Consider the following 46,072-nt stretch of genomic DNA (forward strand, 5'->3'; position numbering starts at 1 on the left):
TAGCGCCGATGGTAGTGTGGCATTCGCCATGCGAGAGTAGGACACTGCCAGGCACCCAATTGAAGAAGCCCGCTCATTTGAGCGGGCTTTTTTATTGCCTACAATTTCTGATCCCCGCTATTTCTTGGTGCTATGCCTCTTCGGCCTGATCGGCACAGGGCAGCGCCATGTTGACAACCCCGTCCTCCAGCTGAATATCGATCTTGAAGCCGAGTCGCTTGGCAAGATTGATCATACCGCGATTGCTGGGCATGGTCATGCCGGAGAGCTGGCCAATGCCGCGCTCTTTCGCGTAGCGCACTATCTTCTCCATCATCAGCTTGCCAAGCCCCAACCCTTTCAGGTCGGACCGTACCAGAATGGCAAACTCGGCATCGCTCAGATCCGGTGTCGAAATGGCGCGAACCACCCCTAAAATCTGATCTTTTCGTTCCCCATCCTGTCCTACGGCGACAAAGGCCATCTCCCGGTCGTAATCGATCTGGGTCATGCGGGCCAGCTCCTCGTGCCCCAGCTCCCCCACATCGGCGAAGAAGCGCTTGTACCTGTCTTCATCCGATACCTTGAGGACAAATTGCTTGTGGGCCGGTTCATCCTCCGGCCGGATGGGGCGCAGCAGCACATGGCTCTGATCCTTGAGCCAGGCCCCCTCTTCCAGCTCGGTGGGATAGGGACGGATAGCCAGCCTGCAGCTGCCCTCTTCATGGGGTTGCAGGGTCAGGCTGGCGTCCAGCACCACCATCTCGGCGCCGCAGGCCTGCAGCGGGTGCAGATCCAGCTGCTGGATCTCGGGGAAGGCGAGCAGCAGCTCCGACAGTTGGCACAGCACCTGGCCGAGGGCATCGATATCGAGTCGTTCCGGACTGGCTTGCTCGCGGATCTTGCGACTCTTGAGCGCCCCTATGATCTGGTAGCGTGCCAGCGCCTGGTTGAGTGGCGGCAGGGCCGCCATCATCTCCTGCGGTTCAGCCCCTGATTCACCGAGCAGGATGACAGGGCCGAACACCGGGTCTTGTTGCAGCCGGATCCGCAGCTCCAGACCGCCGCTGCGCCGTGCCATCCGCTGTACCAGCAGGCCTTCAATGCGGGCACCGGGGTCGTGCTGCCTGACTCGATCCAGAATGGCGTCCGCAGCCTGGGCGACTTCGGTCGAGGTGCGCAGGTTGAGCATGACGCCGTGTACGGCCGACTTGTGGAGTATGTCTGGCGAGCGCAGCTTGACCGCGACCGGATAGCCGATCTGCTCCGCGGTCAGGGTGGCCTCGATGGCATCGGAGACGATCCAGGTCGGCAGGGTAGAGAGCCCAGCTGCCTGCAGAATAGGGTGTGCCAGATGGGTGTCGAGGGTGAGCTGCTTGCGTTCCAGCGCCTGCCGGATCAGCAGTTGGCACTGGTCGACGTCGAGCCTGTCACCCTGCAGCGATGCGGGGGTTTCCATCAGCTGCTTCTGGTTACGGCGGTACTCCACCATATGCATGAAGGCGGCGACCGCACTCTCCGGGGTGCGGTAGGTGGGGAATCCCGCCTCGCTGAACAGCCTGCGCCCCTCCTGGGCCGAATATTCCCCCGCCCAGTTGGTCAGGATATTGAAGCGTCTGGCCCTGGGATGCTGTTTGACGTAGTCGATGAGGCTGCGGGCCAAGGCCGCGCCGCGGGCGGTGAGTGAAGGGGCATGGATGAGCAGGATGGCGTCAGCCTCGTCCCCTTGCAGCAGGTCGTCGAGAGCCTGCTGATAGTCATTGATGTCGGCATCGCTACCGATGTCGCGGGGCGGCATCGCCAGCTTGCCGCCACGCTCCAGCAACTTGTCGATCGCCATGTTGGCCAAGCCACGGCCGTTGGAGATGATGGCGAGCCGCTCCCCCTTGAGGGTCAGGGAGTGACTCAGGGTCTCGACGGCGGCAAACAGTTCGTGGGTATCCCGTACCCGCAGCATGCCGGCGCGACGAATGGCGGCGTCATAGACGTTGTCGAGCCCGTTGTCCGGTTCATGGCGGCCACTCTTGAGCACCAGGATGGGCTTGTTGCGCGCGGCAGCACGGGCGGCCGAGAGAAAATGGCGGGCATCCTGCAGTTTGTCCATGTAGAGCAGGATGGCGCGGGTCACGCTGTCGCGGGAGAGCTGATCCAGCAGTTGGCCGAAGTTGATGTCGCAGTGATCGCCAAGGGAGATGAAGGCCGAGAAGCCGAGCTCATGCTGTTTGGCCCAATCCAGAATGGTGGTGCTGACGGCGGCCGACTGGGAGAGAAAGGCGACCTGACCGGGCTTGGCGGCAATCGGTGAGAAGCTGGCATTGATGCCCTGACCCGGCAACAACATCCCCATGCTGTTGGGGCCGAGCAGGCGGATATCGTATTGCCGGCTCAGTCGCTGCAGTTGTTCGCGCTCCGGCGGGGTGAAATCGGCCGCCAGTATGATGGCGGCACCCGCTCCACGCTTGCCGAGCGCCTCGATGAGGGTCAGTACCCGTTCCCGCCGGGTACAGATGATGGCGAGGTCCGGGGCAAGGGGGAGGCTGTCGATGTCGGGATAGGCCAGCACGCCGGCAATGGCCTTGCTGTGTGGGCTGACCGGCAGGATGGGGCCCTTGAACTGGCCGGCGAGCAGGTGCCTTATGACCACGTGACCGGCCTTCTGCGGGTCGGTCGAGGCGCCGATGACGGCGATTGACTGGGGTTTGAAGAGCCGATCCAGACCGCTTGGTTTCATGGGCACTCCCGTGGGTGGCGGATGGTGCCAGTGTAATACGCATTCAACGCCGGTTCTGTGACCGGCTGCGGATCACTGCTTGGTGAGGGCGTTGGCGCGGAGGTAAAACCTCAGTTCACCCTGGATCTGGCGTACCGCTGCCAGGTGGTGTTCCTGCAGATAGATGTCCTGTTCCTGATCCAGCAAGGTTGAGGGTACCCCCAGGCTTTGCAGGTACTCGTCGAACAGCAGCGAGCTGTTGATTTCGATCAGATTGGACATCATGGCGGGACTCCCTCTTCCACTCAGGTTGAACGTTCAGTCTAGTCTCTGATCTGCCCCTTGCCGTAGCTACTGTCATATTTGACATCGAGTCGCTCACATATCCGTGCTGCCACGCGCTCGGCGGTAGAGGAGGAGAGGTTATAGTGAGGAAGTGACAAGGGGAGGAGTGCAATGATCAGGAGCTGGCTGTGGTGCGTCATTCTGCTGGCTGGCAGCGTGCAGGCGGCCGAGACCCCCATCAGGGCCTGGAATCTGCTGCTTGATCACCCCAATCCCGCCGTGGCTGGTCTGCTGCGACTCTCCCTCGATCTGACCGTGCCCGAATATGGCCCCTATCGGCTGATTGCCAGTCCGCCGATGGAGCAGGGTCGGGCGGTCAAGGAGTTGCAGGGGGGCGAACTGGTGCAGGTCGGGGTGTTTGCGCCCGATGAGGAGCGCGAGCGCACCCTGCTGGCCATCCATGTTCCGTTGGCAAAAGGGTTGCTGGGCTGGCGGGTGTGCCTCGTTCGGCAGGGGGACGAGGGGCGGTTCGCCAACATACGATCGCTGGCCGACTGGCAGCAGGCCGGGCTTCGCATCGGCCAGCACAGATCCTGGCCTGATACCCGTCTGCTCAAGGAGAACGGCCTCGATGTGGTGGTGGGCGGCCTCTATGAGGCCCTGTTCAACATGCTGCGCAAACGGCGCTTCGACTGCTTCCTGCGCTCGGTCATCGAGATCGAGGATGAGCTCACACAGCATCCGGATCTGGCCATCGAACCCCACCTGGTGTTTCGCTATCCGCTGGCGCTGCTGTTTTTCGTCTCACCCAGGTATCCGGAGCTGGCCAAGCGCATCGAGCTGGGGCTGCTGCGGGCCCGCCAGTCCGGTGACTATGAGCGGATATTCGAGGCGGGTTTTGGCAGCACCATCCGGCGGCTGCAGCTCGATCGGCGGGTGATGCTGGAGCTGAGCAATCCGGATCTGCCGACCGGCAGCCGCGCCATGATGCAGGATCCCTCGCTCATCTATGCACCAGTGTTGCCCGCCTTGTCAGCGCAGTGATCCCTGTCCCCGCGCCGTATCCCAGAAGGCGCGGATCAGCGGCTCCTCCAGCCGCTTCTTGAGCACCGCGATGCCGACATCGAATGGTTTGAGCGCCGGCTTGGGCTCGACGATGCGTACCTTCTCACCCATGGGGCTGTGGTCGATCACCGCCGCCGGCACCAGTCCCACGCCGAAGCCGAGTGCCACCATGGCGACAATCCCCTCGTTGCCCGCCACCTCCGCATAGATGTTGGGGGCGATCCCCTTGTTGCGTAGCCACTGATCGCAGCGTTTGCGGGCCAGTCCCTGTTCCGAGAGGATCAGCGGCAGCCGCTCCCAGTCAGGTTCGCCCTGGGAGAACCACTGGTTCTGCTGCGGTGCGGTGCGAGGAGCGATGAACACCAGCGGTACCTGCTGCAGGCTGGCAAACTCCAGCTTGGACGAGAGGGCATCGGGGCGGGCGGCGATGGCGAGATCGGCCTCGTCGGCCAGGATCTTGTCTACCGCCAGCGCCGGGTCGCCGGTCTCCAGTTTGATCTCCAGCTGGGGATAGCGGCGGCGAAAGCGCTCCAGCACCTCGGGCAGCAGGAAGTAGCTGGCGGTGACCGAGCAGAACACCCGCAGTCGGCCCTGTAGCGGTTCGTCGCTGCGCTTGAGCTCCTGCTTGAGCTGGCGCCACTCCTGCAGCAGCTCTCCACCAAACTCGCGCAGCTTCTCGCCCGCCACAGTGAGCCGTACCGAGCGGTTGTCCCGCTCGAACAGCACGCAGCCGGTCTCCTGCTCCAGCCGCTGGATGGCGCGGCTGAGAGTAGAGGGGCTGACCGCCATGGCATCGGCACTCTTGCCGAAGTGGAGGGAGTCGGCGAGGTGGAGAAACAGCTCGAGATTGCGAAGATCCATCTTTCAGCTCCTGGCGCTGGATGTCTGTCCGATATCCAGCTGTGGGTAGTTAGCACCGCCATGTGATCATGAAGGGTTAACGTTTCAATTATTGCAACGTACTGTTTCGAATATATCAGTTCAGGCAATAAGTGTCCCGCGCTATAGTGGTTTCGACAACGCCGCCATCCGGCATGGAATCAATCGAACGGAGCAATCACCATGGCTAACTATTTCAACACCTTGAACCTGCGTCAGCAGTTGGCCCAGCTGGGCAAGTGTCGTTTCATGCAGCGCGAAGAGTTCGCGGACGGCTGCAACGTGCTGAAGGGCAAGAAGGTGGTGATTGTGGGCTGTGGTGCCCAGGGTCTGAACCAGGGCCTGAACATGCGTGACTCTGGGCTGGATATTTCCTACGCCCTGCGCAAGGCCGCCATTACCGAGAAGCGTGCCTCCTGGCAGAAGGCCACCGACAACGGCTTTGCGGTCGGCACCTATGAAGAGCTGATCCCGACCGCCGATCTGGTGCTGAACCTGACTCCGGACAAGCAGCACTCCGACGTGGTCAAAACCGTGATGCCGCTGATGAAGCAGGGCGCCGCACTGGGCTACTCCCACGGCTTCAACGTGGTGGAAGAGGGTCAGCAGATCCGCTCCGACATCACGGTCGTGATGGTCGCGCCCAAGTGCCCGGGTACCGAAGTGCGCGAAGAGTACAAGCGCGGTTTCGGCGTACCGACCCTGATCGCCGTTCACCCGGAGAACGATCCCAAGGGTGAAGGCATGGCCATCGCCAAGGCGTGGGCCTCTGCCACCGGCGGCGACCGTGCGGGCGTGCTGGAGTCCTCCTTCGTGGCGGAAGTGAAATCCGACCTGATGGGCGAGCAGACCATCCTCTGCGGTATGCTGCAGGCCGGTTCCCTGCTCTGCTACGACAAGCTGGTTGCCGAGGGCACAGACCCGGCCTATGCCGGCAAGCTGATCCAGTTCGGTTGGGAGACCATCACCGAAGCCCTCAAGCAGGGTGGCATCAGCCTGATGATGGACCGTTTGTCCAACCCGGCCAAGCTGCGCGCCTTCGAGCTCTCCGAGCAGCTCAAGACCCTGATGCGCCCGCTGTTCGAGAAGCATATGGACGACATCATCGCCGGTGAGTTCTCCCGCGGCATGATGGCCGACTGGGCCGAAGACGACGCCAAGCTGTTCGGCTGGCGCGAAGAAACCGGTAAATCCGCCTTCGAAAACGCGCCGGCGTTCGCGGGCAAGATTGCCGAGCAGGAGTATTTCGACAATGGCGTGGTGATGGTGGCCATGGTCAAGGCGGGTGTCGAGCTGGCATTCGAAACCATGGTGGCCTCCGGCATCTATGAAGAGTCTGCCTACTACGAATCCCTGCACGAGCTGCCGCTGATCGCCAACACCGTTGCTCGCAAGCGTCTGTACGAGATGAACGTGGTCATCTCCGACACCGCCGAGTACGGCAACTACCTGTTCGCCAACGCCGCCGTGCCCTTGCTGCGCGAGCACTTCATGCCGACCCTGAAAGCGGGCGACCTGGGTGCCAGCAAGGCGGAAGGGCAGAGCGTTGACAACCTGGCGCTGCTGGCAGTCAACGAGGCGACCCGCAACCACCCCATCGAAGCGATCGGTCAGGTATTGCGCGGTTACATGAAGGACATGAAACGCATCGCCGTTGGCGGTTAAGCCGGCATCGGGCAGGATGATGAAGGGGCGGGGGTGACGATCCCCGTCGCCGGTCGGGCTGGACACCCGACCGGCCAGCCAGCAAAACCAGCCCGACAGCCATAAAAAAGCCCCGCTCATCGAGCGGGGCTTTTGCATTCAGAAAGGCTGGCTAAATCAGGCTTTCCACGCTTTCCAGGTGTTGATAAGGCCGTTGGTGGAGCAGTCGTGGCTGGTGACAGCTTCGGCAGTGTTGAGCTCCGGCAGGATCTTGTTGGCCAGCTGTTTGCCCAGCTCCACGCCCCACTGGTCGAAGCTGAAGATGTTCCAGATTGCGCCCTGTACGAAGATCTTGTGCTCGTACATGGCGATCAGGGCACCCAGGGTTTTCGGGGTCAGGCTCTTGAACAGGATGGAGTTGGTTGGGCGGTTGCCTTCGAACACCTTGAACGGCACCAGATCCTTGACCTGCTCCAGCGTCTTGCCGGCGGCCAGGAACTCGGCTTCGACCTGCTCCTTGCTCTTGCCGAAGGCCAGCGCCTCGGTCTGGGCGAAGAAGTTGGCCAGCAGTTTCGGGTGGTGGTCACCGATCGGGTTGTGGCTGATGGCCGGTGCCAGGAAGTCACAGGGGATCAGCTTGGTGCCCTGGTGGATCAGCTGGTAGAAGGCGTGCTGGCCGTTGGTGCCCGGCTCACCCCAGATGATGGGGCCGGTCTGGTAGTCAACCGGATTGCCGTTGCGATCCACGTACTTGCCGTTGGACTCCATGTTGCCCTGCTGGAAGTAGGCCGGGAAGCGGTGCATGTACTGATCGTACGGCAGGATGGCTTCGGACTCGGCACCATGGAAGTTGTTGTACCACAGGCCGATCAGCGCCAGCAGCACCGGCACGTTCTGCTCATAGGAGGCAGTGGCGAAGTGCATGTCCATCTCGAAGGCGCCTTGCAGCAGGGCCTCGAAGTTCTCGAAACCGACGGACAGGGCGATAGGCATGCCGATGGCAGACCAGGAGGAGTAGCGGCCGCCAACCCAGTCCCAGAACTCGAACATGTTGTTGGTGTCGATGCCGAACTCGGCCACGGCCTTGCCGTTGGTGGAGAGCGCAGCGAAGTGCTTGGCAACGTGGGCCTTGTCACCGGCGATCTTGATGAACCAGTCGCGGGCGGTCAGGGCGTTGGTCATGGTCTCCTGAGTGGTGAAGGTCTTGGAGGCCACCAGGAACAGGGTGGTTTCCGGATCGATCTTCTTCAGGGTCTCGGCGATGTGGGTGCCATCGACGTTGGAGACGAAGTGCATCTGCAGGTGGTTTTTGTAGGGACGCAGTGCCTCGGTGATCATCACCGGGCCCAGATCGGAGCCACCGATGCCGATGTTGACCACGTGCTGGATCGCCTTGCCGGTGTAGCCTTTCCATTCGCCGCTGATGATCTTCTCGCAGAAGCCCTTCATCTTGGCCAGCACGGCGTTTACTTCCGGCATCACGTCCTTGCCGTCGCTCTCGATGGGGCGGTCGGAGCGGTTGCGCAGGGCCACGTGCAATACCGAGCGGCCTTCGGTCATGTTGATCTTGTCGCCATTGAACATGGCATCGATCGCGCTGCGAAGATCGGTCTCTTTGACCAGATCAATCAGCAACTTGAGGGTTTCTTCGGTGATCAGGTTCTTGGAGTAGTCGACCAGGATGTCGCCGCCGAAGGTGAGGGAAAATTTGTCGAAACGCTGGGGATCCTGGGCGAACAGATCCTTGAGCCGGGTCTCTTTGTTCGCTGCAAAGTGGGCTTCCAGTGCCTGCCAGGCCTGGGTCTGGGTTGGATTGATGTTTTTCATAGGATTATCAGTCTTCCAAGTTGTGTATGAACCTTGCAGGCAAGGCTCCCGCCAAACCTTATTATTCGAGCACTATACCGGGCCCATTATACCGAGCCCATGGTGCGGCCCGTGTAACAGAGCTTTACCAATTGTCTGCCATCGACCGAGTTTACAACCAAAACGCTGCGATTATGAGTCACTCATGGCAGCCGGATCTTGCGTTTGCGCATACTTGGTCTGGCTTGCCGCCGTTGAAAGGGCTTTCAGGGCGGGGGCATGCTGCGGGCGGGGTGGCAACCTGGCATGGCAGCCAAAAGAGTATTCGATAGACGCCTTTTCGCTCATTTCATGCGCAGGCGCAAGTTGTTGGTAGTGGAGGATGGCTAGCATATGAGCGAATGGACGAGATCTCCCAGGGATGGCCACTGTCTGGAATGAGGAGATCGCTATGAAAGCTGTGTTGTCCCTGTTTGCCCTTAGCCTGATCGCCACCGGCCTCATCGGCCTGTTGACCCTGGTGCTGACCAGTACGGCCCCTACCTTGCCGCTGCGGGTACTGGCGGTGATCGGTGCCGTGCTGGGGGGATATGTGCTGGTGCAACCGCTGCTCAACCGGGTGGCACGTCGGCTGGTGTAAGCCGACGCCCCGGAATGCTGAAAACAAAGTCCGGCCCATTGTGGCCGGCTTTTTTTATGGTCGTGTTCACCCCTACCGAGGCCAGAGACGACAATGCCAGCCCGAAGGCTGGCATTGTGGGTGGCAGCAAAACCGCGTTTACGCCTGCGGCTTTTGCATGTGCATGACCATCTGCGGGAAGGGGATCTCGATACCCTCGGCATCGAAGGTGAGCTTCACCTTCTCGTGGAAGTCGAACCAGACTCCCCAGTAGTCGCCGGTCTTGACCCAGGGGCGCACGACTATGTTGACCGAGGAGTCGGCCAGCGCGGCGACGGCGATGGTGGTGGCCGGTTCCTTGAGGATGCGCGGTTCTTCGTTCACCAGCCGCTCCAGGATCTGCTTGGCTTTGCGGAGATCCGAGCCGTAGCCGATGCCGAAGGTCATGTCGACGCGGCGGGTATCCATGCGCGAGTAGTTGACGATGGTGCCGTTGAGGATGGCGGAGTTGGGCACCACCACCATCTTGTTGTCACCAGAGGTGAGGGTGGTGGTGAACAGCTGAACGGATTGCACCACGCCATTGGTGCCTGCCACCTCGATGAACTCGCCTGCCTTGATGGGGCGGAAGATGATCAGCAGGAAGCCGGCGGCGAAGTTGGAGAGAGAGCCCTGCAGCGCCAGACCGATGGCCAGACCGGCGGCACCGATAATGGCGACGAAGGAGGCGGTCTGCACCCCGACCCGGCCCAGCGCGGCGATCACCACGAATACCAGGATGGCGTATTTGAGGATGCTGCCGACGAAGTGGGTGACAGTGGTGTCCAGCTTGCGGGACTGCATCACCTTGACCACGGCGCCGCTGATGAGGTTGGCGGCGATGTAGCCGACCAGCAGGGTGAGCAGGGCGGCCGCGATGTTGACGGCATACTCGATCAGCAGGCCCTGGTTGTTGACCAGCCAGGTCTGCGCTTCGGTAATGATTTCGGGTTCCATAGGGTGTCCTGTCAGGCGATAAAAGGTTTATGGCGCATGAATCTAACATTGGCATGCGACAGTCCGGGTCGCATCTGGTGCTCACCGCCTCTTTTGTGCCACAAAAAACAAGGGAGGCCAAGGCCTCCCTCTTTACTGCAACCCGTCTGGAGCGGCGTGGCCGCTACTGATCGCAAATTGAGCTTGTCAGCTCTGCAGCAGCTGGCTGCGGATAAACTGCCATTGATCTTCAAACCCGGCGGTGGGTTTGATTTTGAACTCGGAGCGGACGAACTGACTGATCCGCCCTTCGGTGTAGGCCAGCAGCAGGTTGGCCAGCATGGTCTCGTCGAGCTGGAAGCCCTGGCCTTCGCGCAGCCGTTTCTCCCGCAGCACCTGCTTGATCTGGGTTTCCAGCTTGTCGAACAGGATGCTGATGCGATCCCGCAGCCGGTCGTGCTCGCCCAGCAGGGCGTCGCCGTTGAGAATGCGGGTAATACCGGGATTGCGCTCGGCGAACACCAGCAGCAGCTGCAGTATGTGGTGGCAGCGGCTCATGGTGTCCTTCTCTTCGGCCATGATCAGGTTGACCCGTGACAGCAGGGAATCTTCGATAAAGTCGATCAGCCCCTCGAACATCCGCGCCTTGCTGGGAAAATGTCGATAGAGGGCAGCCTCGGAGACCCCAACCTCGGCCGCCAGACGGGCCGTGGTGATGCGCTGGCCTGGGCTGGTCTCCAGCATGTGGGCGAGCGCCTGCAGGATCTGATCGCGCCGACTCTGTTTCTGATTACTGCTTGCCATGGATTCCCCTAAAAAAACAATGGCCTGATTCTGTTATTAGGCACCGCCGCTCGGGCCGGTGTGGTCTGTTATTGGCGACCAGAAGAACCAAAACCGCCTTCACCCCGTTCGCTCTGATTGAACTCATCGACCAGTTGGAAGCTGGCCTGAACCACCGGCATGATCACCAGCTGGGCGATGCGCTCGCCAGGCTGCATGGTGAACGCCTCTTTGCCGCGGTTCCATACCGAGACCATCAGCTGGCCCTGGTAGTCGGAATCGATGAGGCCCACCAGGTTGCCCAGCACGATGCCGTGTTTATGGCCGAGGCCGGAGCGGGGCAGGATGGTGGCGCACAGACCCGGATCCTGGATGTGAATGGCCAGCCCGGTCGGTACCAGGGTGGTATCACCCGGGGCCAGCGTCAGCGGGGCATCCAGCAGGGCGCGCAGATCCATGCCGGCGGAGCCCGGTGTGGCGTAGGCAGGCAGCGGATAGTCGGTGCCGATGCGGGCATCCAGAATCTTCAGTTCAATTTGTGTTGTCATAAATCGTTTTTATTGGAGTGGAGGTGGTCGATTGACTGGCTCAGCGCCGGTAATGGCGTGCAATCAGGGCAATCAGGTGACGAGCCAGCGTCAGCTTATCGGCCAAGGGCAGAGGGGCTTGACCCCCTTGCCAGAACACGGTGAGGGCGTTGTCATCGGCATTGAAGCCTTGGCCCGCACGGGATACGTCGTTGGCGGCGATCATGTCCAGCCGCTTACGCTGCAGTTTGTCGAGGGCGTATTGTTCCACATCCACGGTTTCTGCGGCAAATCCGACGGTGAAGGGTTTGTCTGACAAGGCCCCCACGGCGGCGATGATGTCGGGGTTTTTGACCAGGGTCAGCTGCATCTGGTCGTTGTCGCCGGTCTTCTTGATCTTCTGCTCGGCCACCTGGGCGGGGCGGTAATCGGCGACGGCGGCGCAGCCGATGAAGAGGTCGCTCTCGCCGACCCGGCTCATGACCGCCTGGTGCATCTGCTCGGCGCTCTCGACGTCGACGCGGGTGACGCCGGCCGGGGTGGCCAGTGCCACCGGGCCGCTCACCAGTGTCACCTCGGCACCCGCTTCACGGGCGGCGCGGGCGATGGCATAGCCCATCTTGCCTGAGCTGTGGTTGCTGATGTAGCGCACCGGATCGAGTGCTTCACGGGTCGGCCCGGCTGTCAGCAGCAGTCTGACCCCGGCCAGCAGCGGCTCGGCGGCGAGCTGCTGGCAGCAGCGTTCAACCAGCTCGAGGGGATCCAGCATCCGGCCCGGGCCCACGTCACCGCATGCCTGGCTACCGGAATCCGGCCCCCACAGCAGGATGCCGCGACTGGCGAGGGTCTTGAGGTTGGCCTGAGTGGCGGCGTTGAGATACATCTGCTGATTCATGGCCGGCGCCAGCGCCACCGGTGCCGGGGTGGCCAGGCAGAGGGTGGTGAGCAGCTCGTCGGCCATGCCGGCGGCCATGCGGGCCATCAGATTGGCGCTGGCGGGGGCGATCAGCACCAGATCGGCCCACTTGGCCAGCTCGATGTGGCCCATGCCCGCCTCGGCAGCGGGATCCAGCAGACTGTCGGCCACCGGGTGGCCGGAGACGGCCTGCAGGGTCAGCGGGGTGATGAACTCCTTGGCGGAGCGGGTCATCACCACCCGTACCTCGGCGCCCTGATCTTTCAGGCGGCGTACCAGCTCGGCACTCTTGTAGGCGGCGATCCCGCCACTGACACCCAACAGGATGCGTTTATCGGCCAATCTCATCTGCTGTTTCTCTTCCGGCTCACTCTGACTGGTCGGCTAAGATACCACAGGCAGCAGTCGACGACAGAGGCTGACATGGGGGTCTTGTGGCCGGGCTCCCGTGATTTCTTTGCTATGTTTTCTCTCAATAGCGCAAAGGAGAGACAAATGAGCATCAAGGAGTGGCCAGAGGATGAACGACCCCGTGAGAAGCTGCTGCGTCACGGCCCGGGCGGCTTGTCCGATGCCGAGCTGCTGGCGATCTTCCTGCGCACCGGGGTCAGTGGCTTGAGTGCGGTCGATCTCTCCCGCAACCTGTTGAATCAGTTCGGATCGCTGCGCAATTTACTGGGGGCGGACCGACGTGCCTTCTGCGAGGCGCATGGCCTCGGCCCAGCCAAATATGCCCAGCTGCAGGCGGTGCTGGAGATGGGTAAACGCCATCTGGCGCAGCAGCTGCAACGGGGGGATGCGCTCACCTCGCCCCAGCTGACCCGGGACTATCTGCAGGCCCAGCTGCGGGATCGGCCGCGGGAGGTGTTTGCCCTGCTGCTGCTCGACAATCAGCACAGAGTGATTCAATTCGTTGAACTTTTTTACGGCACCCTCGACTCGGCGAGCGTCTGGCCCAGAGAAATCGTGCAGATCGCACTCAAACATAATGCAGCCGCCGTGATTCTGGCGCATAATCACCCGTCCGGCGTCGCCGAGCCCAGTAGGGCCGACCGCCAGATCACGGATCGGATCACGGCCGCCCTGGCCCTGATCGATATCAGAGTGCTGGATCACTTGGTGATCGGTGATGGCATCACGGTTTCTTTCGCCGAGCGCGGTTGGTTATGACTGTGCTCTGGCTCCGTATTAGTTGATCTTTGATCACGGATGCTGTATAAAATGCCGCCTTCTGTTTGCCCCGCAATCGAAGGCCAGCGGGGCAGATATTTGCTCGAGCAATGAAGTAAGATTTGGAGAGACTGACATGTCTAGAGTATGCCAAGTAACCGGCAAGCGCCCGGCAGTTGGTAACAACCGTTCGCACGCTAACAACGCTACCAAGCGTCGTTTCCTGCCGAACCTGCACACTCACCGTTTCTGGGTTGAGAGTGAAAAACGCTTCGTAAGCCTGCGCGTATCCGCAAAAGGCATGCGTATCATCGACAAGCGTGGCGTTGAAGTGGTTCTGGCTGAACTGCGCGCCAGCGGTGTTAAGGTATAAGGAATTAGATCATGGCTAAAGGTATTCGCGAGAAGATTCGCCTGAACTCCAGCGCCGGTACTGGTCACTTCTATACCACTACCAAAAACAAGCGCACCATGCCCGAAAAAATGGAAATCAAAAAGTTTGATCCCGTTGTTCGTCAGCATGTGATCTACAAGGAAGGCAAAATCAAGTAATTGCTTGATGCTGCATTCCCAAAAACCCGGCCCTGTGCCGGGTTTTTTTATGGCTGGAATTCAGTACACTGCCGGTTCGAAGGGAGGCTTGTCATGTTCAAATTGAGCCGCAGAGGCTGGAACAACGTGATCATTGTAGTGGTGCTGATCGTGATCACCCTGTTGCACCGGCTGGAGATTGCCCAGCAGGAAAACAGCGCCAAGCGGGCGCGTCCGCTGTTGCCGGAGAGCGCCGTTGTGCTCACCTGGCAGGGGCCGAGCTGGCAGATAGAGCGCATCGGGCAGGGCTGGCGCAGCGGGCCGGATCTGGGGCTCGACAGTACCCAGCTGGCGGCGCACATCGAGGCCTGGCAGGGCTGGCTGCTGCCACCCGGTGAAGCCGTGCGCGGCAATCCGGTTACCCTCAAGATCTGGGTCGCCGGCCAGAGCGACCCCATCGAGGTGGGCCTCTATCAGGATGACGGCAAGTTTGCCGCCCTGCTGCCCCCCTCGACCTGGCTCAGCCTGAGCCAGGAGCAGTACCGCAGCCTGCTGCGCCCCGCTCCCTAACCCATTTTTCAGCGTCAGCACGAGGATCCCATGCCTGAATTACCGGAAGTCGAAGTCAGCCGCCAGGGCATCTCGCCCTGGCTTACCGGCATCAAGGTCACCCGGGTGGTGGTGCGGGACGGCCGTCTGCGCTGGCCGGTGCCGGGAGAGATCCAGGAGCTGGTGGACCTCACCATCCACCGGGTCAGCCGCCGCGCCAAGTACCTGCTGCTGGAGACCGACTTCGGTACCGCCATCCTCCATCTGGGCATGTCGGGCAGCCTGCGGGTGTTGGACATCGGCACCCCGGCCGAGAAGCACGATCACGTGGATATCGAGCTCGAGAACGGCAAGCTGCTGCGGCTCAACGATCCGCGCCGCTTCGGTGCCCTGCTGTGGACCCGCGAGCCGGCTGAGGCGCATGCGCTGCTGGCCAAGCTGGGGCCTGAGCCGCTCACCGACGCGTTCAACGCCGATTACCTGCGTGAGCGCGCCAAGGGGCGCAGCACCGCCATCAAGACCTTCCTGATGGACAACCAGGTGGTGGTCGGGGTGGGCAACATCTACGCCAACGAGGCGCTCTATGCCGCCGGCATTCATCCCAAGCGGGCGGCGGGCAATATCAGCGCCGAGCGGCTGGGCACCCTGGTAGGGGAGATAAAGCGGGTGCTGGCCGAGGCGATTCGGCAGGGGGGCACCACCCTCAAGGATTTCACCAGTGCGGACGGCAAACCGGGTTATTTCGTGCAGCAGCTGCAGGTGTACGGGCGGGGTGGCCAGCCCTGTTTTCACTGCCACACCCTGCTCAGCGAAATCCGGCTGGGGCAGCGCACGACCGTGTTCTGCTCCCACTGTCAGCGCTGAATCGCGGTTTTTTCGGCCTGAAACGGCCAAGTTGTAAGAGAGTATTTCCAGTCTGTTGAATATTTGCTCGCCCGTCACTACTATCTCGGCCGTTCAGGCGGTTTGAGACAATAAAATGACAGCTAAATCAATAGACTGGGACCATTTGTCCCGGCAGGGGCACTATTGTGCCCAAAAAATGGCGCGCTTCCTCTATCCCGATGACAGCGCCCGCAAGACCTTCAATCGCGCCAAGTTTGTGCTGCGCAGCCTGCTCTATCGGCAACAGCTGAGCCGGGTGTTCGAGCTGTTCCAGGCCGAACCGCTCAAGGCCCTGCCTGCCCACTATCCCGAGCTGCTCGACAAGCCGATGCGACCCTATCGCTTCGCCGGCTCCACCGCGACCGAGCGGGCCGAGATGCTGGAAAACCACTATCGGCTGATGCTGGCTCGCTACCCGGATCTGATCGACCCGCTCTATCTGGGGGATGGCATCGAGCTTGGCCGTTATCCCGAGAGCGGCTGCCGCATCGTGCTGCGCCACGACGGCACCTTCCGCCGCGAGGCTGAGCTGGCCCTCTCCATCGTCGACCCGCAGGGCAAGCGGCTCTACAGCTGCGCCTTCTCGCTGGCCGGCACCCCCAACCAGCTGGCGGTGGTGATCGGTTCGGTACAGGGCCCGGAGCCCTGCATCGAGCAGGCACAGGACAAGGTGCGTGCGCTGACCAAGGAGGGCCACGGTGTGCGGCCCAAGTCGCTGGTGGTGATGCTGGTGATGCAGCTGGCCGAGGCGATGCAGGCCGAGCATATCTCGGCGGTGCGGATGAAGGCCCACATCTATCAGGCCCGGCGCTACAGCAAGAAGAAGAAGGCCTGTCTGCAGGCGGACTATGACGAGCTGTGGCAGGAGTTCGGCGCCACCGATCTGGACGCCAACTTCGTGCGGCTGCAGCCCGCCCAGCGCAAACCGCTGGAGGAGATCGCCTCCAAGAAGCGGGCCATGTACCGGCGCCGCTACGAGTGGCTCGATCAGCTGACCCTGGCAGGCCAGCAGCTGCTGGGCCCGCGTCTGGCGGGCTGAGGCAGCTGCCAACAGCAAACAGGCTACCCTCGGGTAGCCTGTTTCGTTGTTATCTGGTCTGTTTGGCCTTGATGGCGGCCGCCACTATGGGGTCGACGAATTGACGAATGTCGCCGCCGTGCAGGGCGACCTCCTTCACCAGGGTGGAGGAGATGAAGGAGTTCTCCTCGGCCGGGGTGAGGAACACGCTCTCCAGCTCCGGCATCAGGCGGCGATTCATGTTGGCCAGCTGAAACTCGTATTCGAAGTCGGAGACGGCGCGCAGACCGCGGATCAGCACGTTGGCCTGCTGCTCCCTGGCGAAATCCACCAGCAGGCCGGAGAAGCCGACCACCTTGACGTTGGGAAGGTGGGCGGTTACCTGGCGGGCCAGCTGCACCCGCTCGTCCAGATCGAACAGCGGCCGCTTGCTCGGGCTGTTGGCCACCCCGACCACCACCTGGTCAAACAGTCTGGCGGCCCGGCCGATGAGATCGGTGTGGCCGTTGGTGACGGGATCGAAGGTGCCGGGATAGATTACCTTGTTGGTCATGCTGCTGATTCCTGCAACCGGGAAATTTGGTCGCATTATAGGGTCTGTTGGGGGATTGGCGCGACCGCCTTGGGGCGAGTTTTGGCGCCCCGATGGCGGCTTTGCCGCGTCAAATCAGCACCGACGGGCGTCTTCGCTTGAGAATAGCGATACATCAGGCAAGAATACCGCATCGCGCATCAAGCCTCCTTGCGTTGGTGACAGGGAGCAAAGGGATTTTTTATGAAACGTATTCTGGTAGTCCGCAATGACAAGATTGGTGACTTCATGCTAGCCTGGCCGAGTTTTGCCATGCTCAAGCGCTCCATGGAGTGTCATGTGACTGCCCTGGTTCCCGCCTACACGGCGCCGCTGGCCCGCCTCTGCCCCTGGATTGACGAGATCATCCTGGATCCGGGCTCACGGGCCGACAAGGAACAACAACGTGCCTTGCAGGCACGCATCAAGGCGGCCGCCTTCGATGCCTCCATCTGCCTCTTCTCCAACTCCCGCAATGCCATGCTGGTGTGGAAGGCGCACATTCCCTACCGGCTGGCGCCGGCCACCAAGCTGGCCCAGGTGCTCTACAACCAGCGCCTGATCCAGCGCCGCTCCCGCTCCCAGAAGCCGGAGTACGAATACAACCTGGATCTGGTGCGCCGTTTCCTTGCCGACCAGCAGGTGAGCGCGGTGGAGCCGCAGGGCCCCTACCTCAGCTTCGATGCGAAGAGCCTGCAACAGGTACGCGAGCAGGTTGCCGCCCGCCTGCGGCTCGATGCCGGTCGCCCCTGGCTGATGGTGCATGCCGGCAGCGGCGGCTCGGCCAACAACCTCTCCATCGAGCAGTACGCCCGCCTCATCATCAAGCTCAACCAGGCCTGTCCCGAGCTGCAGTGCATTCTGACTGCGGGGCCGGGGGAGGAGAAGATCGCCGAACAGCTGGCGGCCGAGCTGCTGGCCCACGGTGGCAACGGCTGGATCTACCGCTCCGAGGAGGGGCTGCCCAAGTTCTGCCAGGTGATGGCCAACGCCGCCCTGTTCGTGGCAGGCAGCACAGGGCCGCTGCACATCGCCGCGGCGCTGGATGTGCCCACCATCGGCTTCTTCCCGGCGCACCGCTCGGCAACGCCGCTGCGCTGGCGTCCGCTCAACAGCGAGGGGCGCCACCTGGCGTTCAGCCCGCCGGAAGACAGCGATCACCCGGAAGACATGAGCCAGCTCGATCCCAAGACCATGGCGGCGGCGATCGCCCGCTGGGCGCCGCCGTTCTGGCGCAGCGAGCAGTGATAGCGGATAGCGTAAATGCAGACAGGGCCCTTCAAGGGCCCTGTCTCATATGGGGGGCTGCTCGCTGGCAGCGCCCGTCTACGGCGGTTTACTTGTCAGCCTGTTCCGGTGCCTGCGGCTGCTGGCGGATCCAGAGGTCGGCGTACTTCACGAAGGTGGAGTGGGCCGACAGTATGGCCAGCAGGAGCCCCTGCTTGCCGTCGAGGAAGCCGGCCTTGAGCAGGTACATCTTGAGGAAACAGCCCAGCGCGTGCACCAGCCCCTGGCCGAGGGAGCCCTTCTTGCCGCGGGCGGTGCGCTGATCGGCCCAGGCGCGGGCATAGCCGGCGGACTTGACCAGGTAGTGCTCCAGATCCCGATAGGTGAAGTGGAGCAGGTCGCCGTGCAGGTTGACGATCTTCATGTTGGCACGTACCTCCACCTTCTCGTGCACCAGCACCTCGTTGTAGCTGGTGAGCGCCTTGGGATAGAGGCGCAGCACCCGGTCCGGGTACCAGCCGCTGTGGCGGATGAAACGGCCGAACACCCAGGAGAGGCGCGGGATCGAGTAGATGGTGTCGCTGGCCGGGTTGGCCATGACGGCGGCGATGGCGGCTTTCAGCTCGGGGGTGAGTCGCTCGTCCGCATCCAGCCACAGCACCCAGTCGGATTGCACGTGGGACTGGGCGAGCCGGCGCTGGCGGCCGAAGCCCGGCCACACCGGGTTGACGAAGAAGCGGGCGCCGAATTCGGCGGCGATGGCCGGGGTCTCGTCTTGGCTGCCGGAGTCCATGATGACGATCTCGTCGACCAGTCCGTCGAGGGAGGCGAGGCAGGGGCGCAGGTTGTCGGCTTCATTCTTGACGATAAGGACAGCCGCCAGAGTCGGTTTGTTCACGTATTAAAGGCTCTTGTTGGCGCCCGCCTGGCGGGCCATGCTCAAATTGGCGCCCATTCTAGCCTAAAACGGCAGGCGGAGCATGGTTCCGGCGGCGGGATACGCGTCGGTTTCAAATGGGTTGTTTTTTGGCGCCAGGATGCATGGCAGCGGGATCTTCTGTTATTTCTCGGGCCATTCTTCGGGCATAATCTCGGCCAGCAACGATTAACCGCAGGGCGTGGCCCTGGAGAAGTGCGAGATGAAAATATTGGTGATCGGCCCCTCCTGGGTCGGCGACATGGTGATGTCCCAGAGCCTCTACAAGGCGATCAAGGCCAACCACCCCGACAGCGAGCTGCACGTGATGGCGCCCGCCTGGTGTGGTGCCCTGCTGGAGCGGATGCCGGAGGTGGACAAGGCCATCCCGATGCCGCTCGGCCACGGCGACTTCAAGCTGGGAGCCCGCCGTCGGCTCGGCAAGCAGCTGGCGGCCGAAAAGTACGATCAGGCCATCATCCAGCCCAACTCCATGAAGTCGGCGCTGATCCCCTGGTTTGCCCGCATCCCGGTGCGCACCGGCTGGAAGGGCGAGCACCGCTTCGGTCTGCTCAACGACATGCGCAGCAACAAGTCCGCTTTTCCGCTGATGGTGGAGGCCTACCTGGCACTGGCCTATCCCAAGGCGCAGATGAAGAGCCGGGCCGACATCCCGACCATTCCCCAGCCGGCCCTCAACGTCGATCTCGTCAATCAGGAGAAGGCGCTGGCGCGGCTCGGGCTGGATCGCGCCCGTCCGGTGCTGGTGCTCTGCCCGGGGGCCGAGTTCGGCCCGGCCAAGCGCTGGCCGGAGGGCCACTACGCCGTGGTGGCACAAAAGCACCTCGACGAGGGCTGGCAGGTGTGGATCTTCGGCTCCGGCAAGGATGCGGCGGTGGCCAACACCATTCGCGACCGGATCAACCCGCTGTCGCGTCCCAACTGCCACGTGCTGGCGGGCAAGACCAGCCTGTACGAGGCGATCGACCTGATGGCGCTGGCCGGGCGGGTGATCGCCAACGACTCCGGCCTGATGCACGTCGCCGCCGCCCTCAACCGGCCGCTGATCGGGGTCTATGGCTCCACCTCGCCGCTCTACACCCCGCCGCTGGCGGACCGGGTCGAGATCGTCCACACCGACATCGAGTGCCGCCCCTGCTTCAAGCGCACCTGTAAGTTCGGTCACCTCAAGTGCCTGATCGAGCTGATGCCGGAGCAGGTCATCGAGGCCGGCCGCCGGCTGGAGTGCAGCGAGACGCCGGCCCCGCCGCTGGCACCCGGTGAACCGCCCCGTTTTGTCGCCGAGCCGGGCAAGCGCGGGGAGCCGCACTAGCATGGGCTATCGGCTGCTCTACAACCTGCTGATCCACCTGGGGCTGCCGCTGGCATTGCTGGCGCTCTACAAGCCGAAGAGGGGCAAGCCCGGTTTTGGCAAGCGCTGGGCCGAGCACCTGGGGCTAACGCCCGCCACCGGGCAGGAGGCGCCGCTCTGGATCCATGCGGTGAGCGTGGGAGAGACGCTGGCCATCAGCCCCTTCATCCGCGCCCTCAAGGCAGAGCGGCCCTTCTTGCCGATCCTGCTCACCACCACCACCCGCACCGGCGCCGAGCAGGCCGCCAGGCTGGGGGATCTGGTGGAGCACCGCTACGCGCCGCTCGACTACCCCTGGGCGGTGGCGGCGTTTCTCAAGGCCGTCAAACCGCGCGCGCTCTGGGTTATGGAAACCGAACTGTGGCCGAACTGGCTGGCCGCCTGCGAGGCGCGCCACCTGCCGGTGACCATCATCAATGCCCGCCTCTCGGAGCGATCCTGCCGGCGTTACGCCCGTTTTCAGGGCGCCTTCGATGCCCTCAGCCGGCCGCTGACCCACCTGCTCTGCCAGCACCAGGACGACGCGGATCGCTTCCATCGGCTGGGGTTGGGGCGTGAGCGGCTGGCGGTGACCGGTTCCATCAAATTCGACATCCAGCTCGATGAGCAGGTACAGGCCAAGGGCCGCGCCCTGCGCCAGCTGCTGGGGGCGGAACGGCCGGTCTGGATCGCTGCCAGCACCCATCAGGGGGAAGACGAGCAGGTGTTGGCCGCCTTCGATCGGGTGCTCGCGGCGCAGCCGTCAGCCCTACTGATCCTGGTGCCGCGCCACCCCGAGCGGTTCGAGCGGGTGGCGGCGCTGTGCGCCCCCTACGGCTGCGTGCGGCGCACGGCGGGCAGTGTGGTGGGCGAGCGCGACAAGGTCTACCTGGGGGATACCATGGGCGAGCTGCCGCTGATGCTGGCGGCGGCCGACGTGGCCTTCGTCGGCGGCAGCCTGGTCAAGGTGGGCGGCCACAACCTGCTGGAGCCGGCGGCGCTCGGCAAACCCTGCCTGAGCGGCCCCGCCTACTTCAACTTCAGCGACATCACCCGCCAGCTGGTGGCCCAGGGGGGCGCCGCCGTGGTGGCCGATGCCGCCGAGCTGGGAGAACAGGTGAGCGCGCTGCTGGCCGACGAGAGCCGGCGCCGGGAGATGGGTGAGCAGGCTCGCGCCGTGGTGCTGCGTAACCAGGGGGCGCTGGCGCACACCCTTTCCCACTGCCTCGCCAGCCTGGAGAACGACTGAGTCGGGAGTGGTGGGCATACAAAAACGGAGCGCTTCGCGCTCCGTTTTGCATTTCAGAGACCGGCTCAGCGCATGATAAGGCCAAGCAGGATCCCCACCACGCCGAAGTCGGCATCGCTGAAGGTGGTGTTGGCAAAGCCGAGATCCCCCAGCACCGGCAGCAGGAACACCGGCAGGAAGGTGATCAGCAGGCCATTGGCGAAGGCCCCGAGCATGGCACCGCGACGGCCGCCGGTGGCATTGCCGAACACCCCGGCCGCCGCGCCGACGAAGAAGTGCGGCACGACGCCCGGAATGATGACGGTGAGCCCCAGCAGATAGAGCAGCACCATGCCCACCAGCCCGGCGGCAAAGCTCGACAGGAAGCCGATCAGTACCGCATTGGGGGCGTAGGGGAAGACGATGGGGCAGTCCAGCGCCGGCTTGGCGTTGGGCACCAGCTTGTCGGAGATCCCCTTGAAGGCCGGCACGATTTCGGCGATGACCATCCGTACCCCCTGCAGGATCACGTAGACCCCGGCGGCGAAGGTGATGGACTGCATCAGGGAGAACATGAACCAGTGCTTGCCCTTGGCGACTTCCGAGACGTAATCCGCACCGGCAAACAGAGAGGTGATAAGGAAGATGATGCCCATGGTGAAGGAGATGGCCACCGGGGTATCGCGCAGGAACAGCAGGCTCTTGGGCACCTGCACCTCTTCGCTGCTGTGGGCCTTGTTACCGAACTTGGCGCCGATCCAGCCGGCCAGCACATAGGAGCAGGTGGAGAAGTGGCCGAGCGCCACGTCATCGGAGCCGGTGATCTGCTTCATGTAGGGGTGGGCGAGGGCCGGGAACAGCACCATGGTCACGCCGACCACCAGGCTGCCCACCGCGATGAGCGGGATACCGCTCATGCCGCCGGCGGAGAGGATGGCTGCCACCATCATCGACATGAACAGGGTGTGGTGACCGGTCAGGAAGATGAATTTCCACGGGGTGAGCCGGGCGATCAGGATGTTCACCAGCATGGCGAAGAACATGATCATCGCCATCTCCTTGCCGAACGACTGCTGGGCGATGGAGACGATGGCCTCGTTGTTGGGTACCACCCCCTTGATGCCGAAAGCATGCTGGAAGATGGTGGCGAAGTCGCCCAGCGAGTTCACCACCAGGGTGGCGCCGGCCCCCAGGATGACGAAGCCCATGATGGTCTTGACCGTGCCCTTGATGCACTCGGTCACCGGTTTCTTCTGGGCGATCAGGCCGATGAGGGCGATCAGGCCAACCAGCACGGCCGGCTCCGACAGCACGTCAAACATCAGAAAATTGAAAAATTCCATGGTCAGCTCCAAGCAGATGGAAGCGGCGGCTCATGGGCCGCCCAGACAGTTGCAACGGGGTTAGAGTGCGCCCAGCTCGCGCAGGGCGATGGCGAGTTTTTCTTTCATGGCGGCCTTGTCGACCATGTTGTCCAGGGATACCAGCCGGCCGTCGACCCCCATGCTGATCAGCTGTTCGGCGATGTCGCGGGTGGCGACAAAGATCTCGGCGCTCTCGCTGCCGGCGGAGGCGAGATCCCGGTGATCCACCTCGGCCGTCACGGCCAGCTCCTTGAGAATGCTCTTGATGCTCATCTCCATCATCAGGCTGGTGCCCAGGCCGTGTCCGCATACAACCAGAATCTTCATGTTCTCTTCCTCTGTCGGGCGCAGGGCGCCACTCAATAACGCGCCAGGATGCGCAGGATGTCGTCTTTGCTGGTGGCCGCCATGATGGCCGCCACGTCTTCTTCATTCATGAACAGCTCGGCCAGCTGGGCGATGGTCTCCACGTGGGAGTCGCTGTCGCTGGCGGCCAGGGTGATCAGCAGCCGTACCGGGTCGTTGCCCTCGGAGCCGAAGTTGACCCCCTCCTTCAGCACGGTCAGCGCCAGTCCCAGCCGGTTGACGCCGTCTTCCGGGCGGGCGTGGGGCATGGCCAGGCCCGGGCCCAGCACGTAGTAGGGGCCGAGCTCTTCGTGGGAGCGATAGAGCGCCGCCACATAGGATGGCTCTATGGTGCCGTTGGCCAGCAGGGGGGCGGTGGCCAGCTCGATGGCGTGACGCCAGTCGCGGGCGCCCGCTTCGATGGAAATGACCTCCTCGGTCAGCAATTGGGTCAGCATGGCAGTGTCCGGGCTGGATAAGATGGCGCCAATCTAGCGATCTTGCCGGCTGATAACTGTGAGCCTGATCGCGAAAGTTAGCGCTACCAGATAGCGCTAACATCGATCTGTGATAGCGCTATCATTTCTCTCACAGAAGGGATTCATCCTGCCCCTTGTCGGCCTCAAAGGGGGTAAAATCCGGTTTGAGCAAATAGTCAGTGCCGCGCTTTTGCCTTAAAGTGAGCACCCGTATGCCGAGGAAGGGAAAGGATGTCAGAAGCGAAGAAACGCCGTAGCACGGGTCGGGTGACCCTCAACGATGTGGCCCAGCTGGCCGGCGTGGGGGCCATGACGGTGTCGCGTGCCCTGCGCACCCCCGAGCTGGTATCCGACAAGATGCGCGAGCGCATCGAGGCGGCGGTGGACGAACTCGGCTATATCCCCAACCGGGCGGCGGGGGCGCTGGCTTCCGCCACCTCCCAGACCATAGTGGTGATCGTGCCCAGCCTGACCGACTGCGGCTGCGGCGAGGTAATTGCCGGACTGCAGCAGAGCCTGCGCCGGGAGGGTTACCAGATCATGCTGGGGGATGCCCAGCACCTGAAACAGCAGGAGGAGAGCCTGCTGACCAGTTTCTTGCAGCACAATCCGGCGGCCGTGGTGCTGTTTGGCAGCGATCCCGGCGAGACCATCCGCCAGCGGCTGAAGGCGGCCCGCCTGCCGGTGGTGGAGGTGGGGGCCATGGCCCGCAGCCCCATCGACATGAACGTCGGGGTCTCCAACTTCGATGCCGGCTACCAGCTGACCCGCCACCTCATCGAGCGCGGCTACCGCAATATCGGTTTGCTCTGCGCCCGCCAGGAGCAGTGGATGCTGCAGCAGCGCATGCAGGGCTGGCAGAAGGCGCTGCTGGACAACTACCTCTCCCCCGACGCCATCATCAACACCTCGGAGCGACCCAGCTTCAGCACCGGGGCGGCCATGCTGGGGGAGTTTCTGCTGCGCTGGCCCGAGCTGGATGCGCTGGTCTGCGTCAACGACGAGCTGGCGGCCGGGGTACTGTTCGAATGCCAGCGTCGCCACCTGAACGTGCCGGGCAAGCTCGCCATCGCCGGTTTCGACGATCTGGACGTAGCGCGCGCCTGCTACCCGGCCCTCACCTCGGTTCGCATCCCCTATCAGCGGATGGGGCAGGAGGCGGCCGATCTCATCTTGCGTCAGCTGGCCGGTGAACCCGTCATGGGCTCGGCGCTGACCCTCGACTTCCAGCTGCAGAAGCGGCAAAGCAGCTGATCCTTTTCACACTCATCAAAGAGGCAACCATGTTCAAGGCTCTGTTACTGGAAAACCAAGAAGGCAAGACGGTACCGACCCTCACCCGGCTGGGTGAGAGCCAGCTGCCGGAAGGAGAAGTGCGGGTGGCGGTGAGTTACAGCTCCATCAACTACAAGGACGGGCTGGCCATCACCGGCAAGGGCAAGATAGTGCGCCAGTGGCCGCTGGTGCCCGGCATCGACTTCGCCGGTACCGTGCTCGAGTCTGCCGACGAGCGTTATCAGCCGGGCGACAAGGTAGTGTTGACCGGCTGGGGTGTGGGGGAAGGGCACTGGGGCGGCATGGCCGAACAGGCGCGGGTCAAGGCCGACTGGCTGGTGCCGCTGCCGGCCGGGCTGGATGAGCGCCAGGCCATGTGCATCGGCACCGCCGGCCTGACCGCCATGCTCTGCGTGCTGGCGCTGGAAGAGGCGGGAGTGACCCCGCACAGCGGCGAGATCCTGGTGACTGGCGCCGCTGGCGGGGTGGGCTCCACCGCGGTCGCACTGCTGGCCGCGCTGGGTTATCAGGTGGCGGCGCTGACCGGTCGTCCCGAGGAGCAGGGCGAGATGCTGACCGCGCTCGGTGCCAGCCGCATCGTGCCGCGCAGCGAGCTGCTGGAGCCTGCCAAGCCGCTCGAGAAGCAGCTGTGGGCCGGGGCGATCGACAGTGTCGGCAGTCAGGTGCTGGCCAAGCTGCTGGCCCAGATGAACTACGGCGGCGCTGTGGCGGCCTGCGGCCTGGCGGGCGGCTTCGATCTGCCCACCAGCGTGATGCCTTTCATCCTGCGCAACGTGCGGTTGCAAGGGGTCGACTCGGTGATGTGCCCGCTGGCACGTCGCCAGCTGGCCTGGCAGCGACTGGCCCGGGATCTGCCCGCCAGCTTCTTCGCGCAGGCGGTGACCGAGATTGGACTGGAGCAGGTGGTGGAGGCCGCCGAGGCCATCACCCAGGGCAAGATTGCTGGCCGCACTCTGGTCAAACTTTGAACTCCCGCTGACTGGCGAGCCCCATTTTTCTGGATAGACTTTGAGTGCGGGTGCACTATCCAAGGAGAATGAGCATGGGTGGACACAAGCCGGATTACGACCTCGACGACGAGTGGGAGCCGGAATCCTGGGAGGACGAGCTGGATGAATGGGAAGACGAGAGCTGGCAGGACGATGACCCTCTCGACGACCAGTAATCCGCGTATTGAATACACAGGCGGGCCTCGGGCCCGCCTGTTTTTTTGGGCGGCACACAGGAATGGGGAGAGGCACTTGGAGGCCGGCGGCGGGCTGGCTAGAATGAACTGCCCAAACGACACTCAAGGATGACTATGCGACTCTCGGTGATAGTGTTTGCCGCCCTGCTTGGGGGCTGTGCCTCCCATTCGGATGATCCGTGCGAGAAGGTGTGGAGCGAGGTGGGGGAGGCGGATGGCAAGCTGGGCCTGACCGCCGAGCGGGTCGAGTTCCATCAGGCCCAGTGCGGCGAGAAGGTGAATGCCGAGCTGTGGAAACAGGGACACCAGAAGGGGCTGGCCTGGTACTGCCGGCCGGAACATCTCTATCTGGCGGGCCGTTCCGGCGAGGAGTACCGCGGGGTTTGCCCCAACGACGTCCAGGCGCGTCGGCTGTTCGAGCAGGGGCGCCAGGGCTGGACCGATCAATAGCCGGTCAGGCTTCTTTCTCTTTCAACCGCAGCGGCTGACACAGATAGCTCTTGTCGTTGGCGCTGCGGGCACACTTGCCGCAGACGAACTTGGGTTTGCGCACGATTTTGCGCAGGGTCTTGAGATCGGCCGGGATCTCGCTGCGACGCCATTCACACAGGGTCTTGTTGCCCATTCCGACTACCTCGACAACTCAGTGGGCCCTAGTGTAATCAATTTTCATTTCTAAAACAGCGAGCGGGCCCGGATGATCGCATGGCCCGCTCGTGATGAGGGGACCTTACTGATAGAGGAATTTGGTGAAGATGAGCTCGCGTATCGCCTTCTTGCCGCTCTCTTTCACCAGCAGCTCGTTGGCCCGGGTCTCGCACTCCTTGCGCAGGTCTTCACGGCTGACCAGGGACTTGATCTGATCGGCGGTCTTGCTGCCCATCAGGCGGATGATGGCGTCGCGGATCAGGGGGTCATGCTGCTCCAGCAGCTTGAGGTCGGCCTCGTTCTCGGCCATCAGCTCCACCGTCACCCGGACGTAGCCGAGGGTTTTACCGTCGCTCAGGTAGTTGGTGATGATGTCGGGATCCAGCAGGTGGTAGAGGAATCCCGGCTTGGCCGCCGCCGCTTCTCCTTCTGCGGGTGCTTCCCCTCCTTCGGAGGCATAGGCCTGGAGTGCACCGCAGCTCAGCAACAACACCAGCAGAAATTTGAATAGCTTCATATGGATGGCTCATCAGCAAGAGATACCCCATTTTTGATGTTGCCATCGGGGCCGTCAAGCACGGATGTTCTTACAATTCTCGATTGATTTACGGATAATAAACCGGATTTTAACCTGATAACGGAAATCTCCGGATGGTGAAGCTGTGAAGTCCGAGTTGACTGTTCCCCTTGTCCGGCTGGAGCCCTGGCGGACTCCCGCGCAGTGCGAGCCGCCCGAGGCCTTGCTGCCCTGGTTGCTGGAGGCGGACTCCATGACCCGGCGCCTGCGCCGCCATAATCACCACTTTTCGGTGCAACTGCTCGGCAACCGCAGCGTCCCCCTCGATGCCGACGAGCAGCAGCTGGTGGCCGCCGATCATCCGGCTGGCCTGTGCCGCGAGGTGATCCTGCACGGTGATCGTGGGCCGGCCCTGCTGGGCTGGACCCTGTTCGCCGAGGCTGCCTTGCCGGACAGCGGCTTGCGCGAGCTGGGCGAGCAGCCTCTGGGTGAGCGTATCTTCGGTGACGAGCCTGCCCGGCGCGATCACCTGCAACTGGCCTGTTTCGAGATTGCGAGCAATCCCTGGTGTCCGGCCGGCATCGTGTGGGGACGCCGTTCCCGTCTGTTTCTGGGGCAATGGCCACTGCTGGTCCATGAACTCTTCTTGCCCTCTCTGTCATGCAACAAGGAGCTGGAGTGAATCTGTTAACCAAGGAGCGGGGACTGGCCTACGTGCAGTTGGCTCGCATCGACAAGCCCATCGGTACCCTGCTGCTGCTGTGGCCGACCCTGTGGGCGCTCTGGCTGGCGGCCGATGGCCTGCCGGATCTCTGGACCCTGCTGGTGTTCGTGGTGGGGGTGTTTCTGATGCGCTCCGCCGGTTGCGTCATCAATGACTATGCGGATCGCAACTTTGACGGTCACGTGAAGCGTACCGCCGGCCGACCGCTGCCCATGGGCAAGGTCAAGCCACGGGAGGTACTGGCGCTGTTCGCCGTGCTGGCGCTCATCTCGTTCGCCCTGGTGCTGACCATGAACCCGCTCACCATAGGCCTGTCGTTCGCGGCCCTGCTGCTGGCGGTCTGCTACCCCTTCATGAAGCGCTATATCCCGATCCCCCAGCTGGTGCTCGGCATGGCCTTCTCCTGGTCCATTCCCATGGCCTACGCGGCCCAGGCCAACGCCCTGCCGGCCGTGGCCTGGCTGGTGTTTTTCGCCAACCTGCTGTGGACCATCGCCTACGACACCGAGTACGCCATGGTGGACCGGGACGACGACCTCAAGCTCGGTCTCAAGTCGAGTGCCATCCTGTTCGGCCGCCACGACAAGCGGATCATAGGCGCGCTGCAGCTGCTGACCCTGCTGATCCTGCTGCTGGTGGGCCAGCTGAGCGAGCTGGGATCCAGCTACTACTGGTCGTTGCTGGCGGCGGCGGCGCTGTTCGTCTATCAGCAGCGACTGATCCGCGAGCGGGCGCGGGAAGCCTGCTTCCAGGCGTTCCTCAACAACAACTACGTGGGGGCGCTGATCTTCGCCGGGGTGGTGATCAACTACCTGTGAACTCGCTTCCCCAATGAAAAAGGCCGCGACATGCGGCCTTTTTCATTGATGTGTCCCGGCTCAGGTCCGGTTGCCCGCCTGAATGGTGCGGCGGATCTTGGTGCTGAGCAGTGGCACTATGTTGTCGGCCAGCGCCTGGAAGCGGCCCAGATCCGGCTTGCAGCCCGGATCCAGATAGCCTTCGCTGCGCAGGGTGTGGATCAGGGTGCTGAACAGCTTCTGGTCGAAGAACTCGGGGGCGTTGATGCCGTGCAGGGTGCCGAGGCGTTCCGCCATCATCAGGCCGTCCGCCTCCAGCTGCTCCGCCTCGATGCTGGGCTGGGCCAGCACCCGGGTCAGCACGATGGCGTAGCGTTGCAGAGTCTCCTGGATGCTCTCGGCCAGGAGCAGCAGGCGGGTCTGGTTGACCGGGTTGACCCAGAAGCCGCCGTCGCGCGCCTCGATCAGCTGCTGGCGCTGCAGTTCGGCCAGCAGGGCATCGACCAGCTCCGGCAGATCATCCTCTTCGTAGCGCAGGAACAGCTCGGTCTTGAGCAGCGGGTAGATGTCGATGCAGCGGGCGACGATCTCGCTGCGGGAGATCCCCTCGCAACGCTCGATCAGGGCCGCCACCAGCGAGGGCATGGCGAACAGGTGCAGTATGTTGTTGCGGTAGTAGGTCAGCAGGATCGCCTGATAGCGGTCCAGACTGATGATCTGCCCCAGCTTGTCCTCGCTCACCTCGAACTTGTTGAGCTCCACCGCCTGATCCAGCAGGGTCTTGGCATCCTCGGCCGGCATGGTGCTGTGCGGGCTGTAGGGCACCTGCTTGAGCAGGTCCAGATAGGTGTTGAGCTGGGCCTGCAGTTCGTCGCGGGTGAGGGCGTGGCGTTCGGCGGCCAGCAGCGCCAGCGCGCTCAGGGTCAGGCCGTTGACGGCGGCGGCGCCGTTGATGCGGGTCATCAGCAGCTCGGCCAGCTGGTTGACGGTGCCTGCCATCCACTCGGGGCGTTCCTCCTCGCCGATGTGCTCCTTCCAGGTCGGCACGTGTTCGTTGAGGTAGCTGTTGAGGGTCAGCGGCTCGCCGAAGTTGACGAATCCGCGGCCGTAGTTGCGCAGCTTGCGCAGGATGCCGAGCACCTGCAGGAAGCTCTCCTTCTCCTTGCGGCTGCCCTTGAGCTCGTTGTGGTAGGTGTTCACCTCCATCACGTGCTCATAACCCAGGTAGACGGGGACGAAGGTGAGCGGCCGATCCAGTCCGCGCATCATGGCCTGCAGGGTCATCGCCAGCATGCCGGTCTTGGGTGGCAGCAGGCGACCAGTACGGGAGCGACCGCCCTCGGTGAAGAACTCCACCGAATAACCCTTGGCAAACAGCAGGTTGAGGTATTCCCGGAATACCGTGCTGTAGAGCGGGTTGCCCTTGAAGGTGCGGCGGATGAAGAAGGCGCCGCCGTGGCGAAAGATTGGGCCCGCCGGCCAGAAGTTGAGGTTGATGCCCGCCGCGATGTGGGGCGGCACCATGCCCTGGTGATAGATGACGTAGGAGAGCAGCAGGTAGTCCATGTGGCTGCGATGGCAGGGCACGTAGACGATCTCGTGACCCTCCTGGGCCAGCTGGCGCACCTTTTCGGCGCCGTTGACCGACAGGCCGCGATAGAGCTTGTTCCACAGCCAGCCGAGGAAGCTTTCGCCGAGCCGGATCAACCGGTAGGAGAAGTTGGAGGCGATCTCGTCCATGTAGCCATGAGCCCGTTTCTGGGCTTTATCGAGGCTGATCCCCTCGCGCTGGGCCTCCTCCTCGATGGCCTGCTGGATCACGCCAGAGTCGAGCAGCTGCTTGAACAGCAGGTTGCGGTTGGGCAGCTTGGGCCCGGTGGCGGCCAGCTGCTGGCGGCTGAAGTGGGTGCGGGCCACCCGCGCCAGCTTGTGGGCGATGGCCTCGTCGGTGCCGTGCTTGTCCGCCATGTAGCGCAGGGAGAGCGGCGGAGAGAAGCGCACCAGGTTCTCGCGCCCTTTCAGGATCACGATCAGCGCCTTCTTGAGGCGGTTCGGCGCCAGGCTGCTGATGATGTTCCAGCCGGAGGCCTCCTCGCCTTCCCGACCCGGGGCACGGCCCCAGAACAGGGTGACGGGCACCACCTGGATGTCCAGTGCCGGATCCTGCTTGTGCAAATCCAGCAACTGGTGGAACTCCTGCAGGAAGGGGAGCGGCTTGCTGCGCTTGCCGAACAGGGGAGGCGGACGATCAAGACAGACATAGCGCGGCAGCAGCTGGCCGTTCAGCTCCAGCGGCGTGAAGGGGCCGGGCAGACCGAGATCCTCGCAGCACTGCTGCAGGGTCATCAGGTCGGTGATCGAGCTGGTCTTCAGGGCATAGACGATGGGTCTGGCCGGATCCAGCTTGAGTTCCGTGATGGGGTTTTCCGGCAGGCTCTTGTGATTGACCAAGCCGCTGACCGGCCATTGCAAGATGGCTCTGGAAATCTTCTGTCCAAGGGACATGTGCGTCTGCTCTCCAAAAAAATGCGGCGTGAGCATAGCAAATCACCGACTGCTTGTCGCCGAGAGGTACGATGAGTCGGCTGCGCGGGATCAAAACCATGGCAAATGAACGGAGGGCCGCGACAAATGTCAGCTGCGGCTTGCCTTGGCCACTGCACTGTATATACTGCCAGTGTGCTGTATAAAAAGACAGGTGCCCATGCTATGAAACCCCTTACTCCCCGCCAGGCCGAAGTGCTGGAGTTGATCAAGGCGAACATGAACGAGACCGGCATGCCGCCGACTCGCGCCGAGATTGCCCAGAAGCTTGGTTTCAAGTCGGCCAACGCGGCCGAGGAACATCTGAAGGCCCTGGCCAAAAAGGGGGTCATCGAGATCATGCCGGGCACGTCCCGCGGCATCCGCCTGCTGCTCGAAGAGGAAGAGCAGCTGGAAGAGAGCGGTCTGCCGCTGATCGGCAAGGTGGCTGCCGGCGAGCCCATTCTGGCCCAGGAACACATCGAGAGCCACTACCAGGTGGATCCCGCCCTGTTCCACCCGCGGGCAGACTTCCTGCTGCGGGTACAGGGCATGAGCATGAAGAACATCGGCATTCTGGATGGCGACCTGCTGGCGGTGCACAAGACCCAGGAGGTGCGCAACGGTCAGGTGGTGGTGGCGCGGCTCGACGAAGATGTCACCGTCAAACGCTTCCAGCGCAAGGGCAGCCAGGTGTGGCTGCTGCCGGAGAACGAAGAGCTCTCCCCCATCGAGGTGGATCTCGCCAGCCAGCAGCTCACCATCGAGGGGCTGGCGGTCGGCGTCATTCGCAACGCCGACTGGATGTAATCCGTGCCAACAGGGCCTCCCATGGGAGGCCTTGTTGTTTCTGCGCTCCTTTCCCCGTGATTTCAATCAGATCCTGATACCCGGCACTTTTGTCTGCGGGCGCTCGCCGCAGGCGATTCATTTCAGATATATCATTTGGTAAGGCGGACTCGTTGGCTTGAGCCGCCCCCGCTGCTCGCCATGACGCGCGTTATCCAGATCGCTGATAGCAGGAACCCGGAGGGCAGCAGGGAAAAACAACAGCCTCGAGCGGTGTGCAGCGCACACCTGGCAAAGAGGCGCTTGCGGGATAGAAGGGAGAGTGGTCAGCAGGGCGCCGGCAGTCGGCACCGCAGCGGCACACTCGCGCAGTCGACACGCGGCAGTCATCGACTCATTCACCCTGGCGGTGATGGGCGGTGCCGGTTGGCGTGACCTGTTGATCAAGGAGGACAGGTATGGCTTCAAGCTCGCCATGGGATCCGGGTCTGGCATCGCCCGTTTCTTCCATCACCCGTTTCATCAAGGGTAACCGGATGACCCGTTTCTACGCGCTCTGGGTGCACCACAAGGGCGCCTGCTGGACCATCTGGCTGGGGTGCCCGAAGGACAAGATTGTCCGCCTGGTGCGCCTGTTTCACAGCCATCACGAGCAGGGGTTGGCCGATGATCTCTGGACCGCCCCTGTCATCCCGCTACGCGCCTCGAGCCGCCGCCTGCACGAGCGGCGCCGACAACAACCCTGATCCCGTTGCAAAACAGCCCCACCTCCCGGTGGGGCTGTCGTTTTGGGCGATCCGGCGTCGCTTTGCAGACCCTGGCGTCATCTTCTGACCGAAGTTGGCCAGCGAACGGGCAACCGTGACAAGGGAGTGACCGGCCCGGTGCTCACTGGGTTACAATAGCCCTTTCATTCTGGCCCGGCTGGCGGGCGTGTCGACGTAAAGGGTTTGTTTTTTATGGTGAAACCACGTTACCCCTTGCTGTTTCTGCTGCTGGTCGGGGGCATGATGGGCGGTTTTTACTGGAGCCAGCCCTCCCTGCCCGAGCATGCCGACTATTACCCGGCGGGGCGGGATATCAACCCGTTTGCCTTCACCGATCAGGATGGTCAGCCCTTCGTGCCGGCCAGCCTGACCGGCCACTGGACCTTCCTGTTCGTCGGCTACACCTTCTGCCCCGATATCTGCCCGACCACCCTGGCGGATCTGCGTTCCGTCTATCCCGAGCTGAAAAAGATCGCTCCGAGCAGCCAGGTGGTGTTCATCTCGGCGGATCCCCAGCGGGACGACGTGGCCCGACTCAAGACCTACACCGCCTTCTTCAACCCGGAGTTCAAGGCGGCGACCGGCCCCCACGACAAGCTGTTTCCCTTCGTGCGCAATCTGGGGCTCATCTACTCCATCGCCGATCAGGGGGAGAAGGATTACCTGATCGACCACTCCGCCTCCATCGTGCTGATCAATCCGGCCGGCAAACTGGAAGCCGTGTTTCGCCCCCGTCTGAGCGAGGACGGGGTGCCCAGGGTGGTGATGGCGAGCATGGTGTCGGACTTTGCCAGGATAGTGCGGCTGGATGGCGAATAGTGATGAGCAACGGACGTCCTCCGGCATGCTGACCCCCGCCTGGTGGCGAGACGGGCGGCGCCATCGCGCCGTGTTTGCCCTGGCCCTGCCCATGGTCTTTTCCAATGTCACCACCCCGCTGCTGGGGCTGGTGGACACCTGGGTGATCGGTCATCTCGGCCAGGCCTGGTTCCTCGGTGGCGTATCGGTCGGCGCCACCCTCATCAACCTGCTGTTCTGGCTGCTCGGCTTTCTGCGGATGTCCACCACCGGCCTGACCGCCCAGGCCCATGGCGCCAGCAGCCCGGCCGGCCAGCTCGACACCCTGGCCAGGGCGCTGGGGCTCGCCATCGCACTGGGGCTGGCGTTGTTGCTGCTGTTGCTGCCGTTGCTCCCCACCCTCATCGCCCTCAGCGGTGGCTCCGCCGAGGTGCAGCACTATGCCGCCGAGTACGTCTCGGTACGGATCTGGAGTGCCCCGGCGGCGCTCTGCAACCTGGTGATCATGGGCTGGTTGCTGGGCATGCAGGATGCGCGCAGCCCCATGCTGCTGCTGATCTTCACCAACCTGGTCAACATGGGGCTCGATGCCTGGTTCGTGCTGGGGCTGGGCTGGCAGGTGAAGGGGGTGGCTGGCGCTTCGCTGCTGGCGGACTACAGCGCGCTCGGGTTGGGGCTCTGGCTGGTGAGCCGTCACCTGCGCCGGCTGGCGCCGGTGGCGTGGCAGGGGGCCTGGCAGCGCTGGCGCCAGTGGCCCGCGTTGCTGCGACTGCTGGCCCTGAACCGGGACATCTTCATCCGCTCCCTCTGCCTGCAGCTCTGTTTCGCCTTCATGACCCTGCAGGGGGCCAGGTTGGGGGATGTGGCGGTGGCAGCCAATGCGGTACTGCTCAACTTTTTGATGCTCATCTCCTACGGGCTGGACGGCTTCGCCTATGCGGTGGAGGCCATGGTGGGGCGCGCCATCGGACGTCGGGATCGGCAGGGACTGCGGGAGGCCATCGGCCTCAACCTCGGCTGGGCGCTGCTGATTGCGCTGGGCTTCAGCCTGCTGTTTGCGCTGGGGGGCAGCCGGCTGATTGGGTACATCACGGATCTGCCGGCGGTGATCGCCACGGCCAATGCGCAGCTGCCCTGGCTCATCGCCATGCCGCTGTTGGCGGTCTGGTGTTTCCTGCTGGACGGGGTCTTCATCGGGGCAACCCGGGCCCGGGAGATGCGCAACAGCATGCTGGTGGCGGCCCTCGGCGGCTTCTTCCCGGTCTGGTGGCTCTGTCAGGGCTGGGGCGTGGCGGCCTTGTGGGCCGCGATGGCGGCCCTGATGACGGGGCGGGGACTGACGTTGGGCTGGCTCTGCTGGCAGCTGGAGCGCGATGGTCGGCTGCTCCACTCACCCCACGGGGCGGGGGAGGCGCAGCAGGCCTCCTCCTGAGCCCGCTATCTAGCCAGGCAGGTCCGGTTCAGACCTGCAGCGAACCGGGGTAGCCCAGCTGGCGCCAGCTTTCGTAGACGAATACCGCTACCGCGTTGGAGAGATTGATGCTGCGGCTCTGGGGCAGCATGGGGATGCGCAGCCGCTGCTCGAACGGCAGGCTCTCGATGATCTCGATGGGCAGGCCGCGGCTCTCGGGCCCGAACAACAGGGCGTCCCCGGCGGCAAACTGCACTGCCGAATGGGCGGTGCGTCCCTTGGTGGTACAGGCAAATACCCGCGTCGGCGCTACCGCCGCCAGGAAGGCCTCGAAGTTCGGCCAGCGCTTCACCTCTGCGAACTCGTGATAGTCGAGCCCCGCCCGTTTCACCCGCTTGTCATCCCACTCGAACCCCAGCGGCTCTATCAGGTGCAGCCGATAGCCGGTGTTGGCACAGAGGCGGATGATGTTGCCGGTGTTGGGCGGAATTTCCGGTTGGTAGAGCACGATGTCGAGCATGACGGCGTCCTGATGGGGCGAAAAGGGCGCCAGCATACCCAGCGCCCGGGCGGATGAAAAGGGCCTGCTCAGCCGATGGGCAGGCGGATGGTGATGGTCAGCCCGGCCGGGTGGTTGCTGCTGGCGCGGATGGTGCCGCCGTGGCGCAGGATGGCCTCCGCGGCGATGGCCAGCCCCAGTCCGGTACCGCCGGTCTTGGCGTTGCGGGCATCATCCACCCGGAAGAAGGGCAGGAACAGCTGCGGCTGCTGCTCCACCGGTACGCCGGGGCCGTCGTCGCGGATGGTCATCACCCACTCCCGTCCCTCCCGGTACCAGTCCACCTTGATGAACTCGCGGGCATATTTGAGCGCGTTGCGCAGCGGGTTTTCCAGCGCCCGGGCCAGCAGATCGGGCCACATCCGCAGAGAGTCGGTGGGCAGCGGCGGCAACCTGAGCTGCTTGCCGCTCTGGTTTGCCTCGAACATGGCGTCGTCCAGGATGGGCTCCAGCAGATCGGCCAGCGGCATCACCACCGGCGCCTCCACATGTTGCTGCACCCGCGACAGGTCGAGCAGGTCGCCGATCAGCTTGTCGAGCCGGCCTATCTCCGATTCGATCCGGGCCAGCTCGTTGCTGTCACCCTGTTTGCGGCGGATCAACGCCTGCGCCAGCTGGATGCGGGTGAGCGGGCTGCGCAGCTCGTGGGAGATGTCGGAGAGCAGCTGTTTCTGCTTCTGGATCATGTTCTTGAGAGTATCGACCATGTGGCTGACGTGATCCGCCAGCTGGCCTATCTCGTCCCGCCGCCCCAGGTTGGGGATCTGTGCCTCCAGATTGCCCTCCGCCAGCAGGGAGACCGACTGCTGCAACTGCAGGATGGGGCGGGTCAGCCGCCAGGCCAGCAGCAGGCAGAGCGGGGTGCTGACCAGCATGGCGATGCCGAGGATCTGGATCGGGTGATCCAGGATCTGGATGAACAGGAACAGATAGGAGTTCTCGACGTTGAGGCCGAAGTAGACGTGGTAGATCTGGCCGCGATGCTCCATCTGGAAGGGGCCGGCGATGGCCCGCTTGTGCTCGCTGCCCAGCATGGGCTTGGCCGGGTTGTCCGAATCGAGCATGAAACGGACCACGAACTTGCTCAGGCGGGTGCTGGACTGCATCTGTCCCTTGGCGTCGCGCAGGTAGATGTTGTCCACCGGCAGCAGGCCGGCGGCGTCGATGGCCTGGGCCAGATCGAAATCCTGAGTGGGATCCGCCCCCTTCTGCAGCGCCTTCAGATTGTTATTGAGGCGGGCGATCTCGTGGGCCGGCAGCGGGATGATGTTGCGGGGATCCAGGGTCGGCAGGATCACCACGGCGGCCACCACCAGCAACAGCATGAACCAGAACCAGAGGAAGATCTGGGTGGAGAGACCGTTGAAGGTGCGGGCCGTTCTCATGCCTGTTCCAGCCACAGGTAACCACGGCCGCGCACCGTCTTGAAGCGGGGCTGGCCGTCGGTGCGCTCAGGCAGCTTCTTGCGCAGGTTGCTCAGGTGCATGTCGATGGCGCGATCGAAGGGCTCGAGCTTCTTGCCCAGCACCAGCTCGGAGAGCTGGCTCTTGCTGACGATTTGGCCTGGATTGCGCAACAGGCACTCCAGCAGGCCGAATTCGGTGGCGGTCAGCTCCAGCAGATCGCCGTGGCAGCTGGCCTGCTGCAGGCCGGGCTGCAGCACCAGATCCATGAAGCGCACCTCGTCCGAACCGCCGCCGCGCTGGGGCTGGCTGCCCTGGGTGCGGCGCAGGATGGCGCGCACCCGGGCCAGCAGCTCCCTGTCATCGAACGGCTTGGCCAGGTAGTCGTCGGCCCCCGCCTCCAGCCCGTTGACCCGATCCTGGCTGTCGCCGCGGGCGGTCAGCATCAGCACCGGGGTGTCGTGGGTCTTGCGCAGCCGGGTCAGCATGGCGAAGCCATTGAGCTTGGGCATCATCACGTCCAGCAGGACCAGGTTGAAGTGCTGTTCGGCCAGCCGCTGCAACCCCTCTTCGCCATCCTCGGCGACGGTCACCTGGAAGCCTTCCAGGGTCAGAATTTCGGTGAGCAACTGGGTCAGCTCGAGATCGTCGTCGACCAGGAGTATTTTGTGCATCTGAAGTCATTCCGCTGATTTTTCGCGCCAGACTGGCGCAGGGGTCAGGGTATAATAGATTTTTAACCGCAAGAGGAAAGCCGGTTTTGAGCCATCAACAATATTCCCGCTGGGTGACGCTGGCCAGCATGGCCGCCGTCACCACCGCTACCCTGCTGATCACCGGCAAGCTGATCGCCTGGCTGATGACCGACTCCTCGAGCCTGCTGGCCTCCCTCACCGACTCCTTCATGGACGTGAGCGCCTCCATCATCAACCTGCTGGCCATCCGTTATGCCCTGTCACCGGCCGACGACGAGCATCGCTTCGGTCACGGCAAGGCGGAGTCGCTGGCCGGGCTGATCCAGTCAGCCTTCATCTCGGGCTCCGCGCTGCTGCTGGTGATGCACGGCATCTCCTCCCTGCTCAAACAGGCGCCGCTGGAGCGACTCGAAGCGGGTCTGTGGGTCAGCGGCGGCTCCATCGTGCTGACCCTGCTGCTGGTCAGCTTCCAGAGTTTCGTCATCCGCAAGACCAACAGCGTGGCCATCAAGGCCGACATGCTGCACTACCGCTCCGATCTGCTGCTCAACGGCGGCGTGCTGCTGGCACTGGTGCTGGCGGGGCAGGGCTGGTACTGGGCCGACGGCCTGTTTGCCATCCTGATCGGGCTGTTCCTGTTGTGGGGGGCGTTGCACATCGGTTATGAATCGGTGCAGGCACTGCTCGATCGTCAGTTGCCAGCCGAGGAACAAGCGAGAATAATGGCCCTCTGCTGTGCCGTCGAAGGTGTACACGGGGTGCATGATCTGCGCACCCGCCAGTCCGGTCCGACCCGCTTCGTGCAGTTGCATCTGGAACTGGACGATCAGCTCCCTCTGGTCAAGGCCCATCAGATTGCCGATGAAGCCGAACTGGCGGTTCGTCAGGCATTCGAGCGCATGGATGTCATCATCCACATGGACCCCATCTCCGTGGTGCACAAGGAACAGCAAGGCACTCCCTCAGAACAACAGTAGGCTGCAACATGGATGATCTGGTTGCCAGAACCTGGCAAAAAATTCAGCAAGAAGCGGCGAGCATGGCGACCGAAGAACCCATGCTGGCCAGCTTCTTCCACTCCACCATTCTCAATCACAAGAACCTGCGTTCGGCCCTCAGCTTCCAGCTGGCCAACAAGCTCGACAGCGCCACCATGCCCGCCATCGCCCTGCGCGAGGTGATCGAGCTGGCTCTGCGCAGCGAGCCCGAGCTGCTGACCATGGTCGCCGCTGACATCTGCGCGGTGCAGGAGCGCGACCCGGCGGTCGATCTCTTCTCCACCCCGCTGCTCTACCTGAAGGGGTTCCACGCCCTGCAGGGCTATCGGGTCGCCAACTGGCTGTGGCGCCAGGGGCGTCGTTCGCTGGCGCTCTACCTGCAGAACCAGATCTCCGTGGTGTTCGGGGTGGACGTGCACCCGGCCGCCCGCATTGGCAAAGGCATCATGTTTGACCACGCCACCGGTATCGTGGTCGGCGAGACGGCGGTGATCGAGGACGATGTCTCCATCCTGCAGAGCGTCACCCTGGGCGGTACCGGCAAGGAGAGCGGCGATCGCCACCCCAAGATCCGGGAAGGGGTGATGATAGGGGCGGGTGCCAAGGTGCTCGGCAACATCGAAGTGGGCATGGGCGCCAAGATCGGCGCCGGCAGCGTGGTGATCAACCCGGTGCCGCCGCACACCACTGTGGCGGGCGTGCCCGCCAAGATCGTGGGCCGTCCGGAGTGCGAGAAGCCGTCGCTGGACATGGATCAGTGTCTCTGATCCCCTGACCGAGGCGAGTCGATGGCCAAGCGCTGGTCGGGTTATCTGATCCTGGGGATGTGGCTGCTCAACCTGCTGCACCTCTATCTGGGGTTCTCCCCCTGGCCGGCAGCCATCGCCGCCTGGGGAGCCTCCCTGCTCACCTGGCCCTGGCTGGTTGGGGCGGCGCGCCGTCAGGCGCTGGCCCTGTACGGGGCGGCACTGGCGCTGCTGATCTTCTCCTGCTGGCAAGGCGCCAGCCTCCGGCCGGCGGACTGGCTGCTGCCCAACATCAACATGCTCACCATGTTTGCGGCGGTGAGCACCCTCAATCTCGCCACCTCGGACCTGCTGACCGGCACCACCTCATGGCAAGGGCGCAAGGGGCTGTGGAGCACCATGGCCAGCCTCAACCTGCTGGGGGCCGTCATCAACCTCTCGGTGCTCTTCATCATCGGCGATCGGCTGGAACGGGGCGGCACCCTGGAGCGGCGTCAGGTACTGGTGCTGAGCCGGATCTTCTGTGCGGCGGCCTTCTGGTCACCCTTCTTCGTCGCCATGGCGGTGGCGCTCACCTATGCCCCCGGTCTGCAGCTGTCGCAGATCCTGCCGTTCGGGCTGCTGGCGACCCTGCTGGCGATGGGGTTGACCGCCTGGCAGGTGGAGCGGCTGGGGGTAGCGGACTTTGCCGGCTACCCGCTGCGGCTGCAGACCCTGGGGCTGCCGGTCGCCCTGGCCGGGCTGGTGCTGCTGATCAAGCAGACCTGGCCGGATCTCGGCATCCTGGCGGTGATCGCCCTGGTGGCGCCGCTGCTGGCGTTTGCCTTTATGCCGAGCACGGGGCGAGGCCCGGCCCTCAAGCGGCAGGTGGTGGAGCGCTTCCCCGCCATCGGCGGTCAGATAGTGTTGTTTCTGGGGGCCGGTCTGCTGGCTGCCGGCATCAACAGCGCGCTGTCGGTGCTCGAGCTGGGCGGCGGCCACGGCTTGCCCTTCTTCCATCACTTCGGCTGGCTGGAGGCCTCGCTCACCCTGCTGCTGATCCTGCTGGTGGCCATCGTCGGAGTACACCCGCTCATCAGCATCTCCGGGCTGGCGCCGCTGCTGTGGCCGCTGGCGCCGGATCCCAGCCTGCTCGGCATGACCTTTTTGCTGGGGTGGGGGCTGGCCACCGGCACCAGCCCGCTCTCCGGCTCCAACCTGGCGCTGGCCTCCCGTTACAACCTGAGTGCCGGGGCCATTTTGCGCGGCAACCTGCTCTACGGCCTGCTGATGTACGGGGTCGCCTGTCTGCTGCTGGGGGCCTATATCGCCCTGCACAGCTGAGGCGTCCGGTTGATGTGAATAGGGGAGCAGATCGGATGCAATGGCGGCTTGTGCGGGCCCTGCCTTGGCCCCGGCGCAGGATGCGAGAAAAATAGACGCATATTTAGTCAATACATCCATGGAAGGCGCATTTTACAGCGCACCGGCTTGTTTGTGCCGATGCCATCAGGGTATGCTGGCTTCACGCGCTTGAATCGCCCTCTGTGGGGCATCGCAATTGAACATACAGGTATGCATATGTCACTAGAAGTCCTTGAGCAACTCGAATCCAAAGTACAATCCGCCGTCGACAACATCTCCCTGCTGAAGATGGAGCTGGACGAGCTGAAAGAGCAGAACAGCAAGCTGCAAGACGAGAACCATCAGCTGCGCAACGAGCACGTTGCCTGGCAAGAGCGTTTGCGTGCCCTGTTGGGCAAGATGGATCAGATGGGCGAAAGCATCTAATCCGTCGCTATCCGCGAGAATTGAAAACGGGCCGCTCCATGAGCGGCCCGTTTGTTTGGGTCAATCTGGCAGTCAGAGCGCCAGCAGCTGCTTGACGGTCTTCTCGATGCCGTCCGCCGCTTCCACTATATTGCTGGCCAGCATGTAGGCGGGGGTGGAGATCACCTTGCGCTCCTGATCTACCACGAATTCGTTGACCGGGCAGTTGAGATGGCTGCCACCCATCGCCTCGATGGCGTTGGCGGTGCCCTCGTCGTGGCCTATGGTGGCCAGGGTGCCGGCGCCGTAGATGAGCGGGATCATGGCTGGCGCGATGCAGATGTAAGCCGCCGGCTTGTTGGCCCTGGCAAAGCTCTGGCACGCCTTCAACACGTCCGGCTGGATTTGGCACTCGGCTCCCTTGATGGCGAAGTCGCACAGGTTCTTGGCGGCGCCGAAGCCGCCCGGCACCAGCAGGGCATCGTAGTCGGCTGCATCCAGCTCTGCCACGTCTTTGATCTGGCCGCGGCAGATGCGCGCTGCCTCGACCAGCACGTTGCGGCTCTCTCCCTCGCTCACTTCCCCGCTCAGGTGGTTGATCACATGGAGCTGCGGAACATTGGGCGCAAAGCACTGCACTGCGGCGCCCTGCCTGGCCAGCGCCAGCAAACTGATGACGGCCTCGTGGATTTCGGCCCCGTCAAAGACGCCACAGCCACTCAAGATCACGGCCACTTTTTTCATGGCAGACTCCTCGTTGTTGAAAATGTGAGCCAGGATGGATTGTTGTACTTTTGTATGGTTATCGTTCGTCCTCCGCTGGTCAAGTCATCTTGCTGTGCTAGGATTGTTTCGTTTCGGATCCTGCCGCGTTTACTCCCTTAAATCTTTTTCCACATTGATCGAGATCATTCCAACAGTCTGGCGATCGGTTTTAACGATCTCAATTCATTGTTATATATGAAATTTTCATTTTTTATCCACAGTGGTTTCACTGGGGTTCATCAATCACTCCATTTTTGAGCACAGAGTTATCCACAGAGTGGCAGTCGATGAGGATCCCTCGGCCGGGTCGCCCCCCCTCTTGGTGTGAGGGGGGCCCTGTGGCATCCTAGCGGCTGTTTATCTCTGGCAGGACGATTTCATGGCCCCTAGCAATCCCCTTATTCTGGTCGACGGCTCCTCTTATCTTTACCGCGCCTTCTTTGCCTCTCAGCAGGCCGATCTGCGCACCTCGACCGGTTTGCCGAGCGGCGCCGTCCGTGTCATGGCCAACATGATGCGCAGCCTGCGCAAGCAGTACCCCGACTGCCATGTGGCCGTGGTGTTCGATGCCAAGGGCAAGACCTTCCGCGACGACATCTATCCCGAATACAAGGCCAACCGAGCCAGCATGCCGGACGATCTGCGCAGCCAGGTCGCCCCCATCCATCAGATGATCAAGGCGATGGGCTTCCCCTTCCTGATGGTCGAAGGGGTCGAGGCCGACGACGTGATCGGCACCCTGGCCCGCCAGGCGACCGAGAAACAGCTGCCGGTGCTGATCAGCACCGGCGACAAGGACATGGCGCAGCTGGTCTCCGACCATGTCACCCTGATCGACACCATGAAGGACGTGAAGACCGATCGGGAAGGGGTGATCGAGAAGTTCGGCGTACCGCCCGAGCTCATCATCGACTACCTGGCTCTGATGGGGGACAAGGTGGACAACATCCCCGGCATGACCGGTGTCGGCGAAAAGACGGCCCTTGCCCTGCTGCAGGGGATCGGCAGCATCGACGAGATCGCCGCCAACCTCGACAAGGTCGCTGCCCTCGGCTTTCGCGGCTCCAAGGCGTTTGCCGACAAGTTCCGCGAGCAGGAGGAGCAGGTGCGCCTCTCCTATGTGCTGGCCACCATCAAGACCGACGTGGCGCTGGAGCAGAGCCTGGAAGAGCTGGAGCTCGGCCCCATCGACAAGGAGGCCCTGCTGGCGGTCTATCGCGAGTATGAGCTGCGCAACCTGATCAAAGAGCTGGAGTCCGGTGGCGAGGAGAGCGGCGCCGAGGGTGATGAGGAAGGCGCCGCCCCGGCTGCCGCCATCGAAACCGACTACCGCTGCATTCTGGATGAGGCCGAATTTGATGAGTGGCTGGCACGCCTGCAGGCGGCGCCGCTGTTTGCCTTCGACACCGAGACCACCAGTCTCGACTATATGGAGGCGCGCATCGTTGGCGTCTCCTTTGCCATCGAACCGGGCAAGGCGGCCTATGTGCCCTTCGGCCACGACTATCTGGGGGCGCCGATACAGCTGACCGAGGCCGTGGTACTCGGCAAGCTCAAGCCGCTGCTGGAAGATCCTGCCCGCCTCAAGGTGGGGCAGAACCTCAAGTACGATCGCAACGTGCTGCTCAACCACGGCATCGAGCTGCAGGGTATCGCCTACGACACCATGCTCGAGTCCTATGTGCTCAACTCCACTGCCAGCCGCCACGACATGGATTCGCTGGCCCGCAGGTATCTGAACGTCGAGACCATCTCGTTCGAAGACATCGCCGGCAAGGGAGTCAAGCAGCTCACCTTCAACCAGATCGAGCTAGAGCAGGCGGCCCCCTACGCGGCGGAAGATGCCGATATCACCCTGCGTCTGCATCAGGCGCTATGGGGCAAGCTTGCTGCCGAGCCGGGCCTCGCCAAGGTGTTCAGCGAGATCGAGCTGCCGCTGCTGCCGGTATTGGCACGGATGGAGCGACTCGGTACCACCATCGAGCCCAAGCTGCTGCATAAGCAGAGCCAGGAGATCGAAGTGCGGCTGGCAGAGCTGGAGAAGCAGGCTCACGAGCTGGCCGGGCAGGAGTTCAACCTCTCCTCACCCAAGCAGCTGGGGGAGATCCTCTTCACCAAGCTGGGGCTGCCGATCATCAAGAAGACTCCGAAAGGAGCCCCTTCCACCGCGGAAGAGGTGCTGGCCGAGCTGGCGGAGACCTATGAGCTGCCGCGCCTCCTGATGGAGCACCGTGGCCTGGCCAAGCTCAAATCCACCTACACCGACAAGCTGCCGCTGATGATCAAGCCGCAGACCGGGCGGGTGCACACCTCCTATCATCAGGCGGTGGCGGCGACCGGGCGGCTCTCGTCTACCGATCCCAACCTGCAGAACATCCCGGTGCGCAACGAACAGGGGCGTCGCATTCGGCAGGCCTTCATCCCGTGCGCCGGTTACAAGCTGGTGGCGGCGGACTACTCCCAGATCGAGCTGCGGATCATGGCCCACCTCTCCGGTGACAAGGGACTGCTGACCGCTTTCGCCGAGGGCAAGGACATCCACAAGGCGACCGCCGCCGAGGTATTCGGGGTTGAACTTGATGCGGTGACCAGCGACATGCGTCGCAGCGCCAAGGCGATCAACTTCGGCCTCATCTACGGCATGAGCGCCTTCGGTCTGGCCAAGCAGCTGGGGATCGGCCGTGCCGAGGCGCAGAAGTACATGGATCTCTACTTCGAGCGCTACCCGGGTGTGCTGGAGTACATGGAGCGCACCCGCCAGCAGGCGGAAGCCCAGGGTTACGTCGAAACCCTGTTTGGTCGCCGCCTCTATCTGCCAGACATCAAGTCCCGCAACGCCGGTCTGCGCAAGGCGGCGGAACGGGCCGCCATCAACGCCCCCATGCAGGGTACGGCCGCCGACATCATCAAGCGCGCCATGATCAACGTGGATGGCTGGATCAGGGGTATTGAAGACCAGTCGATCCGCATGTTGATGCAGGTGCACGATGAACTGGTGTTCGAGATCCGCGAAGAGAAGCTGGAGGAATACATCGCCATCATCAAGGAGAAGATGTCAGCCGCCGCCGAATTGCATGTGCCGCTGGTGGTCGAAGCGGGCACCGGTGACAACTGGGATCAGGCCCACTGATCGCTGGCAGTCGTCATCGACACCTATATAGCTATATAAGACGCGAAGCCCGGCCTCATGCCGGGCTTCCTGTTTGTGGCTATCTGGATTCAGACCTCTTGCAGGTATTCGTCCTTGAGCAGGACATAGTTGTCGGCCGAGGTCTTGAGGAAGGCGATCTCGGCCGGCTTGAGAGGGCGCGCCTGCTTGATGGGATTACCCATATAAAGAAAGCCGGCCTCGAGTCGCTTGCCCGGTGGCACCAGACTGCCGGCACCGATCATCACATCATCTTCGACCACTGCCCCGTCCAGCAGGATGGCACCCATGCCGACCAGCACCCGGTTGCCAATGGTGCAGCCATGCAGCATCGCCTTGTGGCCGACCGTGACATCTTCCCCGATCAACAACGGATAGCCGGTCGGGTTGCTGGCACTCTTGCGGGTCAGGTGCAGTACTGTGCCGTCCTGAATGTTGCTGCGGGCGCCGATGCGGATATGGTTGACGTCCCCTCTGGCGGCCACCATGGGCCAGATGCTGGCATCGTCGCCCAGTTCGATATCGCCCACCAGGGTGGCGCAGGGGTCCACATATACCCGTTTGCCCAGTTGCGGGCGTTTTCCCTTGTAATGTCTCAGTCGCAAGTCCATCTTGGCCTCCTTGTTTTCGGCCATTCTAGCAATTCGGTGCTGGTTTCTGTGGATAAGTTTGTATAAAAGCTGTGCTTGGATATGAATAACTAAAAAAGTGCAGTTTTTTGCAATTTTATT

The 46,072-nt window shown here is 63.1% G+C and carries 48 protein-coding genes; 27 read left to right on the plus strand and 21 right to left on the minus strand.

What is annotated here, in order from left to right:
* Positions 1–130 precede the first annotated feature (130 nt).
* Positions 131–2,710: a bifunctional acetate--CoA ligase family protein/GNAT family N-acetyltransferase gene (locus G5134_RS19670; protein ID WP_065017878.1), complete on the minus strand. Its 2,580-nt coding sequence runs from the start codon at positions 2,708–2,710 to the stop codon at positions 131–133.
* Between the two features lie 72 nt (positions 2,711–2,782).
* Entirely contained in the window at positions 2,783–2,974 is a 192-nt protein-coding gene (locus G5134_RS19675) for a hypothetical protein (RefSeq protein WP_005307455.1), read from the minus strand.
* Positions 2,975–3,145: 171 nt separating this feature from the next.
* Between G5134_RS19675 and G5134_RS19680 the strand changes: the two genes are divergently transcribed.
* A complete protein-coding gene (locus G5134_RS19680; protein ID WP_065017879.1) occupies positions 3,146–4,018 on the plus strand; it encodes a transporter substrate-binding domain-containing protein in 873 nt (290 codons plus the stop codon).
* Here the strand turns inward: G5134_RS19680 and ilvY are convergent.
* Positions 4,007–4,900 (minus strand): HTH-type transcriptional activator IlvY, encoded by an 894-nt coding sequence (gene ilvY / locus G5134_RS19685; protein ID WP_010635531.1) that lies wholly within the window; start codon positions 4,898–4,900, stop codon positions 4,007–4,009. The two genes, G5134_RS19680 and ilvY, sit on opposite strands and share 12 nt — an antisense overlap.
* Positions 4,901–5,101: 201 nt before the next feature.
* Between ilvY and ilvC the strand changes: the two genes are divergently transcribed.
* Positions 5,102–6,583: a ketol-acid reductoisomerase gene (gene ilvC / locus G5134_RS19690; RefSeq protein ID WP_065017880.1), complete on the plus strand. Its 1,482-nt coding sequence runs from the start codon at positions 5,102–5,104 to the stop codon at positions 6,581–6,583.
* A 156-nt stretch (positions 6,584–6,739) separates the two neighbouring features.
* Here the strand turns inward: ilvC and pgi are convergent, their stop codons facing one another.
* Positions 6,740–8,389 carry a glucose-6-phosphate isomerase gene (pgi, locus tag G5134_RS19695; protein WP_065017881.1) on the minus strand — a complete coding sequence of 550 codons (1,650 nt, stop codon included), beginning with the start codon at positions 8,387–8,389 and terminating at the stop codon, positions 6,740–6,742.
* 430 nt (positions 8,390–8,819) lie between these two features.
* Between pgi and G5134_RS19700 the strand changes: the two genes are divergently transcribed.
* Positions 8,820–9,008, plus strand: a complete 189-nt coding sequence (locus G5134_RS19700; RefSeq protein WP_065017882.1) for a holin — start codon at positions 8,820–8,822, stop codon at positions 9,006–9,008.
* 138 nt (positions 9,009–9,146) lie between these two features.
* On the opposite strand, the gene G5134_RS19705 is transcribed toward G5134_RS19700, so the two are convergent.
* The 4 genes from G5134_RS19705 to coaBC form a co-directional block, all read right to left on the minus strand.
* Positions 9,147–9,983 (minus strand): mechanosensitive ion channel domain-containing protein, encoded by an 837-nt coding sequence (locus G5134_RS19705; protein ID WP_005307473.1) that lies wholly within the window; start codon positions 9,981–9,983, stop codon positions 9,147–9,149.
* Between the two features lie 186 nt (positions 9,984–10,169).
* Positions 10,170–10,766 carry a nucleoid occlusion factor SlmA gene (gene slmA / locus G5134_RS19710; RefSeq protein WP_005307475.1) on the minus strand — a complete coding sequence of 199 codons (597 nt, stop codon included), beginning with the start codon at positions 10,764–10,766 and terminating at the stop codon, positions 10,170–10,172.
* A gap of 68 nt (positions 10,767–10,834) precedes the next feature.
* Complete coding sequence (gene dut / locus G5134_RS19715) at positions 10,835–11,293, minus strand: dUTP diphosphatase (RefSeq protein WP_005307478.1); 459 nt, start codon at positions 11,291–11,293, stop codon at positions 10,835–10,837.
* A gap of 40 nt (positions 11,294–11,333) precedes the next feature.
* Positions 11,334–12,536 (minus strand): bifunctional phosphopantothenoylcysteine decarboxylase/phosphopantothenate--cysteine ligase CoaBC, encoded by a 1,203-nt coding sequence (gene coaBC / locus G5134_RS19720; RefSeq protein ID WP_010635526.1) that lies wholly within the window; start codon positions 12,534–12,536, stop codon positions 11,334–11,336.
* Positions 12,537–12,683: 147 nt separating this feature from the next.
* On the opposite strand from coaBC, the gene radC reads away from it, so the two are divergent.
* From radC to G5134_RS19750, 6 genes are all read left to right on the plus strand, one after another.
* Entirely contained in the window at positions 12,684–13,358 is a 675-nt protein-coding gene (gene radC / locus G5134_RS19725) for a RadC family protein (RefSeq protein WP_005307485.1), read from the plus strand.
* Between the two features lie 136 nt (positions 13,359–13,494).
* On the plus strand, positions 13,495–13,731 hold the full coding sequence (rpmB, locus tag G5134_RS19730) for a 50S ribosomal protein L28 (protein WP_005307492.1): 237 nt from the start codon (positions 13,495–13,497) through the stop codon (positions 13,729–13,731).
* An 11-nt stretch (positions 13,732–13,742) separates the two neighbouring features.
* Positions 13,743–13,910 (plus strand): 50S ribosomal protein L33, encoded by a 168-nt coding sequence (rpmG, locus tag G5134_RS19735; RefSeq protein WP_005307500.1) that lies wholly within the window; start codon positions 13,743–13,745, stop codon positions 13,908–13,910.
* 93 nt (positions 13,911–14,003) lie between these two features.
* A complete protein-coding gene (locus G5134_RS19740; protein ID WP_005307503.1) occupies positions 14,004–14,459 on the plus strand; it encodes a hypothetical protein in 456 nt (151 codons plus the stop codon).
* Between the two features lie 30 nt (positions 14,460–14,489).
* Positions 14,490–15,302: a bifunctional DNA-formamidopyrimidine glycosylase/DNA-(apurinic or apyrimidinic site) lyase gene (gene mutM / locus G5134_RS19745; protein ID WP_010635525.1), complete on the plus strand. Its 813-nt coding sequence runs from the start codon at positions 14,490–14,492 to the stop codon at positions 15,300–15,302.
* Between the two features lie 178 nt (positions 15,303–15,480).
* Complete coding sequence (locus G5134_RS19750) at positions 15,481–16,362, plus strand: VirK/YbjX family protein (RefSeq protein WP_043171445.1); 882 nt, start codon at positions 15,481–15,483, stop codon at positions 16,360–16,362.
* Between the two features lie 49 nt (positions 16,363–16,411).
* Here the strand turns inward: G5134_RS19750 and coaD are convergent, their stop codons facing one another.
* The gene (gene coaD, locus G5134_RS19755) at positions 16,412–16,894 is read right to left on the minus strand and encodes a pantetheine-phosphate adenylyltransferase (protein WP_010635523.1); all 483 of its coding nucleotides are present in this window, start codon (positions 16,892–16,894) and stop codon (positions 16,412–16,414) included.
* 222 nt (positions 16,895–17,116) lie between these two features.
* On the opposite strand from coaD, the gene G5134_RS19760 reads away from it, so the two are divergent.
* Positions 17,117–18,160: a glycosyltransferase family 9 protein gene (locus G5134_RS19760; RefSeq protein WP_010635522.1), complete on the plus strand. Its 1,044-nt coding sequence runs from the start codon at positions 17,117–17,119 to the stop codon at positions 18,158–18,160.
* Positions 18,161–18,248: 88 nt separating this feature from the next.
* On the opposite strand, the gene G5134_RS19765 is transcribed toward G5134_RS19760, so the two are convergent.
* Positions 18,249–19,037, minus strand: a complete 789-nt coding sequence (locus tag G5134_RS19765) for a glycosyltransferase family 2 protein (RefSeq protein WP_043171447.1) — start codon at positions 19,035–19,037, stop codon at positions 18,249–18,251.
* Positions 19,038–19,278: 241 nt separating this feature from the next.
* On the opposite strand from G5134_RS19765, the gene waaF reads away from it, so the two are divergent.
* Positions 19,279–20,388, plus strand: a complete 1,110-nt coding sequence (gene waaF / locus G5134_RS19770) for a lipopolysaccharide heptosyltransferase II (protein ID WP_005307522.1) — start codon at positions 19,279–19,281, stop codon at positions 20,386–20,388.
* A gap of 1 nt (position 20,389) precedes the next feature.
* Positions 20,390–21,655 carry a lipid IV(A) 3-deoxy-D-manno-octulosonic acid transferase gene (gene waaA / locus G5134_RS19775; RefSeq protein ID WP_065017883.1) on the plus strand — a complete coding sequence of 422 codons (1,266 nt, stop codon included), beginning with the start codon at positions 20,390–20,392 and terminating at the stop codon, positions 21,653–21,655.
* 65 nt (positions 21,656–21,720) lie between these two features.
* Here the strand turns inward: waaA and G5134_RS19780 are convergent, their stop codons facing one another.
* Genes G5134_RS19780 through G5134_RS19790 form a run of 3 tightly spaced genes read right to left on the minus strand, consistent with a single transcriptional unit; the run spans position 21,721 to position 23,801 of the window.
* Complete coding sequence (locus tag G5134_RS19780) at positions 21,721–22,977, minus strand: PTS ascorbate transporter subunit IIC (protein WP_005307528.1); 1,257 nt, start codon at positions 22,975–22,977, stop codon at positions 21,721–21,723.
* 60 nt (positions 22,978–23,037) lie between these two features.
* Positions 23,038–23,325: a PTS sugar transporter subunit IIB gene (locus G5134_RS19785; protein ID WP_005307531.1), complete on the minus strand. Its 288-nt coding sequence runs from the start codon at positions 23,323–23,325 to the stop codon at positions 23,038–23,040.
* Between the two features lie 32 nt (positions 23,326–23,357).
* Entirely contained in the window at positions 23,358–23,801 is a 444-nt protein-coding gene (locus tag G5134_RS19790; RefSeq protein WP_065017884.1) for a PTS sugar transporter subunit IIA, read from the minus strand.
* Positions 23,802–24,053: 252 nt separating this feature from the next.
* On the opposite strand from G5134_RS19790, the gene G5134_RS19795 reads away from it, so the two are divergent.
* The 4 genes from G5134_RS19795 (at position 24,054) to G5134_RS19810 (ending at position 26,754) form a co-directional block, all read left to right on the plus strand.
* Positions 24,054–25,076: a LacI family DNA-binding transcriptional regulator gene (locus tag G5134_RS19795; RefSeq protein WP_065017885.1), complete on the plus strand. Its 1,023-nt coding sequence runs from the start codon at positions 24,054–24,056 to the stop codon at positions 25,074–25,076.
* A gap of 29 nt (positions 25,077–25,105) precedes the next feature.
* Positions 25,106–26,086: an MDR family oxidoreductase gene (locus G5134_RS19800; protein ID WP_024943260.1), complete on the plus strand. Its 981-nt coding sequence runs from the start codon at positions 25,106–25,108 to the stop codon at positions 26,084–26,086.
* 74 nt (positions 26,087–26,160) lie between these two features.
* Positions 26,161–26,283 (plus strand): hypothetical protein, encoded by a 123-nt coding sequence (locus G5134_RS19805; protein ID WP_005307545.1) that lies wholly within the window; start codon positions 26,161–26,163, stop codon positions 26,281–26,283.
* Between the two features lie 135 nt (positions 26,284–26,418).
* Complete coding sequence (locus G5134_RS19810; RefSeq protein WP_005307548.1) at positions 26,419–26,754, plus strand: DUF2799 domain-containing protein; 336 nt, start codon at positions 26,419–26,421, stop codon at positions 26,752–26,754.
* Positions 26,755–26,758: 4 nt separating this feature from the next.
* Here G5134_RS19810 and G5134_RS19815 read toward each other — a convergent pair whose 3' ends face one another.
* Positions 26,759–26,929 (minus strand): hypothetical protein, encoded by a 171-nt coding sequence (locus G5134_RS19815; RefSeq protein ID WP_005307551.1) that lies wholly within the window; start codon positions 26,927–26,929, stop codon positions 26,759–26,761.
* Positions 26,930–27,034: 105 nt separating this feature from the next.
* Complete coding sequence (locus G5134_RS19820) at positions 27,035–27,469, minus strand: flagellar basal body-associated FliL family protein (protein WP_005307553.1); 435 nt, start codon at positions 27,467–27,469, stop codon at positions 27,035–27,037.
* A gap of 145 nt (positions 27,470–27,614) precedes the next feature.
* On the opposite strand from G5134_RS19820, the gene G5134_RS19825 reads away from it, so the two are divergent.
* Together G5134_RS19825 and ubiA are read left to right on the plus strand one after the other, a co-directional pair.
* Positions 27,615–28,151, plus strand: a complete 537-nt coding sequence (locus tag G5134_RS19825) for a chorismate--pyruvate lyase family protein (protein ID WP_005307556.1) — start codon at positions 27,615–27,617, stop codon at positions 28,149–28,151.
* Positions 28,148–29,011: a 4-hydroxybenzoate octaprenyltransferase gene (gene ubiA, locus G5134_RS19830; protein ID WP_005307559.1), complete on the plus strand. Its 864-nt coding sequence runs from the start codon at positions 28,148–28,150 to the stop codon at positions 29,009–29,011. The genes G5134_RS19825 and ubiA overlap by 4 nt, the downstream gene beginning before the upstream one ends.
* A gap of 60 nt (positions 29,012–29,071) precedes the next feature.
* Here the strand turns inward: ubiA and plsB are convergent, their stop codons facing one another.
* Positions 29,072–31,495 carry a glycerol-3-phosphate 1-O-acyltransferase PlsB gene (gene plsB / locus G5134_RS19835; RefSeq protein WP_065017886.1) on the minus strand — a complete coding sequence of 808 codons (2,424 nt, stop codon included), beginning with the start codon at positions 31,493–31,495 and terminating at the stop codon, positions 29,072–29,074.
* A gap of 204 nt (positions 31,496–31,699) precedes the next feature.
* Here plsB and lexA point away from each other — a divergent pair, with 204 nt between their 5' ends.
* From lexA to dinF, 4 genes are all read left to right on the plus strand, one after another.
* Positions 31,700–32,323, plus strand: coding sequence for a transcriptional repressor LexA (gene lexA, locus G5134_RS19840; RefSeq protein ID WP_065017887.1), 624 nt, complete (start codon positions 31,700–31,702; stop codon positions 32,321–32,323).
* A 437-nt stretch (positions 32,324–32,760) separates the two neighbouring features.
* Entirely contained in the window at positions 32,761–33,048 is a 288-nt protein-coding gene (locus tag G5134_RS19845) for a hypothetical protein (protein ID WP_005307567.1), read from the plus strand.
* Positions 33,049–33,261: 213 nt separating this feature from the next.
* Positions 33,262–33,888: an SCO family protein gene (locus G5134_RS19850; protein WP_005307570.1), complete on the plus strand. Its 627-nt coding sequence runs from the start codon at positions 33,262–33,264 to the stop codon at positions 33,886–33,888.
* Entirely contained in the window at positions 33,878–35,299 is a 1,422-nt protein-coding gene (dinF, locus tag G5134_RS19855) for an MATE family efflux transporter DinF (RefSeq protein ID WP_065017888.1), read from the plus strand. Before G5134_RS19850 ends, dinF begins: the two co-directional genes overlap by 11 nt.
* 28 nt (positions 35,300–35,327) lie before the next feature.
* On the opposite strand, the gene trmL is transcribed toward dinF, so the two are convergent.
* The 3 genes from trmL to G5134_RS19870 all read right to left on the minus strand — a co-directional run bounded on the left by trmL (position 35,328) and on the right by G5134_RS19870 (position 37,914).
* Entirely contained in the window at positions 35,328–35,798 is a 471-nt protein-coding gene (gene trmL / locus G5134_RS19860) for a tRNA (uridine(34)/cytosine(34)/5-carboxymethylaminomethyluridine(34)-2'-O)-methyltransferase TrmL (RefSeq protein ID WP_005307574.1), read from the minus strand.
* Between the two features lie 68 nt (positions 35,799–35,866).
* A complete protein-coding gene (locus G5134_RS19865) occupies positions 35,867–37,222 on the minus strand; it encodes an ATP-binding protein (RefSeq protein ID WP_065017889.1) in 1,356 nt (451 codons plus the stop codon).
* Positions 37,219–37,914 carry a response regulator gene (locus tag G5134_RS19870; RefSeq protein ID WP_065017890.1) on the minus strand — a complete coding sequence of 232 codons (696 nt, stop codon included), beginning with the start codon at positions 37,912–37,914 and terminating at the stop codon, positions 37,219–37,221. Before G5134_RS19870 ends, G5134_RS19865 begins: the two co-directional genes overlap by 4 nt.
* Before the next feature lie 86 nt (positions 37,915–38,000).
* On the opposite strand from G5134_RS19870, the gene G5134_RS19875 reads away from it, so the two are divergent.
* From G5134_RS19875 to G5134_RS19890, 4 genes are all read left to right on the plus strand, one after another.
* Complete coding sequence (locus tag G5134_RS19875) at positions 38,001–38,912, plus strand: cation diffusion facilitator family transporter (RefSeq protein WP_010635505.1); 912 nt, start codon at positions 38,001–38,003, stop codon at positions 38,910–38,912.
* 8 nt (positions 38,913–38,920) lie between these two features.
* Positions 38,921–39,700 carry a serine O-acetyltransferase gene (gene cysE / locus G5134_RS19880; RefSeq protein ID WP_005307587.1) on the plus strand — a complete coding sequence of 260 codons (780 nt, stop codon included), beginning with the start codon at positions 38,921–38,923 and terminating at the stop codon, positions 39,698–39,700.
* A gap of 21 nt (positions 39,701–39,721) precedes the next feature.
* Positions 39,722–41,002: a hypothetical protein gene (locus G5134_RS19885; RefSeq protein ID WP_421232152.1), complete on the plus strand. Its 1,281-nt coding sequence runs from the start codon at positions 39,722–39,724 to the stop codon at positions 41,000–41,002.
* Between the two features lie 237 nt (positions 41,003–41,239).
* The gene (locus G5134_RS19890; RefSeq protein ID WP_005307594.1) at positions 41,240–41,449 is read left to right on the plus strand and encodes a cell division protein ZapB; all 210 of its coding nucleotides are present in this window, start codon (positions 41,240–41,242) and stop codon (positions 41,447–41,449) included.
* A gap of 72 nt (positions 41,450–41,521) precedes the next feature.
* Here the strand turns inward: G5134_RS19890 and elbB are convergent, their stop codons facing one another.
* Positions 41,522–42,172 carry an isoprenoid biosynthesis glyoxalase ElbB gene (elbB, locus tag G5134_RS19895; RefSeq protein WP_019840100.1) on the minus strand — a complete coding sequence of 217 codons (651 nt, stop codon included), beginning with the start codon at positions 42,170–42,172 and terminating at the stop codon, positions 41,522–41,524.
* A 400-nt stretch (positions 42,173–42,572) separates the two neighbouring features.
* Here elbB and polA point away from each other — a divergent pair, with 400 nt between their 5' ends.
* Positions 42,573–45,323, plus strand: a complete 2,751-nt coding sequence (gene polA, locus G5134_RS19900) for a DNA polymerase I (RefSeq protein WP_065017892.1) — start codon at positions 42,573–42,575, stop codon at positions 45,321–45,323.
* 89 nt (positions 45,324–45,412) lie between these two features.
* On the opposite strand, the gene G5134_RS19905 is transcribed toward polA, so the two are convergent.
* Entirely contained in the window at positions 45,413–45,952 is a 540-nt protein-coding gene (locus tag G5134_RS19905; protein WP_065017893.1) for a gamma carbonic anhydrase family protein, read from the minus strand.
* Positions 45,953–46,072 lie beyond the last annotated feature (120 nt).

The sequence above is a fragment of the Aeromonas sp. 600276 genome (assembly GCF_049175815.1).
GTDB classification, from domain to species: Bacteria; Pseudomonadota; Gammaproteobacteria; order Enterobacterales; family Aeromonadaceae; genus Aeromonas; species Aeromonas dhakensis.

Coding starts and splice junctions, on each gene's coding strand:
- G5134_RS19675 (WP_005307455.1), bottom strand. CDS start 2,974: ATGATGTCCAATCTGATCGAAATCAACAGCTCGCTGCTGTTCGACGAG.
- trmL (WP_005307574.1), bottom strand. CDS start 35,798: ATGCTCGACATCGTGCTCTACCAACCGGAAATTCCGCCCAACACCGGC.
- G5134_RS19740 (WP_005307503.1), top strand. CDS start 14,004: ATGTTCAAATTGAGCCGCAGAGGCTGGAACAACGTGATCATTGTAGTG.
- G5134_RS19885 (WP_421232152.1), top strand. CDS start 39,722: ATGGCCAAGCGCTGGTCGGGTTATCTGATCCTGGGGATGTGGCTGCTC.
- G5134_RS19760 (WP_010635522.1), top strand. CDS start 17,117: ATGAAACGTATTCTGGTAGTCCGCAATGACAAGATTGGTGACTTCATG.
- slmA (WP_005307475.1), bottom strand. CDS start 10,766: ATGGCAAGCAGTAATCAGAAACAGAGTCGGCGCGATCAGATCCTGCAG.
- pgi (WP_065017881.1), bottom strand. CDS start 8,389: ATGAAAAACATCAATCCAACCCAGACCCAGGCCTGGCAGGCACTGGAA.
- ilvY (WP_010635531.1), bottom strand. CDS start 4,900: ATGGATCTTCGCAATCTCGAGCTGTTTCTCCACCTCGCCGACTCCCTC.
- rpmB (WP_005307492.1), top strand. CDS start 13,495: ATGTCTAGAGTATGCCAAGTAACCGGCAAGCGCCCGGCAGTTGGTAAC.
- coaD (WP_010635523.1), bottom strand. CDS start 16,894: ATGACCAACAAGGTAATCTATCCCGGCACCTTCGATCCCGTCACCAAC.
- G5134_RS19800 (WP_024943260.1), top strand. CDS start 25,106: ATGTTCAAGGCTCTGTTACTGGAAAACCAAGAAGGCAAGACGGTACCG.
- G5134_RS19780 (WP_005307528.1), bottom strand. CDS start 22,977: ATGGAATTTTTCAATTTTCTGATGTTTGACGTGCTGTCGGAGCCGGCC.
- waaA (WP_065017883.1), top strand. CDS start 20,390: ATGGGCTATCGGCTGCTCTACAACCTGCTGATCCACCTGGGGCTGCCG.
- rpmG (WP_005307500.1), top strand. CDS start 13,743: ATGGCTAAAGGTATTCGCGAGAAGATTCGCCTGAACTCCAGCGCCGGT.
- cysE (WP_005307587.1), top strand. CDS start 38,921: ATGGATGATCTGGTTGCCAGAACCTGGCAAAAAATTCAGCAAGAAGCG.
- G5134_RS19795 (WP_065017885.1), top strand. CDS start 24,054: ATGTCAGAAGCGAAGAAACGCCGTAGCACGGGTCGGGTGACCCTCAAC.
- ilvC (WP_065017880.1), top strand. CDS start 5,102: ATGGCTAACTATTTCAACACCTTGAACCTGCGTCAGCAGTTGGCCCAG.
- G5134_RS19670 (WP_065017878.1), bottom strand. CDS start 2,710: ATGAAACCAAGCGGTCTGGATCGGCTCTTCAAACCCCAGTCAATCGCC.
- radC (WP_005307485.1), top strand. CDS start 12,684: ATGAGCATCAAGGAGTGGCCAGAGGATGAACGACCCCGTGAGAAGCTG.
- G5134_RS19805 (WP_005307545.1), top strand. CDS start 26,161: ATGGGTGGACACAAGCCGGATTACGACCTCGACGACGAGTGGGAGCCG.
- mutM (WP_010635525.1), top strand. CDS start 14,490: ATGCCTGAATTACCGGAAGTCGAAGTCAGCCGCCAGGGCATCTCGCCC.
- plsB (WP_065017886.1), bottom strand. CDS start 31,495: ATGTCCCTTGGACAGAAGATTTCCAGAGCCATCTTGCAATGGCCGGTC.
- G5134_RS19865 (WP_065017889.1), bottom strand. CDS start 37,222: ATGAGAACGGCCCGCACCTTCAACGGTCTCTCCACCCAGATCTTCCTC.
- G5134_RS19890 (WP_005307594.1), top strand. CDS start 41,240: ATGTCACTAGAAGTCCTTGAGCAACTCGAATCCAAAGTACAATCCGCC.
- G5134_RS19750 (WP_043171445.1), top strand. CDS start 15,481: ATGGCGCGCTTCCTCTATCCCGATGACAGCGCCCGCAAGACCTTCAAT.
- G5134_RS19705 (WP_005307473.1), bottom strand. CDS start 9,983: ATGGAACCCGAAATCATTACCGAAGCGCAGACCTGGCTGGTCAACAAC.
- G5134_RS19850 (WP_005307570.1), top strand. CDS start 33,262: ATGGTGAAACCACGTTACCCCTTGCTGTTTCTGCTGCTGGTCGGGGGC.
- G5134_RS19820 (WP_005307553.1), bottom strand. CDS start 27,469: ATGAAGCTATTCAAATTTCTGCTGGTGTTGTTGCTGAGCTGCGGTGCA.
- waaF (WP_005307522.1), top strand. CDS start 19,279: ATGAAAATATTGGTGATCGGCCCCTCCTGGGTCGGCGACATGGTGATG.
- G5134_RS19845 (WP_005307567.1), top strand. CDS start 32,761: ATGGCTTCAAGCTCGCCATGGGATCCGGGTCTGGCATCGCCCGTTTCT.
- polA (WP_065017892.1), top strand. CDS start 42,573: ATGGCCCCTAGCAATCCCCTTATTCTGGTCGACGGCTCCTCTTATCTT.
- coaBC (WP_010635526.1), bottom strand. CDS start 12,536: ATGAGATTGGCCGATAAACGCATCCTGTTGGGTGTCAGTGGCGGGATC.
- G5134_RS19905 (WP_065017893.1), bottom strand. CDS start 45,952: ATGGACTTGCGACTGAGACATTACAAGGGAAAACGCCCGCAACTGGGC.
- dinF (WP_065017888.1), top strand. CDS start 33,878: ATGGCGAATAGTGATGAGCAACGGACGTCCTCCGGCATGCTGACCCCC.
- elbB (WP_019840100.1), bottom strand. CDS start 42,172: ATGAAAAAAGTGGCCGTGATCTTGAGTGGCTGTGGCGTCTTTGACGGG.
- G5134_RS19785 (WP_005307531.1), bottom strand. CDS start 23,325: ATGAAGATTCTGGTTGTATGCGGACACGGCCTGGGCACCAGCCTGATG.
- dut (WP_005307478.1), bottom strand. CDS start 11,293: ATGACAACACAAATTGAACTGAAGATTCTGGATGCCCGCATCGGCACC.
- G5134_RS19810 (WP_005307548.1), top strand. CDS start 26,419: ATGCGACTCTCGGTGATAGTGTTTGCCGCCCTGCTTGGGGGCTGTGCC.
- G5134_RS19700 (WP_065017882.1), top strand. CDS start 8,820: ATGAAAGCTGTGTTGTCCCTGTTTGCCCTTAGCCTGATCGCCACCGGC.
- G5134_RS19815 (WP_005307551.1), bottom strand. CDS start 26,929: ATGGGCAACAAGACCCTGTGTGAATGGCGTCGCAGCGAGATCCCGGCC.
- G5134_RS19870 (WP_065017890.1), bottom strand. CDS start 37,914: ATGCACAAAATACTCCTGGTCGACGACGATCTCGAGCTGACCCAGTTG.
- G5134_RS19680 (WP_065017879.1), top strand. CDS start 3,146: ATGATCAGGAGCTGGCTGTGGTGCGTCATTCTGCTGGCTGGCAGCGTG.
- lexA (WP_065017887.1), top strand. CDS start 31,700: ATGAAACCCCTTACTCCCCGCCAGGCCGAAGTGCTGGAGTTGATCAAG.
- G5134_RS19790 (WP_065017884.1), bottom strand. CDS start 23,801: ATGCTGACCCAATTGCTGACCGAGGAGGTCATTTCCATCGAAGCGGGC.